Raw genomic sequence first — 47,963 nt, 5'->3', positions numbered from 1 at the left:
TAATGACATATCTTATATCAGTTTTTTGAGTTTACACAAAACTTGAAACGGTCTCTTTACTGTTGCTGATGAAAATAATGAGGAATATATTATGATTGTAAATCTATAACCGAAAGCTACAGTTTACCGAACTAAACTTTCAACTGAATAACCACAGCACAAACCGCTGCTACATGGAAGCCAACACAACCATGCAACAGCGGTTTTTTCTTTACCGTTTTTTCCTCTGGCTGATAGGCGTTCCCATTTTCTTTGATTTTTTGAGAATCCGAATCAGCCAGCGAAATTCTTCGTCTGACAGATTTTTATAGTTGATACCGAGCTGCTTGCAGTAAAGAACAACCAGCTTTTCATCCCGGCTGCCCTTGAAATTTTCGACCGCTTCCAGATTTTCTTTCAGTTCATCGGCAACGGTGGTCTGGGGAGCACTTTCGCTGTCTTTTTTGTGAGCTTCCCGAATATCCCGGATAATGAGGTTGAGGTCATCCAGAACCATGTGACTGAAATATTCATCATCGCTGATATGGGCGGCTTGCAGCACTTTCAAATGCGGGTCATCTTCGCCGGGGCGATACCGTTCAATGATTTCATGCCGGACGGTATCAACAAGGGCATTGAGGTTTTGGATTTGCATGGTGGCAATCCCATCCACATAAATCTCAATGTCCGCAAGAAACTTGATAAAGTCCTTATGGGTGGCAAGTTCGCAGAGCAGGCGGTTGTTAATCCGACCGCTTTTCAGAAGTGCAACCATCTCATCATTCAAATACAGCTCTGTTAGTGGCGTGTTAATCTGCTCCCGGTTCTCTGTCCGGCACAGCAGATAATCAACGGAAACCCCATAGAAGTCTGCCAGCGTGATAAGGTTGCCATGATTGATTTCTTTATAATCCTCTTTCTCATAACTGCCAAGGGCTGATTTGGAAATACCCGTCAGCTCTGATAATTCTTCCAGATTTAAGCCTTTGTCCTTGCGGAGTTCCCAAAGGCGTTCCTGTATGCTTGTTGCTCCTTTCATGGGTGCACGCTCCTTTCCGGCGGTTTCATTGCTGCCGTTTAACTGGATTATATCACACTTTCCGCAATCGTGGAAATTTCTGATTTTTGTCCTTAATTCCTATTTTGTGGACATACGGCACGGGGCACAAAAATGTTCTATGATACAGGTAGTTCATCGATGGATTATTCCAATCGAATGACCAGCCTGTGTGGGATATGCTTCCCCGGCGATGTAGCGCCATGACTTTTGGCAGGGATGTGGAGGAACCCTGACTGAAACGAGCGTACCAAAGGGAGCGATACGCCGCTGTGAGATTCAGGGGAGGAACGACACCGGGGAGAACTGGCGAACTGACACCGAAATGATACCGAAACACGACAATCTGATAGGGGGATATTCTACCCTATCGCTGATACTTCGGGAGATTTTAAGCGGCTCTATGAGCGTAATTTTGCCGAAAATCGCCCCGAAACCATACACTAAAACGGGAGGAAGCGTAAAATGCCGAGAATGAGCAAAAAGAGGAAGCATGAGCTTTCCTTTTACCTCAATGACCGGGGGCGTGTCACTTACAACGAATTATGCCGGAAATGCCAGCATGAATGCAAGCAGAGCTTCCGGGCGGTTGTGGTTGACTGCCCCCGTTATTTATCCAAACGAGCAAAGAAAAAGGAGGAACACACCGAATGAATTTTGAATTTATGACGATAGACACACCCTTGCCGTCCTGTATGCCATTTCCCAGAGCGTTGACAGGATTTCCAGTCAGCAGCACCGCAAAGGTCATGTACTGCCGGATGTTGGACGCCATGCTATCCAAAGGGCAGGAGGACGAGAACGGAATCCTGTTTGTCTGCTTCCCTGTCACAGCTATTGCCGCAGTCCTGTCCCGCAGTCCCATGACGGTCAAGCGTTCTCTGAATGAACTGGAAACCGCCGGACTTATCATGCGGGTGCGTCAGGGCGTGGGAGAACCGAATAGAATTTATGTGCTGATACCGGGAAAGGAGGACGCTGCCCTTGCCTGATACCTCAAAGCTGGAAAAGCTCAACCGGGAGTTGGAGAAAAGCGAAAAGAAACTGCGGAAAGCCATCAATGATGAAAAGGCATTGCAGCACCAGTTAAAGCAGCTTACCCGAAAGGAACGGACGCACCGGCTCTGTACTCGTGGCGGTATGCTGGAAAGTTTTCTGCAAGAGCCGGAACGCCTGACAGATGATGATGTCATGCTGTTGTTGAAACTCATTTTTCACAGGCAGGACACGCAGGAACTATTGAAAAAACTGCTGGAACGGGAGAAGCCGGAAACCCCTTAGTTTACTAAGGGCGCAATTATACACCACCCAGAGGTTGGTGCATTGCGTTCTCCGAAGGCTCCTCGCCGGAGGGCTGTGATTTTCCGCAGTCATGGTCTGCTTCAAATCAAACAGGGGACGCTACGCTTCCCCTGCGCTGGCTGCCGCCAGCTACCCTTTTGTGGACTTGCCATCTGGGGACATCTTGCGTTGCAAGCTGTTCCCAGCCGACAAGTTTCATAAAATATGCTATCTTTTTGATAGGCAGTGAAGTATAATGAAGATGACAACAAATATGAATTTTAAAAAGGAGTGTGATGACCATGATTTTTGATTTTGAGCCTTGGCAATTAGATATTGATATTGACTTAACTAAACAATTATATAGAAGTTGTAAAGGAGACTTTGTATGGGTAGAAAAGAAATAACAACAAAAGAAGATTTAATGAAAGTAATAGAATTATTCGAAAATACTGGAATTACATACTGGTTGGATGGCGGATGGGGTGTAGATATTTTAGCTGGTAAACAAACAAGAATTCATAGAGATATAGATATAAATTTTGATGCTCAACATACGGAAAAATTGTTAAATGTGCTTTTGAATCTGGGCTATAAAATTGATACAGACTGGAAACCGGTTAGAATAGAGTTATATAGTGATGAACTTGGTTACTTAGACATTCACCCGTTCGTTTTAAATGAGGACGGAACTTCAAAACAAGCTGATTTAGAGGGTGGATGGTATGAGTTTGAAAAAGATTACTTTGGTAGTGTTTTTTTTGAAGGCAAAACAATTCCTTGTATATCTTTAAAAGGCCAAAAAGTTTTCCATTCAGGTTATGAATTAAGAGATAAAGATAAGCATGATATTTCAATTCTTGAAAGTTTATCAAAATAACATCGCTGTAATTTCTAAGATAAATTGCAGTTTGTCAACTTCACATCGGGTCAACTTGCCCCGAACTTTTATAACTAAATACCCGCCGCCCACACAGCGGCACACCGAGCAGGAAATCTGAAAAGGTCTCCTGCTTTTTTTCTGCCCCAAATGAGGTGGTAAAACGCCACCCCATCCACCAATTACCGAAAGGAGGGACACGAAATGCCCTGTCCACACAACGAAATCACGATTGTTCAGCGCAGCCAGCGGCAGTCTGCGGTTGCCGCCGCTGCTTACCAGAGTGGCGAAAAGCTGTTCTGTGAATACGACCAGCAAGTGAAGCACTACCCGGAAAAGCGTGGTATCGTCCACAATGAAATCCTGCTCCCGGCAAATGCCCCACGGTCGTATGCAGACCGCAATACTCTATGGAACGCCGCCGAAGCGGTGGAGAAACAATGGAACTCCCAGCTTGCAAGGCGGTGGGTGCTTACCATCCCCAGAGAGATACCGCCTGACCAGTACGCTGTCCTTGTCCGGGAGTTTTGTGAACAGCAGTTTGTTTCCAAAGGTATGATTGCTGACTTTGCCATCCATGACCCCCACCCGCCGGGACATAATCCCCACGCCCATGTCCTGCTCACTATGCGGGCAATGGACGAACATGGGAAATGGCTTCCCAAGAGCCGCAAGGTTTATGACCTTGACGAGAATGGGGAACGGATAAAGCTGCCATCCGGCAGGTGGAAAAGCCACAAGGAGGATATGGTGGACTGGAACGACCAGAAGTATTGTGAAATCTGGCGGCATGAATGGGAGGTCATCCAGAACCGCTATCTGGAAGCCAATGACCGCCCGGAGCGTGTGGACTTGCGTTCCTATGCCAGACAGGGGCTTGATATAGTCCCCACTGTCCATGAGGGAGTTGCTGTCCGGCAGATGGAAAAGCGAGGTATCCAGACGAATATCGGCAACCTGAACCGGGAAATCAGAGCCGCCAACAGCTTAATGCAGTCCATCAGGCAGCTCATCCACAACCTCAAAGGCTGGATTACCGAGCTGGGCGAAAAACGGAAAGAGCTGCTTGCACAAAAAGCGGCGGAGGAAGCGACACTTCTTCCCAATCTGCTGATGAAGTATATGGAGATACGAAAGGAAGAACGGAAGGACTGGACAAGGGCTGGACAGAACCGGGGGACTTCACAGGACTTAAAGGCAGTCAGCGAAGCCCTGTCCTATCTCCGTCAAAAGGGGCTTTCTACTGTGGAGGACTTAGAAGCATTTCTGGAATCTTCCGGGAAATCAGCCGCAGATTACCGCAATCAGATGAAGCCAAAGGAAGCCCGAAGCAAAGTGATTGATGGGATTCTTGCCAGCCGGACAGACTGCAAAGAATGTAAGCCTGTCTATGAGAAATACCAGAAGATATTTTTTAAGAAAACAAAGGAGAAATTCAAACAGGAACACCCGGAGGTTGCCCGGTATGAGAAAGCCGCCGCCTACCTTGCCAAGCATCCGGACGATAAGGACAGTACCCAAAAGGAGCTGCAAGAGGAGCAGGAAACGCTTCTGGAAGAAATTGCAGCTCTGAAAACACCGCTGACCGAGGTACAGGAGGATTTGAAGAAGCTGCGGGACATCCGCTACTGGGTACGGAAAGCCACACCCGGCACAGAGGAAAGTAAAGAGCCGCCCAAAAAGCAGCCTATCAAGGAAGTCTTGCAGGATAAGACTGACGAGAAAAAAGCACAAAGAACCACCCCGGCACAGGAGAAACACAGACAACAGGATATGGAACTTTAACAGGCACTTGCCATTTTCAATCAGAGAATGTCAGGTGCTTTTCTTATTTTCAAGGAGGGATAGATTTGAATGTATTTGAAGCTGTGAAGCAGTCCGTCACAACAAGACAGGCTGCGGAGCATTATGGAATCCGTATAGGTCGGAACGGGATGGCTTGCTGCCCGTTCCATAACGATAAAACCCCAAGCATGAAGCTGGATCGGCGTTACCACTGCTTCGGCTGCGGTGCGGATGGGGATGTGATTGATTTTGCCGCCGCTCTGTATGGGCTGGGAAAGAAAGAAGCCGCCGTACAACTGGCACAGGACTTCGGGCTTTCCTATGAGGACTGGAAGCCGCCGGGAAAGGCGAAAAAGCCCAAGCCCCGGCAGAAATCCACGGAGGAACAGTTTCAGGAAGCAAAGAACCGCTGCTTCCGTATTCTTGCCGATTATCTCCACCTACTTCGAGTGTGGAGAAAGGAATATGCCCCGCACTCCCCGGAGGAAGCCTTTCATCCCCGGTTTGTGGAAGCCTTACAGAAGCAAGCCCAAGTGGAATATCTGCTGGATGTGCTTCTGTTCGGGGAAACAGAGGAAAAAGCGGCTTTGATTACGGACTACGGAAAGGATGTGATACAGCTTGAACAGCGAATGGCAGAGCTTGCAGCCGCAGACGCAGCAAGAACTAAAAAACACCATGAACGCCATGCAGCCGCCCCAGAGCATTGAGGAAATCAAGGCGGGGCTGGAAACTACCGAGAAAGGCGGTGTGCGTCAGAGCATACGGAACTGCCTGACCGTATTCCAGCGTGACCCGCTGCTCTCCAGGGCTATCGCATACAACATCCTGACTGACCGCAAGGACATCATAAAGCCCATTGGCTTCCACAGAGAAAGCACCGCCTTAAACGATACGGATATGAAGTATCTGCTTCTCTATCTGGAAGAAACCTATGGGCTTACCAATGAGAAAAAGATTGATAACGCCATCGGGATTGTGGCGAATGAAAACAAGTACCATCCCATCCGGGACTATCTCAATACCCTTGTGTGGGACGGGACAGAGCGAATCCGTTTCTGCCTGCGGCACTTTCTGGGGGCTGACGCAGACGATTACACCTATGAAGCGTTGAAGCTGTTCCTGCTGGGTGCAATCTCACGAGCCTTTCAGCCGGGATGCAAATTTGAAATCATGCTCTGTCTGGTAGGCGGTCAGGGGGCTGGCAAGTCCACCTTCTTCCGTCTGCTGGCAGTCCGGGACGAGTGGTTCTCCGATGATTTGCGGAAGTTGGACGATGACAATGTGTACCGCAAGCTGCAAGGTCACTGGATTATCGAAATGTCGGAAATGATGGCAACCGCCAACGCCAAGAGCATTGAGGAAATCAAGTCATTTTTAAGCAGACAGAAAGAGGTTTACAAGATACCCTATGAAACCCATCCGGCAGACCGCCCCCGTCAGTGCGTGTTTGGCGGCACTTCCAATGCCCTTGACTTCCTGCCCCTTGACCGTTCCGGCAACCGCCGCTTTATCCCGGTCATGGTGTACCCGGAGCAGGCGGAAGTTCACATTTTGGAGGACGAAGCCGCTTCCAGAGCCTATATCGGACAGATGTGGGCAGAAGCGATGGAGATTTACCGAAGCGGCAGGTTCAAGCTGGCGTTCAGCCCCGCCATGCAGCGGTATCTCAAAGAACACCAGCGGGATTTTATGCCGGAGGACACCAAAGCCGGGATGATACAGGCATATCTTGATAAGTACACCGGGAGCATGGTCTGCTCCAAGCAGCTCTACAAGGAAGCCTTAAACCATGCCTTTGACGAGCCGAAGCAATGGGAAATCCGGGAAATCAACGAGATAATGAACCAGTGCATTTCCGGGTGGCGGTACTTCCAGAACCCCAGAATGTTTTCCGAATATGGCAGACAAAAGGGCTGGGAGCGTGAAACCCCGGCAACGGACTTATGCAACCCGTCTGAAAAAACGATGGACGGTTTTGTGGAGGTCACAGAACAGATGGAGCTTCCATTCTGATAATGACAGCCCGTTGCACCCCCTGTTGCTATCCCGTTGCCGAGCCGGTTGCCGGGGAAAATCCCTTATTTCTGGGCTTTTCTCCCTTATAACAACCAAAACAACAGAAAAATAAAAGAAAAGTATAAATAGTAACCATCGCCAGATTGAGATTGTTTGCAAGGTCTTTTGAAGCCCGTTGCCGGACTTCGTTGCCGACACCCTCTGTCTGGCTGTTTTCATGTATGGAGGATAACTGCCTATGGCAAAAAACAAAACAGAGATTCATGTGACCACTGTATTTGACGGGGAGCTGGACGCCACCGATGTGTTCGTCAGCCTGATTTCCCAGAAATACGGAAAGACAAATACAAAAGAATATCTTGCTAAAAAGAAAGATATAGGCTATAATGAAGATGAGGTTCAAAAGAGCCAGATACCGTCTGGATTGTGTGGGTAAATGGCTATGATGAACGAAATGGAATATAGAACAATCGGAAAAGCACTTGCCGGGGGTTATCGTGCGGCGGTCTATTGCAGGCTGTCAAAGGACGATGACCTGCAAGGCGAAAGTGCCAGTATCGCAAACCAGCGGGATATGCTAGAAAAATACTGCGAAAAGCAGGGATGGGAGGTTGTGGCAGTCTATCAGGACGATGGCTTCACAGGTCTTAATATGGAGCGTCCTGATTTACAGAGAATGTTGAGAGCCATTGAGCGCAGGCAAATCAACCTTGTCATCACGAAAGACCTCAGCCGACTGGGGCGTAACTATCTGCAAACCGGGCATTTGATTGAGGACTTTTTTCCAAGAAATGGTGTCCGCTATATCGCCATGAATGACGGTATCGACACCCTGCGGGATAACAACGATATTGCCCCGTTCAAGAATATCCTGAACGAGATGTACAGCAAGGATATTTCCAAGAAAGTCCATTCCTCTTATCTTCTGAAAGCGCAGAAAGGACAGTTTACCGGGTGTCTTGCCCCGTTTGGGTATCGGAAAGACCCGGAGGACAAAAACCATCTGCTCATTGATGAGGAAACCGCCCCGATTGTGCGGCTGATTTTCGGATATGCCCTAAATGGTCATGGTCCCAACTATATCCGCAGACGGCTGGAGGAAGAAAAAATCCCCTGCCCCACATGGTGGAACCGGGAACGGGGGCTTCGCAATACCAGCACAAAATGGGAAAAGAAAGACCCGGAAAACGGGCGGTATATGTGGGACTTCTCCGTTATCAAAGACCTTTTGATGAATCCCGTCTACACTGGGGCGATTGCTTCCCAGAAAAAGGACTACCGCTTCAAAATCGGCACGATAGGGGAAAAGAAGCCGGAGGACTGGATTGTGGTGGAGGGACAGCATGAACCGCTGATTGACCGCATGAGCTTTGACATTGTGCAGAACAAGCTGAAATCCCGTCAGCGTCCGGGGCAGACCAATGAAATCAGCCTGTTTGCCGGACTGTTAAAATGCGGCGAGTGTGGGAAGTCGCTGACGGTACGCTACACAAACGCAAAACATCCCCAGCGGATTTATTCCTGCAAGACCTACAACGCCTTTGGAAAAAACCACTGCACCCAGCACCGGATTGATTATGACACCCTTTACAGCCATGTGCTGCGGAAAATCCGGGAATGTGCCAGAGCTGCCCTGATGGACGGGGAAGCGGTTGCCGACCGCCTGACCAATACCTGTGAAGCAGAGCAGCGGGAACAGCGGGAAGCAATGGAACGCTCCCTTACAAGGGACGAAGAACGGATTGAGGTTCTGGACAAAATGGTAATGCGGCTTTATGAGGATATGATTGCAGGGCGTATCAGTGAGCAGAATTTCAACACCATGTTGGAAAAGACACAGACCGAGCAGACGGAGCTTAAAACCAGAGTGTCCGAGGGCAGAAAGCGGCTGTCCGATGAAATCCAGCTTGCCAATGACGCAAAACAATGGGTGGAAGCCATTCAGGAATATGCCAACATCACAGAGCTGGACGCAGCCACCCTCAACCGCTTAATCAAAGAAATCGTCGTGCATGAACGCATTGACGAAGATAAAACAAGACACATTTCTATCGAAATTCATTTTAATCTCAAACCCATCCCGGAGGTGGAACAGGTCACTGCCTGACCTGTCCCGCCGGGACGGTTCTCTTAACAACACCATATAGATTTTTTGTACGCCGCCGCCCGCCATCGAGCAAGGTTTTACTCCTAATTAGGGATAAAACAGCTGATGGCAGGAGGCGGTGTCGTTCTGATCGGCACCCAGCTGGTACCGTTACTGTCCGGATTGTTCAGCTGAGAGAAGCAGGAGGGAGATGACTCATGGATCGGATATTTGAAGCGATTGAAGAATGGATGAGGAATCTTCTGACAGGCATGGTAAGTTCCAACCTGACAACAATGTATACCGATGTCAATGAAAAGACCGGTCAGATTGCTGCTCAGGTTGGGCAGACACCGCAGGGCTGGAATGGCAGCATTTACAGCATGATACAGAATCTTTCCGAGTCGGTCATTGTACCGATTGCCGGTATGATTATCACATTTGTACTTTGTTATGAGCTGATCTCCATGTTGACGGAAAAGAACAACATGCACGACATCGACACCTGGATGTTCTTTAAATACTTTTTCAAGATGTGGGTGGCAGTCTGGATTGTCAGCCATACCTTTACGATCACGATGGCGGTATTTGATGTCGGGCAGTCCGTAGTCAGCCGGGCAGCTGGGGTTATCAGTTCTGATACAGCGATCAATATAGATACGATGATCTCTACGATGGAGACAGCGATGGAATCTATGGAGATTGGTGAACTTGTCATACTGGCACTGGAAACGATGCTTGTAAGCCTGTGTATGAAGATTATCTCAGTCTTTATTACAGTGATTTTGTATGGACGTATGATTGAGATTTATCTCTATTCGTCCGTTGGAGCGATCCCGTTTGCAACCATGTCCAACCGGGAATGGGGGCAGATCGGGAACAACTATCTTCGTGGATTGTTTGCACTGGCATTCCAGGGATTTTTTATGATGGTCTGCGTGGGAATCTATGCGGTCCTGGTCGCAAACATCCAGATGTCAGATAACATACATTCTGCATTGTTCGGCGTGATGGCATACACGGTGATCCTGTGTTTCAGTCTGATGAAAACAGGAAACTTTGCCCGCAGTATCTTTAACGCCCACTAAGAAAGGAGGAACTGGCAATGGCATTTGTATCTGTGCCTAAAGACTTAACCAAGGTCAAGAATAAGATCATTTTCAACCTGACGAAACGGCAGCTAATCTGCTTTGGGATTGCGGCGGCAGTAGGGCTTCCGTTTTATTTCTTAAGCAGGGGAATCATTGGTTCCAGTAACGCAGCGACCGGGATGTGCCTTCTTATGCTTCCGGCATTTTTGTTTGCCATGTATGAGAAGGATGGACTTCCGTTAGAAAAGGTCTTAAAAAACATGATCACCGTAAAATTTATCCGTCCTCCGGTACGCAAGTACCAGATGGAAAATATGTACGAGAAAAAGTATACCGTGGTCAGAAAGAAGAAAGGGGGAACGAAGGGTGTTAAAAAGAAAAAACGATAGACAGCCGCCACAGAGCTTAGATGAATTATATCCGGATGATTACTGGCTGGATGAGGAGGATGGAGAAGAAGAACTTCCAGACCCCGCAATGAAAAAGAAATCAGTAAGTGGCAGACTGCACGATGAGCCAATGGTGACAGGGTATGAAGCACTGGAACGCCAAAGAGGTGTCCGCAGACCGAACCGGAAACTGACACGCAGGGAAAAGAAAGCCCTCAAAAGGGCACAGAAATATGAAGAAAAACTGCATAAGGAACATGAAAAAGCGGATAAGAAAAATGCGAAAAAGGAAGCAAAACTGGCAGCCAAAGCAGAAAAGCAGGCAGTGCGTGACGCAAAGAAAAATGCGAAGAAGAAAAAGAACAGACCTGCCGCAGCACCGCCGGGGCAGCGTCCGGCAGGAAAAGCGGTTTCCGGAACGAAAAGCAGTGGAACAGGAAAGAAAACATCGGATAGTGCCAGGGATAAAAGGATCACTGCACAGCAGTCGATTCCATACCATGAGATGGGAAGGGACGGTATCTGTCGGGTGCAGGACAAGTTTTATTCCAAGACGATCCGTTTTTATGACATCAACTATCAGCTGGCACAGAATGAAGATAAGAACGCCATCTTTGAAAACTGGTGTGATTTCCTGAATTACTTTGACAGCACAATTCATTTTCAGCTGTCCTTTATCAACCAGCACAGCAACATGGCAGAGTATGAGAAAGTCATTCATATCAATCCGCAGGAAGATGAATTTGATGACCTGCGTATGGAGTTTGCCCAGATGCTTAATAATCAGTTGGCAAAAGGAAATAACGGGCTGATGCGTACCAAATATATCACATTTGGGATTGAAGCGGAGAATATCCGGGAAGCACGACCAAAACTGGAACGTATCGAGTCGGATATTCTGAACAATTTTAAGATTCTTGGGGTATCTGCTTATCCGCTGAATGGGGAGGAACGGTTACAGATCATGTATGAAACCTTTAACCAGGACAGCAAAGTTCCGTTCCATTTCTCTTATGATGATGTGCTTCGGACAGGGCTTAGTACCAAGGATTATGTCGCACCGACCAGTTTTGTATTTAAGAGTGGAAAAGATTTTGAGATGGGCGGCACGATGGGAGCTGTTTCCTATTTACAGATCCTTGCACCGGAACTTACCGACAAGATGCTGGCAGAGTTTTTGGAGATGGACAGCAACCTGATGGTGAATTTCCATATCCAGTCCATCGACCAGATGAAGGCAATCAAGCTGGTAAAAAGCAAGGTGACGGATATTAACCGTATGAAGATCGAGGAACAGAAAAAAGCAGTCCGGGCAGGCTATGACATGGACATTATCCCTTCGGACTTAAATACATACGGTGGGGAAGCAAAAAGGCTTCTGGAAGATCTACAGTCCAGAAATGAGCGAATGTTCCTTGTAACAGCATTGTTCTTAAATACTGCACCGACCAGACAGGAACTGGAAAATGTGGTGTTCCAGACTGCCGGTATCGCACAGAAATATAACTGTGCATTGAAACGGCTGGATTACCAGCAGGAGACGGGACTGATGAGCTGCCTGCCGCTTGCGGTGAATTTTGTACCGATCAAACGGGCACTGACAACGACATCCACGGCAATTTTTGTCCCGTTTACCACACAGGAATTATTTATGGCTGGGGAATCTATTTATTATGGATTAAATGCCCTGTCCAATAACCTTATCATGGCAGACAGGAAGAAACTGAAGAACCCGAACGGACTGATTCTTGGTACACCGGGTTCCGGTAAGTCGTTTGCGGCAAAACGAGAGATTGCAAATGCATTTATCGTGACGAAAGATGACATTATCGTCTGTGACCCGGAGGGGGAGTATTATCCGTTAGTCCGGGCATTTCATGGCCAGGTGATCCGTATTTCCCCGACCAGCCACGATTATATCAATCCGATGGATATTAACCTGGATTACGCTGACGATGATGACCCGCTTTCCTTAAAATCGGACTTCATCCTGTCTCTTTGTGAGCTGGTAGTAGGCGGAAAGAACGGACTGGAGCCGGTTGAAAAGACCGTCATTGACCGATGCGTAAGGCTGGTCTATCAGGATTTCCTTTCTGACCCGGTACCGGAAAAAATGCCGATCTTAGAGGATTTATATAATCTTCTCCGTAATCAGAAAGAGCAGGAAGCACAGCGTCTGGCAACGGCACTGGAGATTTATGTCAATGGTTCCTTAAAAGTGTTTAACCATAGAACCAACGTGGAACTGAGTAACCGTATCGTATGTTTTGACATTAAGGATCTGGGAAAACAGCTGAAAAAACTGGGTATGCTGATCGTGCAGGACCAGGTGTGGAACAGGGTAACGGTCAACCGTTCTGCGAATAAGAGTACCAGATATTACATTGATGAGTTCCATCTGCTCTTAAAAGAGGAGCAGACGGCAGCATACAGTGTGGAGATCTGGAAGCGTTTCCGTAAATGGGGTGGTATCCCTACGGGTATCACACAGAACGTAAAAGACCTGTTAGCCAGCCGGGAGATTGAGAACATCTTTGAAAACTCGGACTTTATCCTGATGCTCAACCAGGCATCTGGTGACAGACAGATCCTTGCAAAACAGCTCAACATTTCCCCTCACCAGCTTTCTTATGTAACGAACAGCGGGGAAGGTGAGGGACTGGTCTTTTATGGCAGTACCATTATCCCGTTCAAGGATAAGTTTGATAATTCCCTGATGCTGTATGCCCTGATGACTTCTAAGCCGGATGAGGTGGAAAAGCGTAAGAAACTTGGTATCGGAGAACGGGACGATTAAAGAAATAAACGAAACAAAATAAAACAGAGTAGAGGATGAGCCGGAGGAATACTTCCGGCAATTTTTCTGCCCGGAAATCATGGAGGATTACAAGATGGAAGATTACAGAAACATGGAGAGATGCAGCGGCGAACCTTGCTGCATATTTGCAGAAAGAATCTGTGCAGACAATGAAAAGGAGATTTTGAAAATGGAAAAGGACACAAAGGAAAAAGTGACGGCTGATGAAATGATGGATGACCTTATCTATCTGGCGGAACTGATTGATTTCATGGGAATTACATCTTGTCTGGCTGTAAGGGGAACTTTAAGTGAGCGAATGACAGACAAGCTGACGGATTCCATTGCAGGGATGGCAGATGAAGTGTTGGAGAAATGGGAGGACTATCAGGATAAGACAGAATAACCGGGACAAAGCAGTAAAGGGGATGGTCAAAGTTGCAGGAGCATGAGTATAAGGCGAGAGATAAAACCGTCCAGAAAATGAGCCGGGATGGACTGCGGGAAGAAAACCTCCGGAACAAGGAAGAAAAAAGGATCACCGGGCGGGATACGGATACCGAGATTTCCCGCAGTGAGAAGAAAGAGGAACTGGATTTTAGTAAACGCAGACATGAACGGCTGAAAGAAGAACGGGAGATGGAACAGCCGGAGCAGAGTTCCAGAAAACCCAGATATAGTAGGGAACATGCAGATATATTGGATGATGAACAAGATATAGCAACTGATGCGGATGTAGAAGAGGGGCTTACAGACGATAGCAGCGAGAACCCCAAATCTGCCTTTCGTACAGAGAGTATCCGTGGACAGCCAAGAGGGGAACGGGCATATCTGGAGACAGTTGCAGACAGCCGGGATCTTCGGAAGAAAAAGATGGTCAGGGATTATGCTGCAAAGGAAAGAAGGAAGGAAAAGGAGACTTCCAGAGAAGAAAAAGCAGCCAAAAGAGAATCTGCCCGTTACCGGGAAACTTCCGAAGTGATGGAAGATTCCCTGGATAAGTTCCACGAGGAGATCAAAGGCAAGTCCAAAAGGGAACGGGTGCTGAAGGAACAGCGGAAAAAAGTTTCCCGTCTGTCTTTTGGTGATGAGGGTGACGGCATGGTACATGGTGCCGGGATCGGTATCCGGAATCCGGCATCGGCAGTCAAAGATGCGGCAGTCACAGCAGCACACTGGAAAACGCACGAAGAAGAGGATGAAAATGCGGCAGTGGAAGGGGCACACCGGGCAGAGCTTGTCGGGGAAAGCCTTGCAAGGAAATCCATCTACATGCGGGAACGGCTGAAAGGGCGAAGGGAAGAATCCCGGAGATTAAAAGAAAGCGTCCTGGATGAAGCAGAAAGGAGCAGGCTGATATTTGAGACTGCCTATGGAAATGAAGCGAAGGACGCAGTGAAAAGAGAAGCAGAGAAGAAAAAGAAATCTGCCCTGCAGAAACTCTTTCAGAAGAAGCGTTACCAGAAGCAGTATCAGGCAGCCAGACAGAGTAAAAAAGTAAAGGATGCAGCGATCACTTCCGCACAGAAGTTTACGGAAAAAGCGAAAGATGCCGTCAAGATGGTGGCGGCACAGAACCGGGGGATTTTTGCCACGGTAGCTGTCTTTGCTCTGATCTTTGTGCTGATCGCAGCCAGTTTTACCAGCTGTACGGCATCTTTGCAGGGAGCTTCTTCAGCAATCATCTCTACCAGCTATTCCAGTACGGATGAAGATATTTATGCCACTGAAAATGCGTACCGTGCCTTGGAAGAAGCACTGAATACACAGATCAATCAGATGGAATCCACCCATCCGGATTATGACGAATACCGGTACCAGATTGATGAGATCGGTCATAACCCATATCAGTTGATCTCTTATCTTACGGTAAAATACGGCGGCTTCACTTACGATGAAGTGGCAGAGGAGATTAAGGAGATCTTCCGACAGCAGTATGGAATCACCACAGACTCTACCAGAGAAACAGTTACAGAAACCAAGACTGTCCGGGTAGGGGAGTCCTTGGGACTGGTTGTGACAAGTGGGTACTGTAACTGCCCGATCTGCTGTGGCCAGTGGAGTGGCGGACCGACAGCCAGTGGGGCAATGCCGACAGCAAACCATACGATTGCCGTGGATGCGGCGAATCCATTTGTGCCGATCGGGACCCATGTAGTCATGAACGGTGTGGAATATGTAGTAGAAGATACCGGAGCGTTCGCAAGATATGGGGTACAGTTCGATGTTTACTATGACAATCATGCGGCGGCATCCGCACATGGACACCAGACATGGGAAGCCTACATAGCAGACAGCAATGGAAACCAGGAAGTGCAGGTCACGACTACAAAAGAGGTGAACCGTCTGGATGTGACGATGACAAACCACAGCCTGGATGCCGTGTTAAGGAGCCGTATGACAGAGGAAGAACAGGAACGCTACGATGCGTATAACAAATATTACGGCAACCGTGATTATCTGTTTGATCTAAACAGCATACCCACCGGAAGCAGTGGATTTGGTTATGACATACCGGCAGATGCTTTATCTGATCCACAGTTTGCAAAAATGATACAGGAAGCAGAAAAATATCTGGGTGTTCCATATGTATGGGGCGGTTATTCCCCAAGTGGTTTTGACTGTTCCGGTTTTGTGAGCTGGGTTATCAATAACTGTGGAAATGGATGGAATGTCGGAAGATGTACTGCAGATGAGCTGCGGTCACACTGTTCGCAGGTATCTCTATCGGAGGCAAAGCCGGGAGATCTGATCTTCTTCCAGGGAACCTATGACACACCGGGAGCAAGCCATGTGGGAATCTATGTCGGCAATAACATGATGATCCACTGTGGCAAGCCTGTCCAGTATACCAGCATTGCAAGTGCTTACTGGCAGGAACATTTTATGGCGTTTGGTCGTCTGCATTAAAGGAGGTGACAGGGCAGATGAACATGAAATTAAAAAAACTTCTGAATGATATTCAGAAAACGGAGGATAAGATTGCTGAATTACAGGAACACCTGAAGCGGCAGAATACATTGAGACAGCAGATGGAAGATATAGAGATCGTTAAGTCGTTCCGTTCCATGAAGCTGGACAGCCGCAGCCTGCTTGTCCTGCTTGACGGGATTCAGAAAGGAACCGTTACGATCCAGATGGATGAGGACGGTGGTATCACGGTGGAGGATGCAAAAGCTCCGCAGAAAAAGGAAAACAACGCAGAAGTTCACAGACCACCTGTTGGTCAGATGACAGAAAGAGAGGTTTTAGACGATGAGGAATAAAGTGCTAAAGAAACTGCTTATGATTGCCATGGCAGTCACCATGATCTCCGGGACATCCATTGCTACGGTTTATGCAAATGCAAACCCACCGGCAGAGGAGACAACGACACAGGTAGTAGAAGAAACGGCAACAGAATCAACAGAAGATACGGAGAAGAAAGAGGATACCGGAAGGGTCACCGGGGAAGGGGATAATTCTGCTTTTTCTACTCCGGGAAATGCCCAGCTGGTGGATGATAAGGAAAATGATGATACGAAACAGTTCCTTACCATCCAGACCAAGAAGGGAAATACATTTTACATGGTCATTGACCGTTCCAGCAATACAGAAAATGTATATATGATGTCCCTGGTCGATGAGAATGACCTGGCAGAATTTCTGGATGAGACAGAAAAGAGCAAAGAAACCGAAGAATCAACCGTAGTGATCCCGGAAACCACACCGGAAACTACCCCGGTAGCAGAGGAGGAAACCGGAGTGAAGAAAGAAGAAAAGACAGGAATGAATGTAAAAGGACTTGGAGCAATCGTACTTGCAACGATTCTTGGAGTGGCAGGTATCGCCGTTTATAAAAAGCATGGACGTGGCAAAGAGGATGACTATGTAAGCGAACAGCTGGAGTTCTCTGACGGACCGTATGTAAATGAAGAAGAGGATGAGGAAGAAGAATAAACTTCCATCTCCAAAGAAGCAACCAAAATAAGGACAGGGGCAGCCAGAGCAGTTTGGCTGCCCTTTTTTCAGAAAGGACAAAAAAAGCGTATGTCAAAATTTTTAGTGATCGCAGAGAAACCAAGTGTGGCACAGAGTTATGCCAAAAATCTGTCAGCTTATAAAAAAGAGGACGGATATTTAGAAGGGGAGAGCTGTATTGTCAGCTGGTGCCTTGGGCATCTGGCAGAGTATGCACAGCCGGAGGAATATGACCCGAAATATGGGAAATGGCAGTTTGATGACCTTCCGATTCTCCCGCAGGTCTGGAAGTTGAAAGTTTCCAGAGATAAGAAGAAACAGTTTGATGTGTTAAAAAGCCTGATGAACCGGGCAGATGTGGACTATCTGGTAAATGGCTGTGATGCAGGAAGGGAAGGGGAACTGATCTTCCAGAGAGTGTATGACCTTGCCGGATGCAGGAAACCGGTGAAGCGTTTATGGATCAGTTCCATGGAAGATACGGCAATCCGGACAGGTTTTCAGACAATGAAAGGAGCAGAGGAATACCGGAATATTTGCATGGCTGCGGTATGCAGGGCACAGGCAGACTGGCTGATCGGAATGAACGGAACCAGGGCATATACGACCTGTTATTTTAAACGTCTGGTTGTGGGCAGGGTGCAGACGCCAACGCTTGCCATGCTTGCGGAACGTCAGGATAAGATTGAGCATTTTCAGAAAGAAGCCTTTTATAAAGTAGCACTGACAGACGGAAGGCTTACGGTAGTTTCTGAAAATATTGCAAATGAGGAAGCAGCCGATCTCCTTGCTTCCTTATGTATGGATTCGGAAGCAGTGATTACACAGGTAAAGAGGGAACAAAAGAAAGCGTTTCCTCCCAAACTTTATGATTTGACCAGTCTGCAAAGGGAAGCAAACCGTTACTTTGGCTATACGGCAAAGAAAACACTGGATATGCTGCAGGAATTATATGAAGAAAAGCTGGTCACTTATCCAAGAACGGACAGCCAGTTCGTGACGGAGGATATGAGGGATACCGTAGAGGAACTGGTAGGGAAAATGCCAGTCTTACTTCCGTTCTTGGATTATGGACAGCTGGGACATAACATCACCAGAGTGATTAACAATGCAAAAGTATCCGACCATCATGCGATTCTTCCAACAAAAGAAGCCGTAGAAAAAGGAATCTCTGATCTGACAGCGGACAAAAAGAACCTGATGATGCTGGTCTGCCAGCAGCTGGTGCAGGCAACAGGGGAAGAGTATCAGTATGAGCAGACGGATATTACGGTCAAATGTCAGGGACATGATTTTACCGCCAGAGGAAAAGTGCCGGTGCAGATGGGATTTAAAGCGGCGGGGAATGCCTTTAAGAATCAGTGCGTGAAAGCCAAGCCGGAAGAAGAAACGGAAAAAGAAACTTCCATTCCATATGGATATGAAGAAGGAATGACGCTTTCTTCGGTAAAGGCAGAAAAGACAGTGCATTTTACTTCCCCGCCAAAACCATTCAATGAAGATACCCTCCTTGCCGCTATGGAAACCGCAGGGAATAAAGACTTTGATTCGGAGACAGAGAAGAAAGGACTGGGGACTCCGGCAACCAGGGCAGGTATCATTGAAAAACTGGTTTCTTCCGGCTATGCAGTCAGAAAAGGAAAGCAGATCTTGCCAAGCACAGAGGGCAGGGAACTGGTGAATGTCATGCCGGCCTATCTGAAATCTGCCGCAATGACTGCCGAATGGGAAAATCAGCTTTTAATGATGGAAAAAGGGCAGATCACCGATACACAGTTTATGGGTGAGATCACTTCTTTAGTCGGTAAGATTCTTTCTGTGTGCAGGGAAATACCGGAAACGGAAAGGAGAAGGTTCCAGAAAGCAAGGGAAGTGATTGGTAAGTGTCCGGTCTGCGGCTCTGATGTCTACGAAGGAAAGCAGAATTTTTACTGCTCCAACAGGCAGTGTGATTTTGCCCTTTGGAAAGAAAACCGTTTCTTAGGAAGCATGGAGAAAACACTGGATAAAAAGATGGCAGTGGAGCTTCTTGATAAAGCCTGCACCCATGTAAAAGGGCTGTATTCCAGAAAAAAAGATATAAAGTTTGACGCAGACCTTTTACTGACACTGGAGGACGGAAAGCCAAGGTTCCATCTGGAATTTCCAAAGAAGAAATAAGGCAAGGAGGTAGGCAGTATGTCGAAATTACAGGACATCCGGGAACTGGCACAGGAACATGCGACATCGGTGAGCAGTTCGCCAAGGGACTGGATGGGTTATATGGATACCGCAGCGAGACTATACCGGTATCCTTTTACAGACCAGTTACTGATCCACGCACAGCATCCACAGGCAACCGCCTGTGCGTCCCTGGAACTGTGGAATGAGAAGATGTTCCGCTGGGTAAACCGGGGAGCTAGGGGAATCGCCCTGCTTGACGAGAATGGTCATAATACCAGACTCCGGTATGTGTTTGATATTTCAGATACGCACATGGTGGCAGGCGGAAGAAGCCCTTACCTGTGGCAGATGCAGGAACATCAGCAGGAAGAGATTCTTACCCATCTGGCAGAAGCGTATGGTCTGGAAGAAAAAGATACAGGGACTTTATCGGATGCGTTGATGGCGGTTGCAAGGGAAATGGTCGCAGACAGTCTGGAAGAATATCTGGACGGCTTGGAATATGCAGCGGAAGGAACGTATCTGGAAGATCTGGATGAAGTTACGGTCCGCAGTGATTTCCGCCAGCTTGCAACGGACAGTGTATATTACATGCTTTGCAGACGGTGTGGTCTGGAACCGATGGAGCTTCTGGAAGAAGAGGATTTTATGCATATTACCGATTATAACCGGCTGTCTGTACTGACCTTTCTTGGAAATGCAGCAAGCCAGATCAGTGAGAGTGTTCTGATTGACATTGGAAGGACGGTACATAAAATTTCTCTGGAAGAAGCCAGAAAAGAGGTTGAAATTTCCAATGAAAGGAATTATAATAACTTTAACACGTTAATGCGTGAAAATAAGGGCGTAGAAAACAACAAAGAAGAAAATATCGAGAATGAAGGAGGAACCGACTATGGAACTGACATATCATCGCAAGGGGGATTACCTGTTTCCGAACCTGACCGTAGAGGAGGAAGAAGTGACAATAGGGAAATACGGGATGCTTCGGAGGACATTCCTGAAGGAACACAAGAACAGCCTGTATCAGAGCCTGTTCCTGACAGGAAAGCTGAACAGCCATCTGGCAGAGATCGAGAAGGCAGCACAGGAGAGGATGGACAGCCAGATGGAGAAACTGCTGAAGAACCATCCGGCACCGGACAAGGAAGCAGACCCGATGGCCTGGACAGCACATATGAACGCACTGATGGCAACAGCGGAAGAGAGCATCTTGACGGAATTGGTATACAGCTAGTTGAAGATACAAGAGAAGATGGACTGAGCAAAGCAGAGGAAGAAATTGCCTCTGCTTTATCTTTGCCCGAATATCCTACAGCAAATGAACAGAAAAGGCAGATTGGTGAAAGAGTAGCTGCTTTTTATGCCGGGGAGATTCCTATTCCGGAAAGTGTTGTGGATGATATTTTACGGACGGGAGGAAACCGGACAGGAAGCCAGCTGCGTATCATCTATAACTTTATGAGTGAACAGTCACCGGGAGAATACACGGAGTTTGTAAAGCGTGAGTATAGAAAAGGCGGCAAAGGTTTTCAGATGGATGGAAGGGAGTATTCCGTCTGGTTTGATGAAACTGGGATGCAGATCGCAGTCGGGCATACGGTGGCAGACCAGATTCTGGATAAAGCCTTTTTATCCTGGAAAGATGTCAGCAGACGTATCCATCAGCTTTTAAATCAGGGAGAATATGCCCCGCAGTCGGTATTGGATGTGGCAAGGGACAACGCATTGAAGGAACACGCACAGGCACTTGCTTATATGAAAGGGGATATGGCAGAAGGTGTGGCAGAGATTGTCTTTGATGAAGCAGATCTGCCGCATCTTCGTAGTATTTATCCGGAAATCACGGATTATCTTACTGAAAAACTGCAAGATCCAGGGTGGCTTTCGGATTTGAATGAAAGACTGGAAGCACTGGCAGAAGCCTATGAGACGGACAACTCTCTTATGCGTTTCCATCATTATAATCCGGTCAATATCTCCAGACAGTTCCAGAAGTTTGCAGATGAAGTGATCCCATACCAGGCAAGAGAGGGATTTGCATGGAAAGAACAGCAGATGTTCATTACACAAGACGAGATCGACGCATTTCTTGTCAGAGGTGGGGCGTATTCCGAAGGCAGACTCAGGACATATTCCTTTTATCTGCTGCATGAGGATGAAAGATCGAGGACAGGTTTTATCAAGGAACAGTATGGGATCGGTGGAAGCAGTCATGCACTGTCTGGTGCCGATGATTCACACGCAAATTATGATGGAAAAGGATTGTTTCTTGCAAGAGGTGCTTATGGAAATCCATATACATCAGTTTTATTATCTTGGAATAAAGTTGCAAATAGAGTAGCTTATCTGATAAAGAATGACCAGTTCCTGCAGGCAGAAGATTATGCTCGTATGCCGGAATATGAACGGGAACAGATGGCAAACAAGGTACTCCGCTTTTATGACCGTCTTCCGGAAGAGATAGACAGACCATTTACGGATGATTTCTTCTGGGAAAAACCAGGAAAAGAAATGGTGGCAGTTTTAGAGAATCCAGAGCAGGCAGAAGAACTGTTACAGAAGATGGATGCAGCATTGGCAGTTCTGCCATTAGATTTTGAGGCATATGGGACAAACTACCAGCAGAAAACAGAACTTCTTTCAGAACTTCACCAGTATGCAGAAGGAACCTATACGATTTTCCCGACACTGGAAGCAGAACCGTCTTTTGCGGAACCATCCGGGCACCAGATGACCATGTTTGATTTCTTGGATACGAAGGCGGTGACAGAACCGACCGTAGTAGATATGTCAGATGTGGAGGAAATAGAAGAGGAAGAGGTTACTGCCAAAGAATATATTCCGGAAAATCAGGAACAGGAAATAACAGAAACTTCTGAGGGACAGGAACAAAAGGAATCAGAAGAAGAGATAACGGAGTCCTGGGATGAAGGTGTTTTTGAGTATCAGGGGTATCATTTTGAAGCAGTAGGGGTATTGCCGGAAGGAATAGAAGGAAAAGATCTGGTTGCACAGACCCGTTCCAATACAGAACTGCATTTATCAACCTACCATACAGAAGATTTCCCAAAGTATTCTTATGATGATTTTTATGCAGTCAGCAATGCACCAACTGCCGATGTGTTCCGGTGTCTGGAAACCGGACACAATTATATTCCCGGAGAAAATGAACTGTTTGGATATGAGGGAGAATTTCAACCATATTTAAAACCGGAAGTAGAAGAGATTGTAACAGAACCGCATAACTTTCGGATTCAGGATAATGACCTTGGAGCAGGTGGTCCGAAAGCAAAGTATAAAGCAAATATGGAAGCCATCCATTTATTGCAGACTCTGGAGCAGGAAGAACGTCTGGCAACACCCGAAGAACAGGAAATTTTATCCCGTTATGTTGGCTGGGGTGGCATCCCGCAGGCATTTGAAGAGAATAACAGTAATTGGACAAATGAGTATCTGGAGTTAAAGAATACCTTATCACCGGAAGAATACAGTGCAGCAAGAGCATCGACCTTAAATGCTTTTTATACATCACCGACCGTGATCCGAAGCATGTATGAAGCACTGGAAAATATGGGACTGAAACAGGGAAATATTCTGGAACCGTCCTGTGGTGTTGGTAACTTTATGGGACTGATCCCGGAGAGTATGAGCAAAACTAATATGTACGGTGTGGAACTCGACCCGGTTTCGGGCAGGATTGCAAGGCAGCTTTACCAGAAAAATAAGATTGCCATACAGGGATTTGAGGAAACAGATTACCCGGACAGCTTTTTTGACTGCGTGATCGGGAATGTACCATTTGGAGCATATCAGGTCAGTGACCGCAGATATGACCGCCACCATTTTCTGATCCATGATTATTTTATCGCAAAATCCCTTGATTTGGTTCGTCCCGGTGGTGTGGTAGCCGTGGTGACTTCCAGTGGGACGATGGATAAGCAGAATCAGGCAGTCAGACAGTATTTTGCAAACCGGGCAGAGTTATTAGGGGTGATCCGCCTTCCAAATAATGCGTTCCAGAGAAATGCCAATACAGGTGTTGTTTCCGATATTTTATTTTTCCAGAAAAGAGACAGGACTTCCATCGAGGAACCGGACTGGATACATCTGAAGGAAACTGCCGAAGGATATTCGGTCAATGCGTATTTTGCAGATCATCCGGAAATGGTGCTTGGAGAGTTTACAACGGAGAGTACCCAGTATGGAAAGCAGGAAGTAACCGTAAGACCAAAAGAGGGAATAACCTTAGAGGAGCAGTTAAAGGAAGCTGTAAAGCATATACATGGTACCATTACGGAACTGGAACTTTCCGATACCGAACTGGAAGAAGATGTGGTGTCCATTCCAGCAGACCCGGAAGTAAAGAATTTCAGCTTTACGGTGGTCAATGAGGAAGTGTATTACCGGGAAAACTCTGTGATGAACCGGATGGAACTTCCGGCAATGACAGCGGAACGTGTCAAAGGGATGGTGAAGATCCGTGATGTTACGAATGAACTGATCCAGTGCCAGATGGAAGAGGGAAGCGATGAACAGATCACAAAGCTGCAGGGAAAACTCAATGAAGAATACGATACCTTTACAGTAAAATATGGTCTGCTTAGCAGTAATGCCAATAAGCGGGCATTTAGCCAGGACAGCAGCTATTGTCTTTTGACTTCTCTGGAATTTCTGGATGATAAGGGAGAACTGAAACGGAAAGCGGATATTTTTACCAAAAGGACAATCCGCAGGGCAGAAACGGTAACTTCTGTAGATACTGCCAGTGAAGCACTTGCGGTTTCTATCGGTGAGAGGGCAGGCGTTGACCTTTCCTATATGGCACAGCTTTCCGGAAAAACAGAAGAGGAGCTTACCGAAGAACTGGCAGGGGTAATCTTTAAGAACCCAATCAGTGAAAAATGGGAGCCATCGGACGAATATCTTTCTGGAAATGTGAGGGAGAAACTGCAGATTGCCAAACAGTTTGCAGAAAATCACCCGGAATATCAGGTGAACGTGCAGTATTTGGAGCAGGTACAGCCAAAAGATCTGGATGCATCAGAGATTGAGGCAAGACTTGGGGCAACCTGGATCTCCGAGGATTACATTACACGGTTTATGGCAGAGACATTCCATACACCAAGATATTATGTAGGGAGCAAGGTCAAAGTCCAGTATGCCGAAGTGACCGGACAGTGGAATGTTATGGGAAAGAATGTGGACAGCTACGGAAATGCTCTTGTTACTTCCACTTATGGAATACAGAGAGCCAATGCCTACCGCCTTTTGGAAGATGCCTTAAATCTTAGAGATACCAAGATTTATGACACGGTACAGGATGCCGAGGGAGAACACCGGGAATTAAACCGGAAGGAAACGATGCTGGCACAGCAGAAGCAGGAACTGATCAAAGAGGAATTTAAGGAGTGGATATTTAAAGACCTGCACCGACGGGAAGATCTCTGTAAGATCTATAATGAACGATTTAATAGCATCCGTCCACGGGAATATGATGGAAGCCATATTCAGTTTGTTGGCATGAATCCGGAGATTACTCTGATGCCGCATCAGAAAAACGCAGTGGCTCATGTGCTGTATGGAAATAATACGTTACTGGCTCATTGCGTAGGAGCTGGAAAGACATTCCAGATGATCGCAGCCGGTATGGAATCAAAACGGCTGGGACTCTCACAGAAGAATCTTTATGTTGTGCCAAACCATCTGACCGAGCAGTGGGGCAGTGACTTCTTACGCCTCTATCCGGGAGCAAATATTTTGGTGGCAACGAAGAAAGACTTTGAACCAGCAAACCGAAAACGGTTCTGTTCCCGTATTGCGACAGGGGATTATGATGCGGTGATCATCGGACATACACAGTTTGAGAAAATCCCTCTTTCAAGGGAACGTCAGATTGCCATGTTGGAAGATCAGATTGCAGATATTACGTTTTCCATTGAAGAAGCAGCACATCAGGCAGGGCAGAATTATACCATCAAGCAGTTGGAAAAAACAAAAAAGAGTCTGCAGGCGAGGATGAAGAAACTCAATGACCAGACCAGAAAGGATGATGTAGTAACCTTTGAGCAGTTGGGGGTAGATCGGCTGTTTGTGGATGAAAGCCATAGTTTTAAGAACCTTTTTTTGTATACAAAAATGCGGAACGTGGCGGGTATCTCACAGACGGATGCACAGAAAAGTTCGGATATGTTTATGAAATGTCGGTACATGGATGAACTGACCGGCGGCAGAGGAATCACCTTTGCTACAGGTACTCCCGTATCGAACAGTATGACAGAGCTTTACACTATCATGCGTTATCTCCAGTATGACACACTCATGCGTATGGGTATGGGACACTTTGATTCCTGGGCGGCAACGTTCGGGGAGACAGTGACCGCAATCGAATTATCACCGGAAGGAACGGGCTATCGTGCAAAAACACGGTTTGCCCGTTTTTTTAATCTTCCGGAGCTGATCTCCATTTTTAAGGAAGCTGCAGATATTCAGACTTCTGATATGCTGAATCTTCCAGTGCCGGAAGCAGAGTTTATCAATGAAGTCTTAAAACCAAGCGAGGAACAGCAGGAAATGGTCGGGGCATTTTCGGAACGTGCGGAAAGCGTAAGGGCAGGCTTAGTAAATCCGACCGAGGACAACATGCTGAAAATCACGAATGATGGAAGAAAATGTGCCCTTGACCAGAGACTGTTGAATGAACTTCTCCCGGATGCCGAAAAAAGCAAGGTCAATACCTGTGTGGAAAATGCTTTTCAGGTATGGGATGAGGGAAAGACAGACCGGACAACCCAGCTGATCTTCTGTGACCTGTCCACACCAAAAGGGGATGGCAGTTTCAATGTTTACGATGATGTGAGGGAGAAGCTGGTTGCCAGAGGAATCCCGAAAGAAGAGATTGCTTTTATCCATGAATATAACACGGAGGCAAAGAAAGCGGAACTGTTTACAAAGGTGCGGGCCGGACAGGTGAGAATCCTCATGGGTTCTACACCGAAACTCGGTGCTGGTACCAACGTGCAAGACAGGCTCATTGCTCTGCATCACCTTGACTGTCCGTGGAAGCCGTCTGATGTAGGACGGATTTTGCGGACATTCAAAATAAAAAAGAATGTGGAGGTAACAGACAATGGCAAAATCATTATTTGAGGAACTGGGCGGCAAATACGAAAGGCAAGGGGATTATTTGATACCGTGCTTAACTGTACCCGCCGAAGAAGAACAGGCAATAGGCATCTGGGGGCAACGGCATTTAGATTATCTAAAACAGTACCGTAAAGTTACATACACCAATCTTCTTACAAGCGGCAGGCTAAACGCCTACCTTGCCGACATCAACAGACAGGCACAGGAACGCTTTGAAAGGCTCATAGAGGGTATGAAACAGGCACAGGGCATAACGGAACAGCTAAAGGCAGAAAACGCCTTAGAATGGACAGGATGCCTCAATAACATAAGGGCTTGTGCGAGGGAGATTGTGGAAAAGGAAATTATTTTTGCATAAACAGATGATTAGTGGCAGGGGGAAATCCTGCCGCTTTTTCTGCTTTAGTTTGTCAGCTTGACAAATAAAGGGTTAAGGAATATAATTAGATTCAGTATTATACAAGGAGTTAATAAATATGCGGCAAGGTATTCTTAAATAAACTGTCAATTTGATAGTGGGAACAAAAAGTAGCAGTCCCGTTTCACTTTTAATATGGGGCTTAGTTTTTTGTACCCAGTTTAAGAATACTTTTATCATGTAATTTTATATGCCCGAAAACATATAAGTGTTTTGGGGCTATTGGAGTTATTTACCCAGTGATAGGAGTATTTATCACTGGGTATTTTTATGCCCTTTTTTGGGTGTTGATAGGAGGAAAATCACATGAAAATAATTAACTTAGGCATTCTGGCTCACGTTGACGCAGGAAAGACAACATTAACGGAAAGTTTATTGTATACCAGTGGTGCAATTGCAGAACTAGGGAGCGTAGATGAAGGCACAACAAGGACAGATACAATGAATTTGGAGCGTCAAAGGGGAATCACTATCCAGACAGCAGTGACATCTTTTCAGTGGGAGGATGTAAAAGTCAACATTATAGATACGCCAGGCCATATGGATTTTTTGGCGGAAGTATACCGTTCTTTATCCGTATTAGACGGAGCAGTATTATTAGTTTCTGCAAAGGATGGCATACAGGCACAGACCCGTATACTGTTTCATGCACTACAGATAATGAAGATTCCGACAATTTTTTTCATCAATAAAATTGACCAAGAGGGGATTGATTTGCCAATGGTATATCGGGAAATGAAAGCAAAGCTTTCTTCGGAAATTATAGTGAAGCAAAAGGTTGGGCAGCATCCCCATATAAATGTAACGGACAATGACGATATGGAACAGTGGGATGCGGTAATTATGGGAAACGATGAACTATTAGAGAAATATATGTCAGGGAAACCGTTTAAAATGTCAGAACTGGAACAGGAAGAAAACAGGAGATTCCAAAACGGAACGTTATTTCCCGTTTATCACGGAAGCGCTAAAAACAATCTGGGGATTCGGCAGCTTATAGAAGTAATTGCCAGTAAATTTTATTCATCAACGCCTGAAGGTCAATCTGAACTATGCGGGCAGGTTTTTAAGATTGAATATTCAGAGAAAAGGCGGCGTTTTGTTTATGTGCGTATATATAGCGGAACATTGCATTTGAGGGATGTTATTAGAATATCTGAAAAAGAGAAAATAAAAATCACAGAGATGTGTGTTCCGACAAACGGTGAATTATATTCATCCGATACAGCCTGCTCTGGTGATATTGTAATTTTACCAAATGATGTTTTGCAGCTAAACAGTATTTTGGGGAACGAAATACTGTTGCCGCAGAGAAAATTTATTGAAAATCCTCTCCCTATGCTCCAAACAACGATTGCAGTAAAGAAATCTGAACAGCGGGAAATATTGCTTGGGGCACTTACAGAAATTTCAGATGGCGACCCTCTTTTAAAATATTATGTGGATACTACAACGCATGAGATTATACTTTCTTTTTTGGGGAATGTGCAGATGGAAGTCATTTGTGCCATCCTTGAGGAAAAATATCATGTGGAGGCAGAAATAAAAGAGCCTACTGTTATATATATGGAAAGACCGCTTAGAAAAGCAGAATATACCATCCACATAGAAGTCCCGCCAAATCCTTTCTGGGCTTCTGTCGGGTTGTCCATAGAGCCGCTCCCTATTGGAAGCGGAGTGCAGTATGAAAGCAGAGTTTCACTTGGATATTTAAATCAATCGTTCCAAAATGCGGTTATGGAGGGGGTTCTTTATGGCTGCGAGCAGGGGCTGTATGGATGGAAAGTGACAGACTGTAAAATCTGTTTTGAATATGGATTGTATTATAGTCCTGTAAGTACCCCCGCAGACTTTCGGCTGCTTTCCCCTATCGTATTGGAGCAGGCTTTAAAAAAAGCAGGGACAGAACTATTAGAGCCATATCTCCACTTTGAAATTTATGCACCGCAGGAATATCTCTCACGGGCGTATCATGATGCTCCAAGGTATTGTGCAGATATTGTAAGTACTCAGATAAAGAATGACGAGGTCATTCTGAAAGGAGAAATCCCTGCTAGATGTATTCAAGAATACAGGAACGATTTAACTTATTTCACAAATGGGCAGGGAGTCTGCTTGACAGAGTTAAAAGGATACCAGCCAGCTATTGGTAAATTTATTTGCCAACCCCGCCGCCCGAATAGCCGTATAGATAAGGTTCGGCATATGTTCCACAAGTTAGCTTAACAGCTTGCAAAAGTCATATAAAATGAGATTTGAAAGGATTAGAGACTAATTATGATGAAATGCGAATGGATATTGTGTCCTGTTTGTGGGAGCAAAACCCGTAATAAAATTAGGAAGGACACTGTTTTGGAGAATTATCCCCTTTATTGTCCAAAATGCAGACAAGAAAGATTGATTAAAGTTGACAACTTGAAGATAACTGTCATCAAAGAGCCAGACGCTTAAGACGCAGAGCCGATGAAATTGTGGAACAATTCACGAATCATCGGCTCTTTTTGTTTCGTATTTGAAAGAACAAACTCACCAAATAAAAAAAACGATATTCGGGTGGGTTATTTTGTTATACCCTAAATTACCCTCTGAATTTGTTTTTAAATTTGGAGGGATTTTTTTATGTCCTTTTTTCGGGCAGTTATCTATCTGCTCATACGAAGCAAAATTTATCAATACATAGCATATCAGAGAACGGCAGGAAACCAGTTAAAAAAATTTCTGCCAGTGCAACGGTACTTCTCACCTTGAAAGTAGAAGTACAATCTCCATACAATAGAATTACTATTTCCTATAACCGTAAAGGTCACAGAGCCTTTGCGGTTTTTCTTTTGTCGATTTTTGTTGGAAAGTGCCGTAGGGCTGTTTCTGATATGCGGTGTCGTTCTCCGCCTCTCCATCTGGATTTTTTACATTTCAAAAATTCAGATGGGAGGTATTTATGGTGAAATATGCACCAAGAAAGGTATATATCAGAGAAAGTGGCGGCTATGTGGAATTATCCTACACGGAGTTCTGCCGTTGCAGGGAATCCGACCAGACCTATATGGACAAGCTGTTTATCCCCATTCAAGGCTGTCTGCTTGAAGTCGTGAGGGAGCAATACACAGACTTCTACCGTGACAAGGAACGGTGGCGTTATCTGCAAAAATTAGATACAAAGAATAGACTGCTATCTCTCGACGGATTTACGGACAGCGAGGGGAATCCTCTGGACTTTATCACTGATGAAGCGGTGGACATTGCAGAAACCGTTGTCAATGCGGTCATGGTGGACAGGCTGAAAGCCGCCCTGCCTTTGCTGTCGGATAGTGAACAGGAGCTGATACAGGCAATCTTTTTTGACGGACTTTCCGAGCGTGAAGTCGGGGCGAGGTTGGGCATAACCCAGAGCGTTGTAAACAAACGCAAAGCCAGAATCCTAATAAAACTAAGAAAGATAATAGAAAATTAAAATTTAAGGCGTTCAGCCCCCTTGTTTTTTCCTTTGGGAAGATGAGGGGGCTTTTCTCTGCCCTCTCAATCAATTCTGATTGGAGGAAGTAAGAATGGCATACAACCACGGACGGGAGGACAGGAAATGGCGTATCTGGAAAGAAGCGGAGGAAAAGCTGCTGCGTGAGTGCGGCGTTGATGAAGCGACCATTGAGCAGATACGCATGGCGGACAGGGCAGACTTCAATTCCAACAGGCGGTTTTACCGATGGACGAATGACGTTGCGGAATATCTTGAGGACATGGCAGGCAGGGAGCGGCAGGCGGAAGTGGGTACGGTTGCGGAGTTACTGGAAGAGATTGAGAGCGAAAATCTCTATCAAGTATTAGTCACGGTGGACGGGCGTACCTTGAAAATCGTCCTGCTGAAAATGCAGGGGTATTCCACAAAGGAGATTGCCCCGCTTGTGCATTTGACGACTGGTGCCATCTATGCGAGGTTAGACCATCTGCGGAAGAAGCTGCGGAAAATTTTATAGCTTCTAAAACAGCCTGCCATCCTGCGGGCTACTGGGTGAGGGATGGAAATCCCCTCACTCATTTTTTGCAGGAGGACAACAGGATGGCATACAGGGTTAAGGCATACACGCTTCGGGAGGAATCCACGGAAAGCGGCACAAGGTATTTTATCAGCTTTAAGGACGGGCAGGGCAAATCCCACGAGTTGGAAGTGTCGGAACAGTTCTTTATGGAGTTTCGGCAGATGGAGCGCAGGAACAGGAATCTTTTCTAATGGGACGAGCGGCACAGGGAGTTTAACGAGGTATGGGACGAAACCCTTTACAGACGGGCGTTGCGTGTGCCTAAGAGCCTTGATGAACGCATGGTTGAGGAAGAACGGAATGAAACGCTCTATAAGGCGGTTGGGAGCCTTCCAGAGATACAAAGGCGGCGTTTCCTGCTCTACTACGAGTATGAGTTCAATTTTTACCAAATCGCCGCTATGGAGCATTGCACCGCTTCGGCAATACAGAAATCTGTTGCGATTGCAAAGGAGAAAGTAAAGGCGGAAATTGAAGAAATATCTCCAACCGTGACCGACACCGCCCGAAAAAGAAATCTGTTTTTTATTTGTGTGGGATTGGCGGCATTACATACTCTCACTTTTTTCCGTGGGAGTAAATCTATTTTTAAGGAGGTCAACGCCTATGTGCAACGAAAACAAAGACACCGCCCGAAAGGAGGAAAGCCATGCAGAAGTTACAGACAGTCAACGCCGAAACGCTCCTTTATGAACCGCTTGAGAAACCATCCTTTGTGGTGGACAGCCTTATCCCGACAGGCTTATCGCTGTTCTGCGGCTCACAGAAGATAGGCAAAAGCTGGCTCATGCTGAAGCTATGCTTATGCGTGTCGCAGGGAATCCCTTTATGGGATATGCCGACAATGGAGGGCGATGTGCTTTACCTCTGCCTTGAGGACACGTTCTGCCGCATACAGGACAGGTTATTTCGTTTGACGGACGAAGCAAGCGGGCGGCTCCACTTTGCCGTGGCAAGCTGCAAGCTGTCAGACGGTCTTATCGTGCAGCTTGAAGATTATCTGAAAGATTACCCAGACAGCAGGCTCATTGTCATTGATACCTTGCAGAAAGTCCGTACAGCTTCAAAAGACAATGCCTATGCAAGCGACTATGGGGACATCTCCCTCATCAAAGACTTTGCCGACAGGCACTCTCTGGCGGTCATTGTCGTACACCACATCCGAAAGCAGAATGACAGCGACGTGTTCAACAAGGTGTCTGGGACGACAGGATTAACGGGGAGTGCGGACGCTACCTTTGTTCTGGAAAAGGAGAAACGTGCGTCTGACACCGCCAAGCTGTATGTGACGGGCAGGGACACGCCTTATCAGGAATACACGCTGCGTTTCCGTGATTGCCGTTGGGAGCTTGTGGAGCGGAAAACGCAGGAGCAGCTTGCGAAAGAAACGATACCAGATGTCCTTTTTCGGTTGGTGGATTTTATGAGGGATAAGGAAGAATGGATAGGCACGGCAACGGAACTGTTAGCCGCTATGGGGGAAACGGAAACCATACCCACGGTGATTACGAAATGGCTGAATGAATACCGCACCACATTTTTAAGCGAGAACCGTATCTGCTACCAGTACAGCCGCAGGAAAGACGGCAGGCGGATTGCCCTTGCAAGGAGGGCGGGTGACAGCGGTGATGGTGGTGACAGCGATATTAGGATACCCCCCTGTTACTGTCATTGACGCTTAAAGCCATGTAAAGCTGGCGGCTCTGCCCTGCGGGTGACAGCAGTGACGGTGGTGACAGTGATTTTAGGATACCCTGCCGCTGTCATCCCTACGGGAGAACACCCCGTAAACGCAAAATGCAGGCGTGAGATTTACTCGCCCTTTTCGGTCGTGTAAAACCACCCCTGCGGTCAGAAAAATCATTCCGATTTTTCCGACTGCGTTTACAGGGTGTAACACACTACACTTTGCCCTGCAAAGTCGTGTGCCAGACGTTCCCTCTGGACTCCCTTAAGGCAGGGCTGTGCCCTGCTATCCTACGCCTTACGGCTTCGGATAAAAGAATGGCGGCATGACGGTGACGGCTCTTGCGAGGGGGGTATCCCAAAAACACCGTCATCATCGACATGACCGTCATGCAGGGGGTGAGGGTGACAGTTGCGGCAGTCGGCAGGGGGTATCCCAAAACTGCTGTCACCACCGTCACCGCTGTCACCCCAAAGGACGGTCACCCGCCGAAAGAAAGGAGGAATCCGCCTATGCCTTATGCAATCCTGCGTTTCCAGAAACGAAAAGCGGGCGGCGTTGCGGCTTGTGAACGCCACAACGAGCGGAAGAAAGAAGCCTACAAAAGCAACCCAGATATAGATATGGAACGCTCTAAAAACAATTACCATCTCATAGCACCACCAAAGTACACCTACAAGAAAGAGATTAACCGCATGGTAGCCGAAGCGGGGTGCAGGACAAGGAAAGACAGCGTGATGATGGTGGAAACGCTCATCACAGCTTCACCAGAATTTATGAACCAGTTACCGCCCGAAGAACAAAAAGCGTATTTCCAGACGGCTCTTGACTTCATTTCGGAGCGTGTTGGAAAGCAGAATATCCTCTCCGCTGTCGTCCATATGGACGAGAGAACGCCCCATATGCACCTCTGCTTTGTGCCGATTACGCCAGACAATAAGCTGTCAGCGAAAGCTATCTTAGGCAACCAGAAATCATTATCCGAGTGGCAGACCGCCTACCATGAGCGGATGTCCTCACGGTGGAATCAGCTTGAACGGGGGCAGTCCTCAATGGAAACCAAGCGGAAACACGTCCCCACATGGCTCTATAAATTAGGCGGCAGGCTTGATAAACAGTATGAAGAAATCGTGTCTGCCCTATCCGACATCAACGCCTTTAACGCAGGGAAGAAAAGGGATAAAGCGTTAGATTTACTCTCTGCATGGCTGCCAGACGTGGAGAAATTCTCTAAGGAAATCGGGAAACAGCAGGCGTATATCGACAGTTTGAAAGAGAGAATTGGGCAGGAATCAGACTATGCGGGGCGTATGCGTGATGAAAAGTACGAGCAGGAACTAAAGGTGCAGAAAGCGAATCAGAAGATATTTGAATTGCAGAGAACCAACGAGCAGATGGGGCGGCTGCTGTCAAAAATACCGCCCGAAGTGTTGGAAGAATTGCAGAAAAATCATAGAAGCAGAGCGAAAGAAAGGTAGATATGTGAATGAAGAAACAGGATTTTAAGGTGTTAAAGACCAAAGACTTGTACCCGTTCCCCGACAATCCGTTTCATGTGGCAGAAGATGAAACACTGTCAGAGTTAGCGGAAAGCATCAAGGAATTTGGCATTGTCACGCCGATAATCACACGCCCGAAAGAGGACGGGGACGGTTATGAAGTGATTGCAGGACAGCGGCGTGTCCGTGCTTCTGAACTTGCAGGGATAAATACCGTGCCTGCGTTTGTCCTGCCCTTAGACCGTGACCGAGCCATCATCACCCTTGTAGACAGCAATTTGCAGCGTGAGAATATCCTGCCATCGGAGCGGGCGTTTGCTTACAAGATGAAATCCGAAGCCATGAAGCGGCAGGGTTTCCGCACAGACTTAACCTCGTCACAAGTTGTGACGAAGTTGCGGACGGACGACAAGGTGGCACAGGGCTTCGGCGTGGGCAGGATGACCGTGCAGCGTTTTATCCGCCTGACGGAACTGATACCGCCGATTTTGCAGATGGTGGACGAGGGGAAAATCGCCCTCACGCCTGCGGTGGAACTGTCCTTCTTGAAGAAAGACGAGCAGGAAAACCTCTTTGCCACGATGGAGAGCGAAGAAGCAACGCCCTCACTCTCACAGGCACAGCGGATGAAACAGTTAAGCCAGAGCGGGCGGCTTGACATGGATACGATATTTGCGATTATGACGGAGGAAAAGGGCAACCAGAAAGAAACCTTGAAAATCAACACAAGCAAGCTGAAAAAATACTTTCCGAAGAACACAACGCCGAAGCAGATGGAGGAAACCATCATCAAACTTTTGGAGCGTGAGTTGCAGAGGAAACGCAACCGTGACAGCCGCTAATCTTCTTTTTTCGGGAAGTAAATACAGAGAGTTGAGGTATGGAGAATGAGAGAAATCCAGTATGAAATCGTAAAGGAAATCGCAGTATTGTCTACGGGCGACAGTGGCTACACAAAGGAAATCAATCTCATTTCATGGAATGGGAAAGAGCCGAAGTATGACATCCGCAGCTTTTCCCCGAACCGTGAAAAGTGCGGCAAGGGAATCACGCTGAACGCTGATGAAGCGGCGGCACTCCTTAAAGCATTACAGAAAGAATTAAACAGCGAGGATTAATGGTATCTGATTGGCAGGGCGGGGACATTTCCAAACTCTTCCCTGCCCTGTCTGGAAAGGAAGATTTAAGTATGGGCGAGGATAAGAAAGCAGATAAAAAGAGAAAGCGTATCGTGCCAAAAGCACCAGTGCAGATGATAATCAGCCGTGAATATGTCGGCACACAGACCGTTACAGAAGCGTTTGTCCCGATTATCTCCGAGGATATTCGGAAGAAGATTGCCGAGGGCGACACCTTCGACAATGAGGGGCTGTCCGCTTAGAATGTACGCAATGGGACATGAAAACAGATAGGACAGATACGGAGGTTTTACAGTATGGCAGGAATCAAAGAAGAAAAGAAAATCTATTTAGTCGGCATTTATTGCCGCTTATCTAAAGACGATGGTACGGATAACGAGAGTGCGAGCATTGCGACACAGAAATCCATCCTCACGGATTATGTGAAAAAGCAGGGATGGCACATAGCAAAAACGTATGTGGACGATGGTTATTCTGGTACAAATTTCCAAAGACCAAGTTTCCAGAATATGATAAAAGACATTGAAAGCGGTCTGATAAACTGCGTGATTACGAAAGATTTATCCCGTCTGGGGAGAAACTATCTTGATTGTGGGTTATATCTGGAAGTTTTCTTCCCAGAGCATAACGTGAGGTATATAGCGGTCAATGACGGCGTAGATACCTTGAATAAATCTGCTATGGACATCACGCCTTTCCGCAACATTTTAAACGAAATGTATGCCGCTGACATATCTGTTAAGATAAAATCGGCATATCGGGCGAGGTTTCAACAGGGGAAATTCATGGGAACTACCGCCCCTTATGGCTATATCAAAGACCCTGCCGACCACAACCATCTGCTGATAGATGATAAAGTGGCACATGTTGTAAAAGAGATATTCGACCTTGCATTAAAAGGGAATGGAGTTGCCAAAATTTGCAGACATCTTAATAAACAGCATATCCTACGCCCTGCCGCTTATGCGGCGGAGCGTGGCGAAACAGGCTTTGAACGTCATTTTGAGGGGAACGAGGACAAACGCTATATTTGGAGTGGGAACAGCGTGAGGAGCATTTTAAGAAGCCCGATATATGCGGGAAATCTTGTAGGCTACAAACGGATTGCCGCCAATATGAAAAGCAAGAAACGCCCCTCTAAGCTGCCCGAAGAATGGGAAGTGATACCCAATACCCATGAGGGAATAGTCACGCAGGAGGAATTTGATATTGTCCAACAGCTTATTACAAGTCGTAGGCTTCCACAGAACAAGGGAGGATTTGTAAATATTTTTGCAGGCGTTATCAAGTGTGTGGACTGCGGATGTGCTCTGCGGGCAATGAACGTACACAGGAGGAAACGCCCAGAGATTATCGACTGTGTACAGTATTCATGTAATAATTATGCAAGAAACGGAAGAAGCGAGTGTAGTGCCCACAATATAGAAGCAAGGGATTTATTCAATGCCGTTCTTGCCGACATCAACTGTTTTGCGGATATGGCAGTGAATGATGAAAAGGCGGTCAGGGCCATAGAAAAGCGGCTCACGGAAACAGACCAGAGCAGGGCGAAAGCATTAGAGAAAGAACGTAAGAAGCTGAACAAACGCCTTGCGGAACTGGACAGGCTGTTTTCCTCTCTCTACGAGGATAAGGTCATGGAGCGTATTACCGAGCGGAATTTTGAGATGATGTCGGGGAAATACCAGAAAGAGCAGCTTGAAATTGAAGCAAGGCTGAAAGAGGTGACGGAAACTCTTAATGAAAGCTACGAGAAATCACGGGGAATCCGTGACTTCCTCGCCCTTATCCGAAATTATCAAGGCTTAAAAGAACTGGATGCAACAGTTATAAACGCACTCATAGACAAGATACTTGTTTCGGAGCGTGAGAAGATGGCAGACGGAACAGTGAAGCAGGAAATCAAGATTTACTATAAATTCATCGGCTTTGTCGATGAATTACATATCATACCTACAAAACGGTGGGCAGCAATGCCCGCTAAAAATTGTACGGTGTGCGGCGTTGAATATGTCCCGGGCTCTGGTGCATCAAGGTATTGTCCTGCTTGTGCCAAGAAGATACGGAGGGAGAAATCAAACGAGAGCAAACGCAGGAGCAGAGAACAGAAAAGGATAGCATGTATGAACTGTCCGCAAAAAATGACCGACTGATCTGGAACAGCAGGAAGGGCGTATTTTAAGACAGGGAAACCAGAATGACAAAGTAAAGATATTCCGGTATGTGACGGAGAACACTTTTGATGCGTATATGTGGCAGATTTTGGAGAATAAGCAGAAGTTCATCAGTCAGATCATGACCAGTAAATCCCCGGTCAGGGCTTGTGAAGATGTGGATGATACGGCACTGTCCTATGCAGAGATCAAGGCACTTGCTACAGGCAATCCGTACATTAAGGAAAAAATGGATCTGGATGTGCAGGTGAGTAAGCTGAAACTCTTAAAGGCAAACCATACCAGTCAGATTTACCGTCTGGAATCCGATATTGCAAAGAATTTCCCGGTACAGATCAGTGCATTGAAAGAGCGGATTGCCGGGATGCAGATAGATTCCCAGGTAGTAAAAAGCGTGGATTTACAGGATAATGACACGTTTGCCATGACAGTAGGAAATGTCCTTTATGAAGATAAGAAAGAAGCAGGCGAGGCATTGATCGCTGCCTGTGCAGGACTAAAAACCGTTAGCACCGGTGGAAAGGTCGGGGAATATCATGGGTTTACGTTATCTGCTTCCTACAATATGTTCTCCAATGCATTTGAACTGACGGTCAAAGGGAAATGTTCTTATAAGCTGGAAATCGGAAAAGACCCGGTAGGAAATATGCAGCGTATCCATAACACCCTTTCTTCCATTGACAGGAAGCTGACGGAAAGTGAGCAGAAATTGGAAACCGTACAACAGCAGCTTGCGACAGCACAGGAAGAGGTAAAGAAACCATTCCCGAAAGAAGCAGAGCTGAATGAAAAGATGGAACGGTTATCTGAGTTAAATGCGTTGCTGAACATGGATGAAAAGGGCAATGAGACGATTATGGCAGATGAGGATATTGGCAGAGAAGGAAGTAGCACAGATAGCAGGGATGCTGTAGAAGAAAAAGAACTTCCGGAAACAGCAGACAGAATCCATAAGCCATCTATTCTGGAACGCTTAAAGCAGGAAAAAGCACAGCAAAACGCACCACAGCAGCCGACTGTGCAGAAATCAGCAAAGAAGAAACACGAACAGGAGTTATAAAAAGTTTCCCGTCAGGATATTTTCTGGCGGGAGAAATCCAAAAGGAGGATTTGTTTTATGGCAAATAATATAGAGAAACAGTTAAAAGAAATATCGGAACGGCTGGAACAGGGCGTAAAGGAGATTTTTACTTCGGAACGGTATACGGAATATCTGAATACCATGTCCAAGTTCCATAATTACAGTTTTAATAACACCCTTCTGATCACCATGCAGAAACCGGAGGCTACTCTGGTGGCAGGGTATCAGGCGTGGCAGAAGAAGTTTAACCGCCATGTAAAACGTGGGGAAAAAGGAATCCAGATCATCGCACCGGCACCCATCCGTGAGAAACAGGAGATTGAAAAGATTGACCCTGTAACAAAAGAGCCGGTGATCGGGGATGACGGTCAGCCGGAAACAGAGATCGTGGAGATGGTCATTCCAAGGTTCCGTGTGACAACGGTATTTGATGTCAGCCAGACAGAGGGAGAGCCGATTGCAGAGCTGGAAGTATCGGAACTTACCGGGAGTGTACAGTTTTATGACACATTTATGGAAGCATTGCAGAACATTTCTCCTGTGCCAATCCGCATGATGGAAATAGAAGGGGAAGCAAAAGGCTATTATCATCAGACAGAAAAGTATATTGCAATTCAGGAAGATATGAGTAATCTTCAGACCATGAAAACCGAAGTACACGAAGTAAGCCATGCATTGCTGCATGACCGGAAGGTAATGGATGCGGAAGGAATTTTAAAAGACCGGACAACAAAAGAAGTAGAAGCAGAAAGTATTGCCTATATTGTCTGCAATCACTTTGGTTTGGATACTTCAGAATACTCTTTTACCTATATTGCCAGCTGGTGTGAGAGCAAGGATATGAAAGCACTCCGGGCATCTATGGATACCATCCGGAAAACGTCTGCAGAAGTCATTGAGAATATCGAGACACAGATGCACGAACTGGAAATGGAAAGACCGGTGCGGGATACCTTCCATAAGGAAGATTTGATCCTGCGTCTTTCAGGCAGCATGGGTTCCGAGTTTACTTATGACCTGATCGAAAACATGAGCAGGGAACAGTTAGAGCAGAATGTGGGGGAATACGTCCGCCTTCTGGAAAGTGGTGAGATAGAGGAGAATGAGAAACCACTGGAAAGTTTTCTGGAGGAAAAAGGTGCTGCCGTCACACCACTCTATGACAGCAGTGGACACGGAGAGAATTATCCGATTGATTTTTATGATGTGGAATATGATGCTGACACAGGCGTTACTTATTTTTCTGACCTTTCTCCGAAAGAGCAGGCAGAGATGTTGGTGCATAAAGCAGAGTTTCCAAGAAATATTTTTTCAGAAGAAGAAAAGGCATTTGTAAATGAATATGCAGAAACTTTCCCCGGACGGGTGGAAAGACTGAATGACCTGGTATGGGACATGAGGGAATCTTACGATGAAGCCGGTTCAAAGCTAGTGTATGAAGTAATCCAGGCAGCAAGGGCAAACTTCCCAGTGAAAGAACCGGAGATTGTAGAAGAAACAGCCATGCAGTATGCTCACCGTCTGATTGAAACGGCAGAAGCTGCAAATACAGGAAATTTCACAGATTCCCAGAGAAATCTTATTGTGAATTTTGCATATAAGATGGATGACAAAGACGAAGTGCTTGGACTGGTGAACCGTATGATGACCGCAATCCGCAGACCGGGAAGTGAATATACGAGAAGCCTTATGAATGAAACACAGGCACAGATTGACAATTTCCCGGATGGCATGATCGGTTTTACGGAAATGCACGAGGCAGGAATTCAGTTAGACCATATGCTCCCGCTTACGAAAGACCGGGCATATGAACTGTACCGTGGAGGGGCAGAAATTTATATCTTACACGGAAATCCAGAGAATCCACAACGGGCAGAACAGATGCTTGTGGAGACGGAAAGTGAGATCCTTGGATATGACGGTATCTTTGGAATCACAGAAACAGAATGGGAAGTGCAGAAAGAGAGAGAAATATCTGCTACAAAACAGGAAGCACTGGTACAGCAGAGTGCAGAAAAGATTGATGAGACACTTCTTCTGCATGGAGAAAGCGGAAGGTTTGCCATTTATCAGATGGATACCGGAGATGAGCATACTTATCAGTTTATGGGAATGGAATCCGCAAAGAGTCTGGGCTATACCATTGACGGAAAGGATTACAGGATGGTTTATGCAGCACCGTGGATGCCAACGATCACGTTAGACAATATATTTGAACGCTTTAACATTGACCGACCGGAAGATTTCCGTGGCCATTCCTTATCGGTAAGTGATGTGATCGTGATAAACAGGGGTGCAGAGATCACAGCCTATTATGTAGATTCTTTTGGATTTCAGGAACTTCCGGAGTTTGTCCAGCAGAGAATGAACATGCTGGAACATAATTCCGTCAGGGCATATCCGCCAGTTTATAAAGGAACATTGGAACAGGCAATGGGAGAACGGGATGTGGATGCTTATCTGGATTCCAGAAAGTTAAACCTGGACTGTAAGAAAGCAATCGAAGAAGCCATCCGGGAGAATTTTGACGGGCTGCACTTAAAGCAGGATGCGGCAAAAGAAGTCGTGGAACGCTTCGGGGAAGAACGTATGAATTTTGTTATGGCAAATACCATCCGTGAACTTTTCCATGATGGAAGATTTTCCAGACAGAACAAAGACTGGGCGGAGCATATCGAAGTCCCGGAAAATATCAGCCGGGGCAGAAATCTGAACCTGGATTATGTGATCGAAAGCCACCCGGCAGTTTTAGATGGGTTTATCGACATGGCAAGAGCTGAGATCCGGATGCAGAGGATAGAACAGGCGATAGGAGAAAACGAAGTGACGATCACGGCAGAGACAAGAGGGTATGAAGCAGAAGGACATAATGGGACATGGCATACGGTTGATGAAAAGGAATATGCCGGGGAGAAGTTTTTCTTAATGGAACATGATGAATTTGGCTCCGATGTGGCAGGCATTATCGTAGCGGAAAATGGACAGCTTGTAGCGGAGGACTTGTGGAATGGGTTTGATGCAGGAGCGTTAGAAGCTGTATCAGAATATTTGCAGGAAAATGGAACAACACTCTATGATTTGTCGGAATTCCCGAAAGATTCTGCTGTAACCCTGCGGAGTGGACAGACACTTACAATCGAAGAAATACAGGCAGTACAGAAAGATACCTGGGAAGAAACGATGGAAGGAAAAAATGAATCTGGAACGGATGTCCGGTTTAATTTCCATGCAGTCAGTGAGGTGCAGCTTCCGGAAAGAATAAAATTAAAGATGCCAGAGATCCATTACATTGATAATTTTTATGTGATGGAAGATGTAAATGCAGAAGGTGTAGTAAAAGTAAACCGGTATGAATCACTGGATGAAGCGATGCAGGAGTATTTACGTTTGCCCAATCATCAGGAAAAAGTGCTTGGTATCCAGAATACGGAAACAATGCAGGAAAGCATGGATTTCATCCGATGTGAAAACGGAATAGATCGGCTTACCCATGCGTATGAACAGATCGGAGGGTGGCTGAATCCAGAAATATATGAAGCGGTAAATAAAATGGAAAACATGCTGGACTGGAATGAGGTACAGATTGCATATCAGATTGGAAAACAATACTTTACAATCCAGACCGCAGAAGATGGCTATGACTATACATTTTATAATGAAGATTATCAGGAGGATGATGGAGGAATCTATGACAATCCGACAATCTATGTAGATGAAGCTGCCAGTGATATTTTAGAAGATAAAGGGTACTCACTGGAAGATGCAAAAGTAGTGGATTACGAAGATCTGATGGCAGATGTGGAAGAAGTTCAGGAAGAACAAATGCAGCGGATACAATTAGAAAAGAACTGCCCGGCAAGTATTTTTGAAGGATTTCGCAGGGAAGAAGCAATGCAAACCTATGAAGGAATCGCAATGCAGTTTACCAGGAGTAAAGGGTATCTGACCATACAGGCAACAGAAGAAGGATATTCGTTTATTTTTTATGACTCTGATTTGCATGAAATCCAGGGTGGTGATTATGATAATCCAGACGCATCTATTCAGGAAGCTGCTTATGAAATCCTTAAAAGTGAAAGAATGGATGATATGGAATGTGTCAAAGTGGATTATAAAGAATTTGAAGAAATGACGATCCAGCACTCTAAAGATTTATTGCAGGAGGGGGAACTTCGTGCGACTTCTGAGATTGGAAGAAATGAACTGGCATTAAACAGTCTGAGCAGGGCAGATGTTGAAAGAGGTGTCTTGTATCATGCACAGGCAGTATTAGAAGATATGGGAATGGAACAGGAGGTAGAGCTGCTTGCTGCAAGAGTGTATGGTTCCAGAAGCAGACAAGACCTTTACCGGGAAGATTCTGACCTTGATGTGGTTCTTTCCTATAAAGGTGATATTCGAGAAGATAGCTTTTTCAATGCCTTAAATGAATCTGGTATAGCGATGGCAGGAATTAAGGTGGATATTAACCCGATTGCAGAGGAGCGAATCACTCTGGCAGAGTATATAAAAGAATCCGAAAAATATCTTGACCAGCAGGAGATTAAAAAGCTCGCTGTGGACCTGGATAATTTTAGCTATGACGTTGATACCTATGAGTATAACGATACAGTTGAAAATAGAGAAGAACAGGTGGAAAAACTCACGGAGGATATTTTGAATAAGAAAACAGAAACTATCAAGGACTGGCTGCTTGAGGTATCCGAGGAATCCGATATAGACAGCGATGTTATAACTGCCCGTTCTTTACTTTCCCGTCTGGAAGATACAGAGCGATTTTCTATTTTTGACAAACAGCCGGAGCAGGAACAGCCAGAAGCCACGATCAGTTTTTATGTCGCAGAGTGCATGGAGTTTCCGGTCATGGGAGAGTACCATAACAACCTCACTTTAGAAGAAGCCATTAAAATATATGAGAGTATCCCAGCAGAGAGACTGCATGGGATTAAAGGAATCGGATTTGATCTGCAAGATGGTGATGAAAATTATTCCGGAGAATATGAGTTGATGAGTGCAGACCGGATACGGCGTGATCTGATAGATATGATTCCACACTATAAAGAAAGCCCTCTGGTGCAGAAAGCAATCGCAGACATGGAAAAGTATCTGGATGAAAAGCATGGAAGGGTAAAGGAAACGGAACATACGACAGAAACAGTAATAGGAAGTGGACAGAAACCTTCTGCGGTTGCGGCAGACAGAAGGGCAGAGCAGGAACCGGTATCTGTAAATCGGAGCCAGCCACAAAAGGCAGAACCTGCAAGCAGAGCAAAAGGTGAAGTGAAGAAATCTGTGCTGCAGTCTTTAAAAGATTTTCAGGCAAGGGCAAAAGCTCAGGAGCAGAATAAGACAACGGAGAAATCCAAGACACATAAGAAGGGAGAAGTGGAATTATGATGGATTTGGCGATGAACTTTGATGCGGATGAATGTTTAGTAACAGCAATGTTTGATAAAGGAAACAGAAATGACACGATGGAGGCAATCGATCATATCATTCCTTTTCTGAAAGGCGATGCAGATATGATCGGGCTTGTCTGCAATACCATAAGAAAACTGTTCTGCATGAGCGATGAAGGATATGAGGTTTTTCTTATGGATCTGGAAGAATATAAAATGGAACTGGAAGAGGAGGATGAAGAATGAATACAAGTCAGTGTGCAGTATATCAGGTAAAAGATACCCCAGAGTACCGGGATGTCCGTTTCCGTTCTTACGAGAAACTGAAAAGCGAAGGAAGAACAGTCCAGGTAGAAAACTATCAGCAGGTGTATATTGGAAGAATCCAGCCGAGGGAAACTCCGGCTGATATTAAACTCCGTTTACAGAAGCAGCGACCGAAGAACTTCAAAGGTCATTCCATTGGTTGCAGTGATGTGATCGTCATCACCGACGATGGAAAAACCACAGCTTACTATGTCAACAAAGATGGTTTTATCATCATTCCAGAATTTCTCACAATCAAAAGTTCTTCCGATACCAGACTTTCCATTGATACAACCGGGTACGAAATCGAAGGAAAGAAAGGAACATGGCTTGCACAGGATTACATCCTGATGAACGAGAAGAAATGGTTTCTGATGGAGCATGAGGAGTATGGAACAAGAGCAGCCTATGTGATTCTCAGTGAGGAAGGTGCCGTAGTCATGAATGACTGTTACAATGGCTTTGATGAAGAAGCCAGACGGAACATCCAGAACTTCATGCAGCAACAGGCAGAGCAGGCACAGCAAAAACAGCAGGAAATGCAGGCACAATCCCAGATCAGACAGCAACAATCTGGAGAAACACAAAAGAAGAAACCAGAGCTGGCAAACTGGCAGAAGGTCATGGATAATGGAGAATATCTTCGCAGTGCAGAGATGGCAGAAGAAGCCAACTACAATATGATTGATGGACTGATGAACAACATTCCAAGGAAAAAAGATAAAAATGCTCCACGAAGATCGGTACTGAAACGACTCCGTAATCATCAGAAGAAGATAGCCAGTCAGAGAAAAGGACAGCCACAGAAGGAAATCGAAGAAGAAATGGAGAGAAAGAAGAAATAGTTTTTAAGAAGTGGATGTTACTGTAACTTTTAGTTAAAGTAGCATCCACTTTTTAGATAATGTATTTTAAAGATGAATCTTAATATTAAAATACTATTCAATGAATAAATATTTTGGTCGTACAATGCGATAGATGTCTTCAGGAGAAAGGGTTTCTGAAGCAATTTCGGAAGAAGATTTCTTCTTTTTCTTTTTGATATCTGGCGATAATTTTTTATTATAGTCTTGGTAGGTGGCATCTACAGAAATTAATATATCTGTAATGCTATATAAATTGTTTTTTTCCTGATAGTATAATATCGTGGAAAGTACAGAGTTAACATAGCGATACAATCGAAAGCTGATATACTCCAGGGAATCGTCAATGTCCTTTGTAGAATGAATTAGTTGATTTCGGAGACGATAAATATAATTTAAATCATGCTTAATACCGTCAAAATATTCTTGAATTGCCTTGCTTGTTTTTTCTGGCTCAGTTAAAAGCATAATTATTTCACGACATTCTCGCTCAAGGACAATATGGAAAGAAAGCTCAGATAAAATAGCACTATATTTATTTACATCACTTAGATAAGCAATTACTTTTGGGGTAGAATAATCTTTTTCAGTGACCTGACAATTCATTATAAAATTTTGTAAAGTAGGATATTTCTCAGCATAATCCTTTTTGTTAGACATACAATAAGTAAGTCGTGCCCAAAATATATTAAGTTTATTTTTTAGATAGAACAATCCAAAAACTTCTGGAACAACAACGCGTGCTTTTTCTATGATTGTAAAGCGTGGAAATGAATATAAAATATATTCAAGGGATGACCAAAAGTTAAGAAAACGGTTTTGAGTAGTCAGCGATTTGGCAGAATTAAGAGTATAAAGTACTCGTTCCAAAGTTCTAATATTGTTGCTGCCAAGATCATTTCGCAACTGTAAAAAACGTTCCATCTGTTTTTTATAGTTTGCGTCAATATGGTTAAGCATTTTTATGGGATCAATGCTGTTTAAGCTGATTTTATGAAAAACCGTGTCTTCTTTCCAATAATACCATAAATCATCGCGAATACAATTGGTTGTGCTTTGCCACATATCAAACAGTTCTGTAACGGATTGGAATTCTTTTTGAGCTAAGTCGATTGCTTTGAATTCATCTAAAGCTAGATACTCTTTACTGGCAATTAAAGTATCGTTATTTATATGAGGTATCCCTAATTCTTGGTTAGTATGGATTTCAAATTGCTGTTTTATAAGATTAAGTGCCAGTTCCTTCTGCGTCTGGCTTGAAATTTTAAAACAGATATGAATAGAAAAAGGTATAGGTTTTCTGTCAAATTCGTTAAGATTCTGTATAGTTTTTTCAGCATCATTATGTTCTAGAAATTCTTGCTGCTGTCTTTTGAAAAAATCTAAAATATGAGACATAGAATGTCCTGCATATAATAAATCACTAATAAGAGCCTCCATTAAATAATCCATGCCTTTGAATGTGGTTTCTGTGAGTAAGCATTGAATATAACAATTTATGAGATTTTCAGCTTCCAATTTCTTTTTTAAAGCTACAATGCTACGGTGAATGTTATGAAGTTCTTTATCGCGAGCTTCATTTGCAAGATTTATGAGCTGATGTAAGTGAGAAAAATCATTTTGGTATAAATCAAGCTTATGAAAAGGATGTATTTGCATCTGGTAATCCAGTCCTTCTAACAATCCTTCGTATGAGCGTTTTAGTTTGGTTGGGTCAAGGGATGCCCTAAGTTCATCATAGGTGCTGATACAGATACCCATATATTGCAATAAACTTTCTGTTCGCTTTTCTTCAAGTGTGTGGAAAGAATTATGTACCAAATCTCGTATTTTGAAAATAAAATATTTTCTGCTATCTGCTTTGTTCTTTTCTAACATAAGTGAGACCTTTTTTTCCTTTCTTTTATTTGAAATTTATCTTGACAAATTAAAATTTATCGACTAAGATTAAGATAGATTGAGATACATGAGCAAGAAACGGGCTACCTGGGTAGTACCATTTTGTTTACTGTATCTTTTTATTTATGTATAAAAGGTGTTGATACCACATAATATATTTATAGAGGAAGGTGCATATTTCTGAGGCCAGGCTGTCTGGGCAGTTCTCCCTTTAATACTGCATCTTCTTTTTAATTATATCATACTGTAAATAAGAAAAACATCAATGTTTTTGTATTGATTTATGAAATGAACTATGGTTGTGAGTTCCTTTTCAATAGGTATTTTCGTTATAACTGTTTGAGAATACCGGTACATTTACATAAGCAATGTATTTTATGTGAACTTTTTAATAGCATTTTTCTATTTCGCCACACATGGAGAAACTCCTTCTTTGATTATTCAGCAGATTCTTCGGAAACAGAGTCTTTCTTTTTTAAGGACTTTCCAGAAATCATTTTATGACCAGAATAGATAGCCATAATCATACAGAGAAGAGAGCTGTAAGCAAAATATTTATGAGCAGATTTCATATCTTGAGAAGCAGTAAAAAGTTCCGATCATGGATGCCAATGCACCGAGTGACCAATATTTATGTGCCTTCATTTTAATGATGTCTCCTGTGTTTTTCTATATCATACATCTTTTTAGGAAAGATGCAAACAGGAATTTATTCATTAGCATAGATTTGAAAATGATATTTGGGTGCTTGGAGATGAAAAGGTTTATAAATTCTGGAGACCGTTTCAAGTTTTGTGTAAACTCAAAAAACTGATATAAGATATGTCATTA

The 47,963-nt window shown here is 45.3% G+C and carries 36 protein-coding genes and 4 pseudogenes; 36 read left to right on the top strand and 4 right to left on the bottom strand.

Annotated features, from left to right (window positions below; all coding sequences use genetic code 11):
* Nucleotides 1-211 precede the first annotated feature (211 nt).
* Nucleotides 212-1,018 (bottom strand): helix-turn-helix domain-containing protein, encoded by an 807-nt coding sequence (locus G5A70_RS13125; protein ID WP_173750023.1) that lies wholly within the window; start codon nucleotides 1,016-1,018, stop codon nucleotides 212-214.
* Nucleotides 1,019-1,501: 483 nt separating this feature from the next.
* On the opposite strand from G5A70_RS13125, the gene G5A70_RS13120 reads away from it, so the two are divergent.
* From G5A70_RS13120 to G5A70_RS13090, 7 genes are all read left to right on the top strand, one after another.
* Nucleotides 1,502-1,690 (top strand): hypothetical protein, encoded by a 189-nt coding sequence (locus G5A70_RS13120; RefSeq protein ID WP_173750022.1) that lies wholly within the window; start codon nucleotides 1,502-1,504, stop codon nucleotides 1,688-1,690.
* Complete coding sequence (locus G5A70_RS13115; protein WP_173750021.1) at nucleotides 1,687-2,028, top strand: DeoR family transcriptional regulator; 342 nt, start codon at nucleotides 1,687-1,689, stop codon at nucleotides 2,026-2,028. The genes G5A70_RS13120 and G5A70_RS13115 overlap by 4 nt, the downstream gene beginning before the upstream one ends.
* Complete coding sequence (locus G5A70_RS13110; RefSeq protein ID WP_002594808.1) at nucleotides 2,021-2,317, top strand: DUF3847 domain-containing protein; 297 nt, start codon at nucleotides 2,021-2,023, stop codon at nucleotides 2,315-2,317. Before G5A70_RS13115 ends, G5A70_RS13110 begins: the two co-directional genes overlap by 8 nt.
* Before the next feature lie 388 nt (nucleotides 2,318-2,705).
* Entirely contained in the window at nucleotides 2,706-3,197 is a 492-nt protein-coding gene (locus tag G5A70_RS13105; protein WP_009263190.1) for a nucleotidyltransferase domain-containing protein, read from the top strand.
* 204 nt (nucleotides 3,198-3,401) lie between these two features.
* Complete coding sequence (gene mobQ, locus G5A70_RS13100; RefSeq protein WP_173750020.1) at nucleotides 3,402-4,982, top strand: MobQ family relaxase; 1,581 nt, start codon at nucleotides 3,402-3,404, stop codon at nucleotides 4,980-4,982.
* 65 nt (nucleotides 4,983-5,047) lie between these two features.
* Nucleotides 5,048-5,692, top strand: a complete 645-nt coding sequence (locus tag G5A70_RS13095) for a CHC2 zinc finger domain-containing protein (protein WP_173750019.1) — start codon at nucleotides 5,048-5,050, stop codon at nucleotides 5,690-5,692.
* Entirely contained in the window at nucleotides 5,661-6,998 is a 1,338-nt protein-coding gene (locus tag G5A70_RS13090; RefSeq protein ID WP_173750025.1) for a virulence-associated E family protein, read from the top strand. The genes G5A70_RS13095 and G5A70_RS13090 overlap by 32 nt, the downstream gene beginning before the upstream one ends.
* Nucleotides 6,999-7,026: 28 nt before the next feature.
* Here G5A70_RS13090 and G5A70_RS16045 read toward each other — a convergent pair whose 3' ends face one another.
* A complete protein-coding gene (locus tag G5A70_RS16045) occupies nucleotides 7,027-7,266 on the bottom strand; it encodes a tweety protein (RefSeq protein ID WP_154557418.1) in 240 nt (79 codons plus the stop codon).
* On the opposite strand from G5A70_RS16045, the gene G5A70_RS13085 reads away from it, so the two are divergent.
* The 29 genes and pseudogenes from G5A70_RS13085 (at nucleotide 7,240) to G5A70_RS12950 (ending at nucleotide 45,215) form a co-directional block, all read left to right on the top strand.
* Nucleotides 7,240-7,437: a hypothetical protein gene (locus G5A70_RS13085; RefSeq protein WP_002569220.1), complete on the top strand. Its 198-nt coding sequence runs from the start codon at nucleotides 7,240-7,242 to the stop codon at nucleotides 7,435-7,437. The two genes, G5A70_RS16045 and G5A70_RS13085, sit on opposite strands and share 27 nt — an antisense overlap.
* Nucleotides 7,438-9,108 carry a recombinase family protein gene (locus G5A70_RS13080; RefSeq protein WP_173750018.1) on the top strand — a complete coding sequence of 557 codons (1,671 nt, stop codon included), beginning with the start codon at nucleotides 7,438-7,440 and terminating at the stop codon, nucleotides 9,106-9,108.
* Between the two features lie 90 nt (nucleotides 9,109-9,198).
* Nucleotides 9,199-9,282 (top strand): annotated as a pseudogene (locus G5A70_RS13075) (Maff2 family mobile element protein); the annotation flags it as partial.
* A gap of 23 nt (nucleotides 9,283-9,305) precedes the next feature.
* Nucleotides 9,306-10,175: a VirB6/TrbL-like conjugal transfer protein, CD1112 family gene (locus tag G5A70_RS13070; RefSeq protein ID WP_004612759.1), complete on the top strand. Its 870-nt coding sequence runs from the start codon at nucleotides 9,306-9,308 to the stop codon at nucleotides 10,173-10,175.
* Nucleotides 10,176-10,192: 17 nt separating this feature from the next.
* Complete coding sequence (locus G5A70_RS13065) at nucleotides 10,193-10,567, top strand: PrgI family protein (RefSeq protein ID WP_005338480.1); 375 nt, start codon at nucleotides 10,193-10,195, stop codon at nucleotides 10,565-10,567.
* On the top strand, nucleotides 10,545-13,364 hold the full coding sequence (locus G5A70_RS13060; protein WP_005338479.1) for a VirB4-like conjugal transfer ATPase, CD1110 family: 2,820 nt from the start codon (nucleotides 10,545-10,547) through the stop codon (nucleotides 13,362-13,364). Before G5A70_RS13065 ends, G5A70_RS13060 begins: the two co-directional genes overlap by 23 nt.
* 94 nt (nucleotides 13,365-13,458) lie before the next feature.
* Nucleotides 13,459-13,770 (top strand): hypothetical protein, encoded by a 312-nt coding sequence (locus tag G5A70_RS13055; RefSeq protein ID WP_005338478.1) that lies wholly within the window; start codon nucleotides 13,459-13,461, stop codon nucleotides 13,768-13,770.
* Nucleotides 13,771-13,802: 32 nt separating this feature from the next.
* Complete coding sequence (locus G5A70_RS13050) at nucleotides 13,803-16,274, top strand: CD1108 family mobile element protein (protein ID WP_173750017.1); 2,472 nt, start codon at nucleotides 13,803-13,805, stop codon at nucleotides 16,272-16,274.
* Nucleotides 16,275-16,291: 17 nt separating this feature from the next.
* Entirely contained in the window at nucleotides 16,292-16,630 is a 339-nt protein-coding gene (locus tag G5A70_RS13045; RefSeq protein WP_005338476.1) for a DUF4315 family protein, read from the top strand.
* A complete protein-coding gene (locus G5A70_RS13040) occupies nucleotides 16,620-17,303 on the top strand; it encodes a CD1107 family mobile element protein (RefSeq protein ID WP_173750016.1) in 684 nt (227 codons plus the stop codon). Before G5A70_RS13045 ends, G5A70_RS13040 begins: the two co-directional genes overlap by 11 nt.
* A 90-nt stretch (nucleotides 17,304-17,393) precedes the next feature.
* On the top strand, nucleotides 17,394-19,484 hold the full coding sequence (locus tag G5A70_RS13035; RefSeq protein ID WP_173750015.1) for a DNA topoisomerase 3: 2,091 nt from the start codon (nucleotides 17,394-17,396) through the stop codon (nucleotides 19,482-19,484).
* Nucleotides 19,485-20,364: 880 nt separating this feature from the next.
* A complete protein-coding gene (locus G5A70_RS16155) occupies nucleotides 20,365-20,724 on the top strand; it encodes a TnpV protein (RefSeq protein ID WP_319017076.1) in 360 nt (119 codons plus the stop codon).
* Between the two features lie 224 nt (nucleotides 20,725-20,948).
* Nucleotides 20,949-26,636, top strand: coding sequence for an Eco57I restriction-modification methylase domain-containing protein (locus tag G5A70_RS16040; protein ID WP_319017075.1), 5,688 nt, complete (start codon nucleotides 20,949-20,951; stop codon nucleotides 26,634-26,636).
* Entirely contained in the window at nucleotides 26,617-26,991 is a 375-nt protein-coding gene (locus G5A70_RS13025) for a TnpV protein (protein WP_001129922.1), read from the top strand. Before G5A70_RS16040 ends, G5A70_RS13025 begins: the two co-directional genes overlap by 20 nt.
* 366 nt (nucleotides 26,992-27,357) lie before the next feature.
* The gene (tet(O), locus tag G5A70_RS13020; protein WP_000691758.1) at nucleotides 27,358-29,277 is read left to right on the top strand and encodes a tetracycline resistance ribosomal protection protein Tet(O); all 1,920 of its coding nucleotides are present in this window, start codon (nucleotides 27,358-27,360) and stop codon (nucleotides 29,275-29,277) included.
* A 51-nt stretch (nucleotides 29,278-29,328) separates the two neighbouring features.
* Complete coding sequence (locus G5A70_RS13015; RefSeq protein ID WP_002779755.1) at nucleotides 29,329-29,502, top strand: cysteine-rich KTR domain-containing protein; 174 nt, start codon at nucleotides 29,329-29,331, stop codon at nucleotides 29,500-29,502.
* A gap of 487 nt (nucleotides 29,503-29,989) precedes the next feature.
* Complete coding sequence (locus tag G5A70_RS13010) at nucleotides 29,990-30,502, top strand: sigma-70 family RNA polymerase sigma factor (RefSeq protein ID WP_000241709.1); 513 nt, start codon at nucleotides 29,990-29,992, stop codon at nucleotides 30,500-30,502.
* Between the two features lie 94 nt (nucleotides 30,503-30,596).
* Nucleotides 30,597-31,022, top strand: coding sequence for a sigma-70 family RNA polymerase sigma factor (locus G5A70_RS13005; RefSeq protein ID WP_000323895.1), 426 nt, complete (start codon nucleotides 30,597-30,599; stop codon nucleotides 31,020-31,022).
* Between the two features lie 83 nt (nucleotides 31,023-31,105).
* Nucleotides 31,106-31,580, top strand: a pseudogene (locus tag G5A70_RS13000) (RNA polymerase sigma factor).
* 154 nt (nucleotides 31,581-31,734) lie between these two features.
* Nucleotides 31,735-32,760 (top strand): AAA family ATPase, encoded by a 1,026-nt coding sequence (locus G5A70_RS12995; RefSeq protein ID WP_001170964.1) that lies wholly within the window; start codon nucleotides 31,735-31,737, stop codon nucleotides 32,758-32,760.
* 524 nt (nucleotides 32,761-33,284) lie between these two features.
* Entirely contained in the window at nucleotides 33,285-34,250 is a 966-nt protein-coding gene (mobV, locus tag G5A70_RS12990) for a MobV family relaxase (RefSeq protein WP_001820668.1), read from the top strand.
* 8 nt (nucleotides 34,251-34,258) lie between these two features.
* Nucleotides 34,259-35,113: a ParB/RepB/Spo0J family partition protein gene (locus G5A70_RS12985; RefSeq protein WP_000743700.1), complete on the top strand. Its 855-nt coding sequence runs from the start codon at nucleotides 34,259-34,261 to the stop codon at nucleotides 35,111-35,113.
* Nucleotides 35,114-35,158: 45 nt separating this feature from the next.
* Nucleotides 35,159-35,389: a YdbC family protein gene (locus tag G5A70_RS12980; protein ID WP_001206986.1), complete on the top strand. Its 231-nt coding sequence runs from the start codon at nucleotides 35,159-35,161 to the stop codon at nucleotides 35,387-35,389.
* Nucleotides 35,390-35,460: 71 nt separating this feature from the next.
* Nucleotides 35,461-35,652, top strand: a complete 192-nt coding sequence (locus G5A70_RS12975) for a hypothetical protein (protein ID WP_001820669.1) — start codon at nucleotides 35,461-35,463, stop codon at nucleotides 35,650-35,652.
* A gap of 54 nt (nucleotides 35,653-35,706) precedes the next feature.
* On the top strand, nucleotides 35,707-37,563 hold the full coding sequence (locus tag G5A70_RS12970; protein WP_001820670.1) for a recombinase family protein: 1,857 nt from the start codon (nucleotides 35,707-35,709) through the stop codon (nucleotides 37,561-37,563).
* Nucleotides 37,556-38,644, top strand: a pseudogene (locus G5A70_RS12965) (DNA methylase); the annotation flags it as partial. The gene G5A70_RS12970 and the pseudogene G5A70_RS12965, both read left to right, overlap by 8 nt.
* A 57-nt stretch (nucleotides 38,645-38,701) precedes the next feature.
* The gene (locus G5A70_RS12960; protein WP_173750013.1) at nucleotides 38,702-44,062 is read left to right on the top strand and encodes a DUF3849 domain-containing protein; all 5,361 of its coding nucleotides are present in this window, start codon (nucleotides 38,702-38,704) and stop codon (nucleotides 44,060-44,062) included.
* Nucleotides 44,059-44,310, top strand: coding sequence for a transposon-transfer assisting family protein (locus tag G5A70_RS12955; RefSeq protein WP_004613327.1), 252 nt, complete (start codon nucleotides 44,059-44,061; stop codon nucleotides 44,308-44,310). Before G5A70_RS12960 ends, G5A70_RS12955 begins: the two co-directional genes overlap by 4 nt.
* Nucleotides 44,307-45,215 (top strand): YodL domain-containing protein, encoded by a 909-nt coding sequence (locus G5A70_RS12950; RefSeq protein ID WP_173750012.1) that lies wholly within the window; start codon nucleotides 44,307-44,309, stop codon nucleotides 45,213-45,215. Before G5A70_RS12955 ends, G5A70_RS12950 begins: the two co-directional genes overlap by 4 nt.
* 93 nt (nucleotides 45,216-45,308) lie before the next feature.
* On the opposite strand, the gene G5A70_RS12945 is transcribed toward G5A70_RS12950, so the two are convergent.
* Complete coding sequence (locus tag G5A70_RS12945) at nucleotides 45,309-47,111, bottom strand: hypothetical protein (RefSeq protein ID WP_173750011.1); 1,803 nt, start codon at nucleotides 47,109-47,111, stop codon at nucleotides 45,309-45,311.
* A gap of 458 nt (nucleotides 47,112-47,569) precedes the next feature.
* Nucleotides 47,570-47,777: pseudogene (locus G5A70_RS15770) on the bottom strand (DUF6219 family protein).
* Nucleotides 47,778-47,963: the final 186 nt, after the last annotated feature.

It is taken from the genome of Blautia hansenii (assembly GCF_013304445.1).
Classification (GTDB): Bacteria; Bacillota; Clostridia; order Lachnospirales; family Lachnospiraceae; genus Blautia.
The sequence above is the reverse complement of the archived record's forward strand: the minus strand, read 5'-3'. Positions and strand labels throughout refer to the sequence as shown.

Bases quoted from the DNA above. Each gene is read 5' to 3' on its own strand.
- G5A70_RS13055 (WP_005338478.1), top strand. From the start codon at position 13,459: ATGGAAGATTACAGAAACATGGAGAGATGCAGCGGCGAACCTTGCTGC.
- G5A70_RS13085 (WP_002569220.1), top strand. From the start codon at position 7,240: ATGGCAAAAAACAAAACAGAGATTCATGTGACCACTGTATTTGACGGG.
- G5A70_RS13120 (WP_173750022.1), top strand. From the start codon at position 1,502: ATGCCGAGAATGAGCAAAAAGAGGAAGCATGAGCTTTCCTTTTACCTC.
- G5A70_RS13035 (WP_173750015.1), top strand. From the start codon at position 17,394: ATGTCAAAATTTTTAGTGATCGCAGAGAAACCAAGTGTGGCACAGAGT.
- mobQ (WP_173750020.1), top strand. From the start codon at position 3,402: ATGCCCTGTCCACACAACGAAATCACGATTGTTCAGCGCAGCCAGCGG.
- G5A70_RS13065 (WP_005338480.1), top strand. From the start codon at position 10,193: ATGGCATTTGTATCTGTGCCTAAAGACTTAACCAAGGTCAAGAATAAG.
- G5A70_RS12970 (WP_001820670.1), top strand. From the start codon at position 35,707: ATGGCAGGAATCAAAGAAGAAAAGAAAATCTATTTAGTCGGCATTTAT.
- G5A70_RS12995 (WP_001170964.1), top strand. From the start codon at position 31,735: ATGCAGAAGTTACAGACAGTCAACGCCGAAACGCTCCTTTATGAACCG.
- G5A70_RS12955 (WP_004613327.1), top strand. From the start codon at position 44,059: ATGATGGATTTGGCGATGAACTTTGATGCGGATGAATGTTTAGTAACA.
- G5A70_RS13105 (WP_009263190.1), top strand. From the start codon at position 2,706: ATGGGTAGAAAAGAAATAACAACAAAAGAAGATTTAATGAAAGTAATA.
- G5A70_RS13115 (WP_173750021.1), top strand. From the start codon at position 1,687: ATGAATTTTGAATTTATGACGATAGACACACCCTTGCCGTCCTGTATG.
- G5A70_RS13040 (WP_173750016.1), top strand. From the start codon at position 16,620: ATGAGGAATAAAGTGCTAAAGAAACTGCTTATGATTGCCATGGCAGTC.
- G5A70_RS12945 (WP_173750011.1), bottom strand. From the start codon at position 47,111: ATGTTAGAAAAGAACAAAGCAGATAGCAGAAAATATTTTATTTTCAAA.
- G5A70_RS16045 (WP_154557418.1), bottom strand. From the start codon at position 7,266: ATGAATCTCTGTTTTGTTTTTTGCCATAGGCAGTTATCCTCCATACAT.
- G5A70_RS13025 (WP_001129922.1), top strand. From the start codon at position 26,617: ATGGCAAAATCATTATTTGAGGAACTGGGCGGCAAATACGAAAGGCAA.
- G5A70_RS12985 (WP_000743700.1), top strand. From the start codon at position 34,259: ATGAAGAAACAGGATTTTAAGGTGTTAAAGACCAAAGACTTGTACCCG.
- G5A70_RS12975 (WP_001820669.1), top strand. From the start codon at position 35,461: ATGGGCGAGGATAAGAAAGCAGATAAAAAGAGAAAGCGTATCGTGCCA.
- G5A70_RS13125 (WP_173750023.1), bottom strand. From the start codon at position 1,018: ATGAAAGGAGCAACAAGCATACAGGAACGCCTTTGGGAACTCCGCAAG.
- G5A70_RS13080 (WP_173750018.1), top strand. From the start codon at position 7,438: ATGGCTATGATGAACGAAATGGAATATAGAACAATCGGAAAAGCACTT.
- G5A70_RS13005 (WP_000323895.1), top strand. From the start codon at position 30,597: ATGGCATACAACCACGGACGGGAGGACAGGAAATGGCGTATCTGGAAA.
- mobV (WP_001820668.1), top strand. From the start codon at position 33,285: ATGCCTTATGCAATCCTGCGTTTCCAGAAACGAAAAGCGGGCGGCGTT.
- G5A70_RS13010 (WP_000241709.1), top strand. From the start codon at position 29,990: ATGGTGAAATATGCACCAAGAAAGGTATATATCAGAGAAAGTGGCGGC.
- G5A70_RS12980 (WP_001206986.1), top strand. From the start codon at position 35,159: ATGAGAGAAATCCAGTATGAAATCGTAAAGGAAATCGCAGTATTGTCT.
- G5A70_RS16040 (WP_319017075.1), top strand. From the start codon at position 20,949: ATGAGTGAACAGTCACCGGGAGAATACACGGAGTTTGTAAAGCGTGAG.
- G5A70_RS13045 (WP_005338476.1), top strand. From the start codon at position 16,292: ATGAACATGAAATTAAAAAAACTTCTGAATGATATTCAGAAAACGGAG.
- G5A70_RS13070 (WP_004612759.1), top strand. From the start codon at position 9,306: ATGGATCGGATATTTGAAGCGATTGAAGAATGGATGAGGAATCTTCTG.
- G5A70_RS12960 (WP_173750013.1), top strand. From the start codon at position 38,702: ATGGCAAATAATATAGAGAAACAGTTAAAAGAAATATCGGAACGGCTG.
- G5A70_RS12950 (WP_173750012.1), top strand. From the start codon at position 44,307: ATGAATACAAGTCAGTGTGCAGTATATCAGGTAAAAGATACCCCAGAG.
- G5A70_RS16155 (WP_319017076.1), top strand. From the start codon at position 20,365: ATGAAGGAGGAACCGACTATGGAACTGACATATCATCGCAAGGGGGAT.
- G5A70_RS13090 (WP_173750025.1), top strand. From the start codon at position 5,661: ATGAACGCCATGCAGCCGCCCCAGAGCATTGAGGAAATCAAGGCGGGG.
- G5A70_RS13015 (WP_002779755.1), top strand. From the start codon at position 29,329: ATGATGAAATGCGAATGGATATTGTGTCCTGTTTGTGGGAGCAAAACC.